Source organism: Acinetobacter sp. WCHAc060006, from assembly GCF_004209135.1.
GTDB lineage: Bacteria > Pseudomonadota > Gammaproteobacteria > Pseudomonadales > Moraxellaceae > Acinetobacter > Acinetobacter cumulans.
The window spans coordinates 1-46,667 of the sequence record NZ_SGSS01000027.1 but is presented as its reverse complement, the minus strand read 5'-3'; the positions used below and the strand labels follow the sequence as shown (position 1 = coordinate 46,667).

Below are 46,667 nucleotides of genomic sequence, written 5' to 3'. Positions count from 1 at the left end.
ATACTGGCCTTGATCTTTAATCACAAAATTTAAGTGACCTTTATCATCAGATTGCAGGGTTTGATAAACACGATCTGTACGTTCAAAAGCATAACTTTGTGCCAACACCGATGCTTTTACATCTTTCACACCTTGAGCAGAGTCAACAACTTGCAACTGAATTGGCTGATTTACTTTCAACGTATTTGGATGACTTATAAAACGCACATCAAAACCTTCATGCACATGCTTTACAGAAACATCTGACATAGTACGACGTGAAATAAAAGTTTCTATAATTTCCTGTGTTTCTACAGTTTTAACTTTGCTATTTTTTTTCAAATCAGATTGATACACCACATTTGCTTTAAGCGGCTTAGCTTCATCACGTTTTGCTTGAATAAGCGCTTTCCACTGCCCGTCAACCAAAGCAAAGCGAGATGCAGAACCTTGTTTTACGCCACGAATACGGTAAGTACCTTCTTTTTTATTTTCCAAACTAAAACTACTTAATGTTTGAGTTTTTGCCCAAGCATCATCTGCAATTTCAATTTTTTCACCGGAAGGCGTGTGATAGTGGAATTTGAAATTCTTAATCGCGATCTCAGACACAAAAGGATTGTCATAAAAGCCTGAAACCACTGCGCTATAATTATTAAAAGTCTGATAATTTAAAGGTGCAATATAAGGATAGTGCGCAAAACCTGCTGTACTCAACAAGCCCAATGACAAGAACATCCAAGGTTTTAAAAAAGAATGCATAAAAATTTGAATCATCGATTAATAATGCCGACATTTTAAAAACCAAAAACCCAATTGTAAATGATTATCAATTATATTTATTTATTGGTATAAAAAATCCCCCATTTATGGAGGATTTTTTTAACTTAAGCAGCCTGAACTGGCACACCACTATGAAAACGAAATAATTCATCAGGTGAACTAATCAGATTCTTTTCTACTTCACGAATATGATCAATCCGCTCCTGAATATCTTCTTTCGGGTTTTTCAGTTTAGACGTCGTAGCCACATCCATTGCAAGCGACAGATAGTCCTCATAATGGCGTGATTCAGACTTAAGTAAATAACGGTAGTAACGACCTAACTCTTCATCTACACGCGGTGCAAGCGCATAAAAACGCTCACATGAGCGTGCTTCTACAAAAGCACCAATCACCAAAATATCAATTAAGGCTTCTGGCTCATAAGTACGTACTTCTTTTCGCAAACCACCCGCATAACGACCAGCACTAATTGCCGTCCACTCTTGACCGCGCTTTGCCATCAACTCAAGCACTTGTTCATAATGAAGCATTTCTTCACGCACCAATTGCGCCAGTTTAATCTGTAAATCTGAGAAAAAACTGTAACGGAACATCAAGTTCATGGCCGTGCTGGCAGCCTTCTTTTCACAATTGGCATGATCCTGCATCAGGATATCCAAATTATCCACTGCCATATCCAACCATGCAGTTGGCGTTTCACAGCCCAAGAAGCCAATGACTGGCTTCATGAGTTCATCATAATTAATATTCGACATTATCTTTACTATTTAATTAACGAGCGGCTTTAATCACAGCTTTCATCTGTTGCACAGCTTGTGCCAAACCAACAAATACAGCATCTGCAATGATTGAGTGGCCAATGTTTAATTCGTGAATCTGTGGGATTTTCGCAATTGGCGTCACATTGTCAAGGTTTAAACCATGCCCAGCATTTACAATTAAACCCTGAGATGCTGCATATTCAGCACCTTTCACAATACGCTCTAATTCATGTTGCTGTGCTTCTGCTGTTTCGGCGTCCGCATAAGCACCCGTGTGCAATTCAATGGTCGGCGCACCACATGCAACAGCCGCATCAATTTGCGCAAAATCAGCATCAATAAATAATGACACTTCACATCCGATTGCTGCTAATTCTTGTGTCGCTTTTTTAACATCTGCAAAATGCCCCACCACATCTAAACCACCTTCTGTGGTAACTTCTTGGCGTTTTTCAGGCACAAAACAAACATGATGAGGTTGGATCTCTTTTGCAAAAGCTACCATTTCATCTGTAACTGCCATTTCCAAATTCATGTGTGTTTTTAATACAGGACGCATACGACGCACATCATCATCTTGAATATGACGACGGTCTTCACGCAAATGCAAGGTAATACCCTCTGCACCTGCTTGTTCGCAAATCAGCGCCGCATTTACAGGATCTGGGTAAGTGGTGCCACGTGCTTGTCTTAAAGTCGCGACATGGTCAATATTTACACCAAGTAATGCAGCCATAATATTTTCCTAAATTACGCTTTCGTTTGAGAATTCTGTATCCAAAGCTGGCGACTTTTTAAAGGTCTGTCACCCAACAAAGAGCTAATCATTTGCCGATAGAGCTTAGAGAGTAATTGTAACTGTTCTGAATTAAAATCCATACCCTTTTCATAATTACACATAGACAAGATCTGCTGTCCACTTAAGCTCGCTCGACTGGCTTGCACAATCGGCATAAAGCCTGCATTCAGTTGAAACTGATAATACTGTAGGGGATTAATATCGGCCTGTGATGCATCAACAGAAAAGTCTAATGGATAACCCAATTCTTCAATCAATTCATGTTCAAATTTTCTTAAAATTTGCCTTAAAAATTCATTTGGATTGATCTGCTGAGCCATCGTTTGCAAACTACTTAGGGTTTCAGCATATTGTAAAAATGTTTGAGGCATTTCTACTTCTAATGGGCATAGTCGCAACAAAATTTCATTTAAATAAAAGCCAGAAAAGAAGGCATCACCAAAAAAGAAAATCGGCTGATTGACAATTTCTAATTTTGTAAAATTTTTTAGATCAGATTTACCTGATGCTTGCAGTGAGATTGGCTGATATTGAGGAGGTGGCGTTTGCCTAAGAATACCATCGACACGGCCGTGTTCTTGTGTAAATAAATGCACAATATGACTACGTTCACGGTATTTTCTATGATGGATGAGATAACCATGCAAAACTTCATTACGCATGATTCAGGCAATTATTCCTTGCTCTGTTTATCTTGTTCTTTACTGCTATCTTCTTCACCATCTGGAATGATAGCTCCAACTACAGCTGCAGTGCCTTTCACTACACCTTTCGTCGTTTTATACGCAACTTTAACAGGAACAGTCACAATTTTAGTAATACAGCCTTGTAGTAAAAAAACACTCGCTACAATGAATACAACTTTTATCATGACCATTCCTTTTAAAGTTTAAACTTTAGATATCGCTATATCCTAAGCTTTTTAATGCACGCTCATCATCAGACCAACCGCCTTTCACCTTAACCCACAGTGTTAGCATGATCTTTTGTTCGAACATTTTTTCCATGTCCACACGTGCATCCATACCAATTTTTTTCAGCTTCGCGCCTTTTTCACCAATCACAATGGCTTTTTGACCTGGGCGATCCACAAAAATAGTTGCATCAATATAAGTACATGCAGCCTTCGGACGACCTGTTTTTGGATTGATGGTTGCTTCTTCTGTTTTAAATGATTCAATTTGAACCGTTAAATCATACGGAAGTTCTTCACCCAATTGACGCATAATCTTTTCACGAATCACTTCAGATGCAAGGAAGCGCTCTGAACGATCTGTAATTTGATCCATTGAATACAGTGGTGGCTGGAATGGCAAATACTTTTCAATTGTGTCACGCAGGTGATCTAAGTTTGCACCACGTAATGCTGATACAGGAACAATTTCCGCAAAATTCATCAGTTTTGCACGTTCTTGAATCAATGGTAATGCGTGGTTCTTGTTTTCTAGCGTATCAATTTTATTGATCACAAGCAGCACAGGCATATCTGCATTTTTAAGTTTTTCCAAAACTAAATCATCGTTTTGAGTCCACTTATCTGCGTCAATCACAAATAACACAAGGTTAACGTCACGCAGTGCCGAATGCGCCGCACGGTTCATCATTTTATTGATGGCGCGAACTTCTTTTTTATGCATCCCTGGTGTATCCACAAATACAGCCTGAGATTTTTCTCGCGTATCAATACCAACAATTTTATGTCGTGTAGTTTGTGGCTTACGTGAAGTAATAGACAATTTTTGACCCAAAATATGGTTCATTAATGTCGACTTACCTACGTTTGGACGACCAACAATCGCCACAAAACCACTTTTGAAGTCTGACGGAATTTCAGTACCTTGGGCACTAAAAAACTGACTAATTAAATCGTTACTGTCGCTTTGCGACTCGTGATCAGCATCAACGTGATCGGAATGAGTAGTCATTAAGACTTTTGCTCCAAAATTTTTAAAATATCAGCCGCCACTGCTTGTTCAGCAAAACGACGACTTGATCCTTCACCATATTGCACAGCAATACCCTCAACAATACATTCAACTTTGAAATGCTGATTTGGAGCATCACCTTGAATATCTATCACATCGTAAACCGGGAGAGGCTTTTTACGTGCTTGTAAATATTCTTGCAATCGCGATTTTGGATCCTTCAATTGATCTGTTGGTTCAATGTGGTCTAAATAAGGTACATACCATTTCAGCACGATTGGCTCTAAAACCTTCAGGTCTTGGCAATCCACATAGATTGCACCAATAATCGCTTCTACCGTATCTGCCAGTATAGACTCACGATGATGACCGCCAGATTTCAACTCACCCGTACTTAAAATTAAGTTTTGGCTGAGTTTTAAATCGTTAGCAATTTTACCAAGTGCTTCCTGACGTACAAGCGTTGCACGCATACGCGTTAAACGCCCTTCATTTTCATCAGGATAAGCGTGGTATAGATAATTGGCAATTATCATACCCAACAATGAATCGCCTAGATATTCTAAGCGTTCATAGTTGTATTTGTGGCTCACCGATCGGTGGGTCAACGCCAGTTTCAGCAATTCAGGCTGTTTAAACTGATAACCGATTCGACTCGCTAAACGGGCCTCATTTAGCTTGGACTGAGCTTTGATCAAAACGTTTCTCGAACTTTAACACAATATCTATATTCAATAAGAATGGCTTTCTTATTTCATAATTTTTTTCAACAAGTAGACCATTTTCATTGCTGACTTTTGCAACATCAGCAAACTTCTTATCCACCATATTCATCTGAAAACGCTTATCCATCTCCTTATCAAATGCCGCCGGAGATAGATTTTTAGGACCACTTGCTATTTGTTGCTCAATTTGATCATTGATCAAACGATCATCAACGTATGGCCCCCAAACTGCAACCAGTGCTTTAGCAATAAATGCTAAACCAATAACTGCAAATAGAATTGCAATGTATGACGCCCCTTTTTGATGTCGCATTTTTATTTTCCTAATGACATATTAATCGATCGCACCATTTCGACCAAATGATGGGATTTTAAAGCCAGGCTCTTTATGCATCCATTTGTAGAATGCACGACCTGTTAAGTTCTCTTCTGGTACAAAGCCCCAAAAACGACTGTCAGCACTTTGATCACGATTATCCCCCATCGCAAAGTAATGACCTTCTGGCACTTTCACTTCCCAATATAAACCATTTTCATTGGCATACTTACCATTGTCAACATAGTTGATAAACGGTGCTTGACGCGCAACATTCACCCCTTCAAGTTCACGCATCGTAAATGTATGCGTACCTAAAGTTTCTTTATGATAAATAGACGTTGGTGTATCTAAACTATCTTTTTCTCGACTAAATTCAGTCGGAACTTTTGGAACCTTTTGACCATTAATAATCAACTGCCCATGATCATATACAATATGATCCCCTGGCAAACCCACAATACGCTTAATATAACTAATTGTTGGTTGTGGTGGATAACGGAAGACCACGACATCGCCACGCTCTGGCTCGCCTACGTTAATAATTTTCTTATTTACGATTGGTAAGCGTACACCGTATTCAAACTTATTCACCAAAATAAAATCACCTGTTTCTAAGGTTGGTACCATAGAGTCCGAAGGGATATTAAATGGTTCATATAAAAATGAACGCAGAATAAGTACAACGGCTAATACAGGCCAAAAATCATAAGCCCATGTAATGATGACATTTTCATTACCCTTGCCCTTGGTTTGTCTTTGTTTCCAAACCAGTTTATCCAACAGCCACACTAAAAAGAAAATTAATGTAACTGGTACAAGGATTAAATTAAAATCAAAATCCATGAGCTAAATGACCTCTGTCTTTATTATCTTTCTACTTTCAATACTGCAAGGAACGCTTCTTGTGGGATTTCAACACTACCCACTTGTTTCATACGTTTCTTACCTTCTTTCTGCTTCGATAAAAGCTTTTTCTTACGTGATACGTCGCCGCCATAACATTTTGCCAATACGTTTTTACGCATAGCTTTTACAGTTGAACGGGCAATGATTTGAGCACCAATGGCAGCCTGGATTGCTACATCAAACATTTGACGTGGAATCAAGTCTTTCATTTTCTCAACCAATGCAATACCACGATGACGTGCATCTTGACGATGACAAATCATTGCTAAAGCATCTACCTTATCACCATTAATTAACACATCAACCTTAACTAAAGATGAAGACTCGAAACGAACAAAGTTATAATCAAGTGATGCAAAACCACGTGAGCATGATTTCAACTTATCAAAGAAATCCATAACAACTTCAGCCATTGGAATTTCAAAGGTAATTGACACTTGGTTCGCCATAAACTTCATGTCTTTTTGCACACCACGGCGCTCTACACACAACGTCATTACATTGCCCAAGTACTCTTGTGGAACTAAGATATGACATTCTGCAATCGGTTCACGCAGGTCTTCTACTGTCGAACCATCTGGCATTTTAGATGGGCTATCAATGTAAATGGTTTGACCATTTTTCATGACCGCTTCATAAATTACTGTAGGCGCTGAAGAAATAAGGTCTAAATCGTACTCACGCTCTAAACGCTCCTGTACGATTTCCATGTGTAGCATACCTAAGAAACCACAACGGAAACCAAAACCTAAAGCATCTGAGCTTTCTGGTTCAAAGAACAACGCTGAGTCATTAATTTGTAGCTTGTGCAATGCTTCACGGAATGGTTCAAACTCGCTGGCATCAATTGGGAATAAACCTGCATAAACCTGTGGCTTCACCTTTTTAAAACCAGGCAAAATTTCAACATCTGGTGTGCTTGCCAAAGTAATGGTATCACCTACTGGTGCACCAAAGATGTCTTTAATACCCGCAATAACGAAACCAACTTCACCCGCTTCTAGGATGTCAGTTTCGGTATGTTTTGGATTAAACACACCCACAGAAGTAATAATGTGCGTTTGACCTGTTGATTTCATCAACATTTTGTCACCTTTACGCACACGACCTTCTTTAATTCGTACCAGCGAGACAACACCTAAGTAGTTATCAAACCAAGAGTCAATGATCAATGCTTGTAATGGTGCATTTCGATCGCCTTGTGGTGCTGGAATCACATCTACCAAACGCTCAAGCACGCCTTCAATGCCTAGGCCTGTTTTTGCTGAACATGTTGGCGCATCGGTTGCTTCCACGCCAATAATGTCTTCAATTTCTTGAATTACACGTTCAGGCTCTGCCTGTGGTAAATCAATTTTGTTTAGAACGGGAAGAACTTCTAGCCCTTGCTCAATAGCGGTATAGCAGTTTGCTACTGATTGTGCTTCTACACCTTGTGCAGCATCTACAACCAATAAAGCACCTTCACACGCAGCAAGTGAACGTGAAACCTCATACGAGAAATCCACATGTCCTGGTGTGTCAATAAAGTTCAGCTGGTATTCTTCGCCATTTGGATGTGTGTAGTACAAGGTAACTGAGGCAGCTTTAATGGTAATGCCACGCTCACGCTCAAGCTCCATAGAGTCGAGGACTTGCGCTTGCATTTCTCGATCTTGTAAACCGCCACACGTTTGAATAAATCGATCGGCAAGCGTCGACTTACCATGGTCGATATGCGCAATAATCGAGAAGTTACGAATGTTTTTAATATCAACAGATTTTTTAGCTTGCGCCATGGGCTACCTTGAACAAAATAAAACGCTATGCATTAAATCTCATGCATAACAAAAGCCGAATAGAAATTGCCGTGGATTATAGCAGATGGTTTTTTTAAAGTATCGAAAATAATGAACTCGTTTGCGTGCATTTCTAACCCAGCTAAACAATGAACCTAACTTGTATGTTCCCCAGTCATATCCTCTGTATGATACTGCTGAAAGTCCGTTGGATTTTGATCTGCATCAATCGGCTGATAAGCTTGGGTAAATGTTGGAGATAAACGTTTTGGTCGACCTGTGGCAATTTCAATACAAGCCCATTGCGTATTGCCCATAAACAAAATTGCACGATCTTTTGGTCGATAAAACATATATTGGCGATATGAATACAGCGCATTAATATCACTAAGCCATGTTCGCAAAATAATTTCATCTCCTAACATCGCAGCTTTGCGATATTGAACATGATGTTCTACCGCAACCATGGCATGTTTTAAAGCCAAATATTCATTTAAACCTAATCCTAAAGCCTCGATATGCGCTGTTGCTACATCTTGCATCCAACTTACATACACCACATTGTTGACGTGACCCAATACATCTATATGTTCTGGCTGTACTGTCAGTTTTAAATCAAATGGGGTACTCATGTTGGCCTTCATTTTTACTTTTCAAGATCCCTACAGTCTACGGTAAAACACATATAGGTAAATGACCAAATGTTAAAAAAACCGTTTCTTTCGAAACGGTTTTTAGCTATGCATTCATCAATAGCCAGTTTTTTATTGAATACGCATTCCAACGATTGCACGTTGCCCTTCACGAATAATCGCCACTCGTGCAATCGTTCCTTTTTTCAGCTCAGAAACGGCTGATACAAAATCATTGGCATTATTAATGGTCTTATTGTTTAGCTGTGTCACCACATCGCCTGGCAAAATTTTCGCTTGGGCAGCAATACCATCTCGTAAGACATCCTGAATTAAAACACCACCCTTAACATCTAAACGGCTTAATTCAGCTTCGGTTAAATTGCGAATACTCACTCCCAAAACTGGCCCTTTACTTACCGGTGCCTTATTTTGTGATTGTGCAGGTGTATCATCTGGAGCAACCACTAAAGTCGCACTAATATTACGGCGCTTATCATCACGTAATACTTCTAATTGAATCGTTTGATTTGGCACAGATCGATTCAAGTTATTTAATAAATCAGAAGTTCTTGAAATTGGTGCACCATCTAATTTTAAGATGACATCACCCGCTTTTAATCCTGCTCGAGCAGCTGGAGAATTTGGAGTGACTTGAGTAATTAAAGAACCTTCAGGTTTAGATAAGTTATAAGACTCTGCTAAATTACGGTCAATATCTTGCAAACTCACCCCTAAATAAGTTCGCGTAACTTTACCGTTCTTTTTCAATTGCTCTGCGACATCCATTGCAACATCAATAGGAATAGAGAATGACAAGCCCATATAACCACCCGTTCCACTAAAAATACGTGAGTTCACACCCACGACTTCTCCACGCTGGTTAAACAATGGACCACCTGAGTTACCTGGATTTAGCGCGACATCTGTTTGAATAAATGGTACTGAGGTTTCCCCCATCATATTACGCATTTTTGCACTGACAATACCTGCAGATGCTGAATAATCAAATCCGAATGGCGATCCAATTGCTAAAACTGGCTCACCCACTTTTAATTGCTCAACATTCCCCGTGCGTAGTTCAGGAAAATTAGTCCCTGTAACTTTTAATAAAGCCACATCGGTACGTTCATCACTACCAACTACTTTGGCATCAATTTCACGGCGGTCATTCAATACAATGGTGACTTTAGATGCATCTTCCACAACATGGTGGTTCGTGAGTAAATAACCATCTTTACTGATAAAAAACGCACTACCATACGCAGTTTTTTCTTGTGGCATACGTTGCTGCGGAATAATAACTTGATTACCGAAAAAACGCTTCAAAATCTCAGGGACTTGCTGTTGTAGTAGTTCTTCTTGACTTAACTTTTTAACTACATTCACACTGACTACAGCAGGACTGACCTGCTCTACCAAATTGGAAAAATCGACAGGTGCCGCCGCTTGAACTTGCGTCGCCGCTACAGTGAAAACCGCCGCGTATAATCCTTTTTGTAGGTATTGGTTTTTCATAACAAGTATGCATCCCTTTTTATTGAAGTTTTGAAATAAAATTGTTTTTATCACAAAGTAAAAGCTTCATTCGTAACAATATGTTTAGATATACATCCTAATAAACAATAGCTTAATTATTCCTTAAAAACACACGGTGTATGAATAATATTCATCATTTTTCAATCAACAAAGGCTTGCCTTTTTGATTAAAAAGCGCTGTTATTACCAAACTTTTTTCAAATTAGCTTAATGGATATGCCTAATTTAGAAACAACACATCATTTTGATGTAATTATTGTAGGTAGCGGTGGTGCTGGCCTGAGTTTGGCCTTGTCATTACCCGCACATTTTAATATTGCAGTTTTGGCTAAATCGACACTCACCGATGCCAGCACTTATTATGCACAAGGCGGTGTGGCTGCAGTACTAGATAAAACCGACTCACTTGAACAACATATTGATGACACCATGATTGCTGGTGCATATTTATGTGAACGTGATGCAGTCAAACAGACGGTAGAGGGCGGTAAACCCTCCGTCGATTTTCTACTCGATCATGGTGTGCAATTCACCCTAGATCAGGATGAACAATTACACTTAACCCGTGAGGGTGGCCATTCACAGCGTCGTATTATTCATGCTGCAGATGCGACAGGGCGCGCAATCTCGACTACCTTGGTACAACGGGCACAAGAAAAACAAAATATTCATATTTTTGAAAACTATATTGCGATTGATTTAATTACTTCGCAGAAGCTTGGTCTTACAGGTAAGCACCGTGCTTTGGGTCTATATGCTTTAGACGAACAAAACAATCAAGTCCATACGTTCCTTGCACCATTTACCGCACTGGCATGTGGTGGTGCAATGAAAGCTTATTTGTATACCTCAAACCCAGACATTGCGACAGGTGATGGCATTGCGATGGCATATCGTGCGGGTTGTCGTGTCGCAAATATGGAATTTAACCAATTTCATCCGACCTGCTTATATCATCCTCAAGCACGTTCTTTTTTAATTACAGAAGCCATGCGTGGTGAAGGTGCATATTTACGCCTTCCAGATGGCGAACGCTTTATGCTCCGTTTTGATGAGCGTGCCGAACTCGCACCACGTGATATTGTCGCACGTGCAATCGATTATGAAATTAAACGTTTAGGCATACGTCATGTTTGGCTCGACATTAGCCATAAACCTGCTGATTTTGTCAAAGAACACTTCCCGACACTCTATGAGCGTCTATTGGAATTAGGCATCGACATTACTACAGATATGATTCCTGTGGTACCTGCTGCCCACTATACCTGTGGTGGTGTGGTGGTTGATGAAAATAGCGAAACAGATATTGCAGGATTATATGCAATTGGTGAGACATCTTATACGGGCTTACATGGCGCTAACCGTATGGCAAGTAACTCACTTTTAGAATGCTTTGTCTACGGTATGGCTGCTGCCAAACATATTGAAACGCATCTACAACCTGAGTATGTTTCTCCTGAAGTTCCTGCTTGGGATGATTCTCAAGTTACCAATCCTGATGAAGATGTCGTGATCTTGCAAAACTGGGATGAATTACGTCAAACCATGTGGAATTATGTGGGGATTGTACGTACGACCAAGCGTTTGCAACGTGCTTTGCATCGAATTGAAATGCTTAACCATGAAATCACAGAATACTATCAAGACTATCAAGTCAGTAAAAACCTGATTGAATTACGCAATTTGGTTTTAGTTTCGGAAATGATTGTACGCTGTGCGATGGAACGTAAAGAATCTCGTGGATTACACTTTACACTTGATTATCCAGATTTGGCTCCTGAATTACGTAAAACCGTTTTAGCACCTCCTAATTTCCAAGTCGATTGCCCACTGGTGAACGAAGACTAAAACAATGTAAATCATTGCAAACGATTTTAATAAAAAAACGCATCAGGTCGTGGCTTACACGGCCTGATATTTACCCGATTTTCAGCCTGCTATGGATGATGAATTCCATAAGCCTCTTGAGCAGCCCGAAAGCTCAATAAGTGTAATTGCACCAAATCTTCTAATTTTTGATAGCCACCTGCTAATACAAACATCATGGGTATTTGACTGCGATGCGCGAGTTTAAACACCATTTCTTCACGCTTTTGAATGAGTTCAGTACTGAACCATGAAGAACCAAAAGGATCTGCTTGATGACAATCCATCCCTGCTTGATACACAATTAAGTCCGCTCCCCAGTCTTTTGCCATTTGAAAAGCCTCATGCACGGCCAGCGTATATTGTGCAAAACTGCCTTTATCTTTATGAACATGCCGTGTCACGGAACGTGGATATGTAGGGCAACCAAAAATTAAGCCATAAATACTAAAGTTAAATAGATTACTGAAGCGTCGCGTAAATTCAGCAGTACCGTCTCCACCGTGTTGATCACAATCTAAAACAAATATTCTTTTATTGGGAAACTGCTGTGCAACCAGTGCCAAACCATTAAATGTGCAAAATGACCCACCAAATTCAGGCATCGCATGATGAAATCCTTGTGCGATATTGGCAGCAATACCATTTTTCCATGCCAGTTCTGCAGCCAAAATTTGCCCTGCATTAATATTGAGTACTGCATCACGTAGCTGTGTATTCCACGGTTTAAAACCAGAAAATGTGGCTAATTTTTCAGGTATTCCAGTATTAACAGCATCAACATAAATTGGGTCATGTAACTGTTTTAAAATTTCTATATCCAGAACTTCTGGCCTGTGGAAACGAATATTAGGCCATGTCCCCAATGCATCTGCAACCGCTTTAAGCTTTTCCATACTATTGGTATGTGTATGTGCCACATACTGAGCTGAATAGCAGACATTTAACATGCAAATTATTCCAATTGTGCTAAAGCAACATCCATTAATTGTTGTAACTCTGTGGTCCCTGGGCTAAATAACCCATTGGCCACTTGCTGTTCAAAATGCGTACTAAACGCTCGTTTTCGATGTACTGGAGAAACAGCCAAAGTAGTTAATCTTAAAAACCAGAAACCATCAATGGCATTATGTGGAATGATATAGCCACTATATTCTTGGTTTGGAATTTTTTGCGCAATCTGCGTAATGTCATAATCTACTGAAAATAAAGAACCCGCAGGAAGTCGTACTCCGTTCATAATCACTGGGCGCAAACTAATACAAGAGTGATTATCTCCCATATTCATTTTTTCCATGAGTAGAGGCTCCCCCTGTTCATCAATAAAAATATTAATTTCACCCTGTCTTAATACTCTACGATGTGCAATTTTTAGAAAAAAATTCTCTGCCATTGGGCAAGAACCCACTTTAGGCTTTTCACTCCGATTTTTTAATTCAACCACCCCAGTTCCATCACGGGTCTTAGGCAAAATGACATCCTCAATTAAATCGCAAATGAGCTTACTTTCCTCTAGCTGTGCATGTTGACTCAGTCCACGTAATGCCTTTTGACGCTGATATTCCGCTTGTAATTGTTGCTTATAATCCGAGTCTGGCGCATGTGCTAAGAATTGTTGAACTTGCAGATTTTGATCCAGATTATGCCAGTCATTGACCTCTAGCTGATACGAACTACTTTGGTCTTTTAACTGGCGTAAGTTTTTAGCTTCCCATGTCTCAAATAACTTTAAATCTTGATAATCTGCGATATCTCGTGCGGTATTTACATACTCAGCGAGCACACGTGTGGCCTGAGTATAGCCACAACCACGACGTTCACTTTGATGTGAATAATGTTCATTGAGCATTTCACTCAGTTTTACAGACAAAGGATGTACACGAGAAGTGAAAAGCTGAAGGACTTCATGATCTTTATCTGCCATTTTTATTATTCCTGTCTAACTGTTTTTATTATATTTTTTATTTTTTTTTGCAACATAAGTATTTTGTATGTCAGTCCATTTTCCCGCCTAGTAGCCAACATAAACACCAACAATTGCAATAAAGTTGGCATTTATATTCGACAAATGGTCATGCGCATTTTTCATTTACATGATTAGTCTTTATTCAGCCTCACGTGTTGGAGGGATCGAATATGTTCCTGTGACATGCGCGACGGGATCTTCTGAATCAACTGAATAAATCCACACCTCTCCCACAACCAATACTTTACCTAATTTGATTAAGCGGCATTCAGCCCGCAAATTTAATCCCCCAGTAGGCTTGCGTAAAAAGTTAATGTTCATATTTGTGGTGACAGCCAGCCCCACTAAACCAATTTCTCCCAAAATGGCCACATACATTGCAAGATCGGCCAATGCCATCATGGTGGGTCCTGAAATGGTTCCGCCTGGGCGAATATCAATGCTACTCACTTTCCACAATACGGAAGATGAACGTTCATCTACAGCCAAAATTTCACACTTTTCTAAACTCGGCGGATAGACCAATGATAAAAATTGAACCACCTCTTCCAGTTTCACAGACATTAAAAATCACCCATCACGATGTAATGGATGATTTTTAAAGTAGTTTGCTGGTGAAAACTATGACCATTTGGACAAGTGTAGTGAATTTATTTATCCAGTTATCGCAGTATTATTCATACATGGTCACAGATCTATGCAAAACTTATAAGTAGTTCATTGCTTGTGTAAAAACATGTTCAGGGCTTTGTGTCGCATCTAAGCGTTTCACACGCTGTGGTTCACGCATTGCCAAACTTGCATAACCCGACCTTACTTTCTCAAAGAAAGTGACTTTCTCTTGCTCAAAACGATCCAGCGCACCACGTGCTCGTGCACGATCCATACCCAACTCAATAGGCGCATCTAACCAAAATGTGACATCGGGCATACGACTAACAAAATGCTCATTTAGCATCTGTAGTTTGCTTTCACTTAAACCTCGGCCTGCACATTGATAAGCAAAACTTGCATCAGTAAAACGATCACAAAGTACGATTTTCCCTGCTTCTAATGCTGGCATAATCACGTGTGCAATATGTTGCGCACGTGCGGCATACATCAGTAGAAGCTCAGTATCATTACACATTTGCTCTTCGTGATTTACTGCCAAAAGTAAGCCACGAATCTGCTCTGCCATAGGTGTACCCCCTGGCTCACGTGTAAGAACCACATCTTGAGCTTGGCTTTGAAAGTGCTCATAGATTTTACGAATGAGCGTGGTCTTACCAACCCCTTCAGTACCTTCAAAACTGATAAACATGCTCACTCCTTATTTCTTCGAACGTATCACAGCAAGATACTCTTGCACTGCGCGATTATGATCTTGCAAATTTGCGCTAAATTTATGCCCACCATTGCCAGTTGCAACAAAGTAAATATTGTCTGCAACATCTGGATGCATAGCCGCTTCTATGGCTTTTTTACTTGGTAAAGCAATTGGCGTTGGCGGTAAGCCACTCATGGTATAGGTATTATACGGCGTTGGCGTACGCAAATCCTGACGGGTAATATTGCCTGTATATTTATCACCCATGCCATAAATCACGGTTGGGTCGGTTTGTAAACGCATGCCTAATTTTAAACGGCGTACAAATACACCTGACACCTGTTCTAACTCACTGTCGAGGCTGGTTTCCTTTTCAATAATGGATGCCATTACCAGCGCTTCGTATTTATCTTTATATGGCAAATCTGTTGCACGATTCGCCCAAGCTTGATCTAAAGCTTTCATTTGACGGCTGTATAAGTCTTTTAAAATCTTTTTATCCGACTCACCTTTGGCAAAGAAATAAGTATCTGGTGCGAATAAGCCTTCAGGATGGTCAAAAGGAATATCTAATGCCTTTAACAGCTCAGCTTGAGATAAATGAGATACATCATGTTGTACCAATGGATCTTTTTTTAGTGCTTCAATCAATTGTTTAAAGGTTGTGCCTTCAATGACTAAAATGCGATTCATTTGAGCATTATCAACATTTGAAATCATTTGCATAACTTCGCGAATGCTCATACCTTCACGCACTTCATATACACCCGCTTTTAAGGTGTCGTGTATCATCAATTTTTGATACAGCTTCAAAACAATTGGAAAACTAGCTTTATCTTCCTTCACCAATCGATCGATAAAACCTGAATATGTATCGCCCTGACCAATGGCGAGCATCTGTTTTTTACCCTCAATTGGATAAGACTTAAACAAGCTCGACCATAGTACAGCACAGAGCATCACAGCCATGAGCAAAAGCACAAGTAAAATGACTTTTGGCTTTTTAGAAGCAAGCTGTGGCTTTTTATTTTTAGATTTTGGCTTAGCGGATGACATATTTATGAATCTGATTTAATTGAAGGATATGAAACAATTCAGTACAGGCCTGAACATCTAAAGGTGTCGCATTTAAGTGTGAAACAATTTTCATTGGGTGTAAGGCATTGCAAAAAAATAAGCTTTGAATATTTGCTATCTCACTCATATCTATTGAGCGTTGCACACACTGAACGCCAGATTGTTGCATACGCATTAAGATGGCTGCCCGCATTACACCATGTACGCCATTATAACGAAGTTCTGGCGTAATCCATGAATCGTTTATACGAATAAAACAATTACTGCTCACACCTTCAACAACTGTCCCTTGTATATCTAAAACGAGTGCTTCACTCCAATTGCTTTGATCGGCCTCTTGTTTAAGCAATACTTGCTCTAAGCGATTCAATGTTTTAAGACCCGCCAAATTAGGCATACTCAGCCCTATCGCCTGCTCCAATACACCACTTTTAATGATGTCGTATTCAAAATCAGTTTGCGCTTTAGGATAATAAAACAACCATACATCTGCAGGGTGCTGTGGCCAACTATAACCTCGCTGTCCTTCACCACGGCTTAACACAATTTTGACTGTGCCCGACGCTTTTGTATTTGCCTGAACAATTAATGCTAATGTTTTTAAAATAAGTGATAAATCTGCGTTTAGCCCTAATCGCTCATTGGCATGTTGTAAACGTGCCCAATGTAAATCGTGTAATTCAAGTTGCCCTTCACGTAAACGCGCGGTACTAAAGCAACCATCTCCATAATGAAAAGCACGATCCGACAAAGCAATTGTTGCCTGTTCTGCCCCATTTTTAAAACACAGCATGCACTACGCCCCCGCCTTAGCAACTTAATTTTGCGCCTAGTTTAAAAATTGTGAGTCACAATTCCTAGTGTTTATTGGTATTGCATTTTTACAGATATCAAATGCATTTCTTATTATTTTTTCTAAAAACAATCAGCAGATATTCTGCACCCAAGCTATCTGATAAATCAAAATCCAAAGGATAAATAATCATGCATACACTTAAAATTGGGGTATTGGCGACACTCATTTCAGCGACGTCATTCAGCGCTTTAGCAAAAAACTTTCTCAACGTTTCATACGATCCGACACGCGAACTATATGATAACTTTAACAAAGACTTCGGTGAGTATTGGAAAAAGAAAACTGGCCAAGATATTACATATAAACAATCACATGGTGGTTCTGGCAAACAAGCTCGTTCTGTAATTGATGGCTTAGGTGCTGATGTCGTAACTTTAGCGCTCGCTGCCGATATTGATGCCATTGCAGAAAACTCAAATTTATTGCCTAAAGATTGGCAAAAGAAATTTCCAAATAACTCAACACCCTATACTTCAACCATTGTCTTTTTAGTGCGTAAAGGCAACCCGAAAGGCATTAAAGACTGGGGTGATTTGGTTAAAAATGACGTAGCCATCATTACACCTAACCCTAAAACATCCGGTGGTGCACGTTGGAACTACTTAGCAGCATGGGCATGGGCAAAACACCAAGCAGGCGGTAATGATGCCAAAGCACAAGAGTTTGTACGTCAAATTTATAAAAACACCAAAGTACTAGACTCAGGTGCACGTGGTGCTACCACTACATTTGCTGAGCGTGGTATTGGGGATGTACTCCTGGCTTGGGAAAATGAAGCCTTCCTTGCACTACGTGAACAGCCGGGTAAGTTTGAAATCGTGACACCGTCTTTGTCTATTTTGGCTGAGCCACCTGTGGCAATTGTAGAGAAAAATGCCGAAAAAGATGGCAACCTGAATTTAGCCAAAGCTTATCTTAACTACTTGTACTCACCAGCGGGTCAAACCATTGCAGCAAACAACTACTATCGCCCACGTAATAGCGCTGTTGCTGCCAAATACACGTCTGTATTTAAGCCATTAAAGTTAGTCACCATTGATAAAGAATTTGGTGGCTGGTCTAAAGTACAGAAAAAACATTTTGATAACGGCGGTATATTTGATCAAATCGTAAAAACCAACAGCGCAAAATAAATTTTATTAGATATTCAAACGCTTATTTTTATATCAAACAGCAGCAATCTTCGGATTGCTGTTTTTGTTAGTCATGCCTTCAGCACACTTATCTTATAATTTCATATTAAATTCATTTTTTATTATTTTTTATGCATAAAGATTGGCGCTATTCTTCTCTGCATTGATAAACATTCAAAAAATTGAGGTCTGTATGCGCTTTTCAGCACAATTGAAACTTGGGGTAATCGCCCTTGCAGTATCAACATTTTCTTTAGGTGCTACTGCCAAAGACTTTTTAAATGTTTCTTATGATCCGACACGCGAATTGTATGAAGCGGTAAACAAAGACTTTGGCAAATACTGGGAAAGCCGTACAGGACAAAAAATTAATTTCAAACAATCTCATGGTGGGTCAGGCAAACAAGCTCGCGCCGTGATTGATGGCCTCGATGCTGATGTTGTAACTTTAGCCTTAGCTGCCGATATTGACGTCATTGCAGAGAAAACCAAAATCTTACCAAAAGATTGGCAAAAAAAATTACCAAACAATGCCACACCATATACCTCAACTATTGTGTTCTTAGTGCGTAAAGGCAATCCAAAAGCTATTAAAGACTGGGGCGACTTAGTTAAACCAGGCGTAGGTATTATTACACCTAACCCTAAAACTTCGGGTGGCGCACGTTGGAACTACTTAGCAGCATGGGCATGGGCAAAACACCAAGCAGGTGGTAATGATGCCAAAGCACAAGAGTTTGTACGTCAAATTTATAAAAATACGAAAGTGTTAGACTCAGGTGCACGTGGTGCAACCACAACTTTTGCTGAACGAAGCATTGGCGATGTACTCCTAGCTTGGGAAAACGAAGCATATTTGGCGCTTCGTGAACAACCAGGCAAGTTTGAAATCGTAACGCCGTCGTTGTCTATTTTGGCTGAGCCACCTGTTGCAATTGCCGAAAAAAATGCAGAGAAAAAAGGCAATAAATATTTAGCACAAGGTTATTTAAATTTCTTGTATTCACCACGTGGACAACAACTAGCAGCTGAAAACTTCTACCGTCCACGTAATGAAAAAACTTTAGCGCAATACCGTCACGTATTTAAACCACTCAAATTGGTCACGATTGATCAAGAGTTTGGGGGCTGGGACAAAGTACAAAAAGCCCACTTTGATAATGGCGGTATCTTTGACCAAATCGTAAAAGCGAATAACGGAAAATAATTCTGACACCGTATAAGGAGTATAGACATGACGCATACTGTAATTGTTCCTGGTGTAGGCGGTAGTGAATACAATCACTGGCAGTCTTGGCTTGAACGCCAGCTCATGTCATGCTCACGTGTACAACAAAAAGATTGGAACCAACCTATATTAGAGCAATGGATTGCACAATTTGTGCAAACCGTAGCTCCAATACAAGACCAAATTCAGATTGTTGCGCACAGCTTTGGATGCTTAACCACTGTAGCTGCTCTTGCACAGCACCCAGAATTCAATCAAAAAATTAAAAAATTGATTCTGGTTGCACCAGCAAACCCTGCTCGCTTTGGTGAGGCTGGTTTTGCTCGTGATAGTCAAAATGACTATGAAGCTTATTTTCATCAATTAAGCATTCATGTCCCAACGACTTTAATCATTAGTGAAAATGATCCGTGGTTAGCTTTTGATGATGCACAGCGTCTGGCAAAATCTTGGCAATTGACACCAGTCAATGCGGGACTTGCAGGACATATTAATGTTGCGTCTGGTTTTGGGCCATTTCCTGAAGTATTTAATTATCTTGTTTCAGAAAAAACCATGCCACATATCAGTAAAGCTGATGACAGCAAGTATTTTTTTAAATTTGCAATTTAGTCATCGCCACTTATGCTTGAGCCAATTTTTCATATTTTTGTTGACTGACTTCAGTCAACGTTCTCTCTTTGAGGAGTAATCATGTCGCAGCGATCCCGAGTGCTGCCAGGATTTGGTCTGTCTCTAGGCTTTACCCTAGCGTATTTGTCTTTAATTGTGCTCATTCCTTTATCTGCGGTGTTTATCAAATCGTTAGGTATTGGTTGGGACGGTCTTTGGGAAATTTTAAGTTCTGAGCGAATTTTAAAATCCTTACAATTAAGCTTTAGTGCCGCCATTATTGCGGCCTTAATCAATGTCGTATTTGGCTTATTGTTGGCTTGGTGCTTAGTGCGCTATACCTTCCCAGGTAAACGTATTGTTGATGCCTTAGTTGACTTACCTTTTGCATTGCCAACTGCAGTTGCAGGTATTGCCCTAACGTCGCTGTATGCACCAACAGGCTGGATTGGTCAGTATCTTGAGCCCATTGGCATTAAAGTGGCATATACCCCGATTGGTATTACCCTCGCTTTAATTTTTATTGGTATTCCTTTCGTTGTACGTACTGTACAACCTGTACTGAGTGACTTGGAAACTGAGCTTGAAGAAGCTGCTTCTGCTTTAGGTGCAAACCGTCTGCAGATTGTGACCAAAGTGATTCTGCCGATTTTATTCCCAGCACTTATTACAGGCTTTGCACTCGCATTTGCACGTGGTGTGGGTGAATACGGTTCAGTCATTTTTATTGCAGGTAACCAACCGTTCAAAACGGAAATTGCGCCGCTAATGATCATTTCTCGCCTAGAAGAATATGACTATGCAGGTGCAACGACTATTGCTGTCGTTATGCTGGTTATTTCGTTTGCAATTTTGTTCCTCATTAACTTGGTACAAGCTTGGGCGAGCCGCCGTACAGGGAGAACTGCGCGATGAACGTAAACAGCAATGCTTTAGCTGAAAAATTGCAGTCACGTGATGCAACGCGTGAACCGACTTGGGTTCGTCGTACACTCATTATCATTGCCATGATTTTCTTTGCCAGCTGCTTAATGTTGCCATTGGTACTGGTATTCGTTGAAGCCTTTAAGCAAGGGGTCGGTGTCTATTTCCAAGCTTTGGTTCATCCAGATACTTTATCTGCAGTTAAACTCACCTTGCTTACGGCGGCAATTGCTGTGCCATTGAACGTCGTATTTGGTGTGGCTGCTGCGTGGTGTGTTGCTAAATTCAATTTCCGTGGTAAGTCTATTTTAACCACCATTATTGATATGCCATTTTCAGTATCGCCAGTTATTGCAGGTTTAATGCTGGTACTGATGTTTGGTACTCAAGGCTGGTTTGGTGGCTGGCTCATGGACAACGACATTAAAATTTTATATGCCGTTCCTGCGATTGTATTAGCCACTGTGTTTATTACAGTACCTTTTGTTGCACGTGAGCTTATTCCTTTGATGGAAGCACAAGGTACCGAAGAAGAAGAAGCTGCGATTGTTCTTGGTGCTTCAGGCTGGCAAACCTTTTGGAAAGTCACACTTCCAAATATCAAATGGGGCTTAATTTACGGCGTGATTCTGTGTAATGCACGCGCAATGGGCGAGTTTGGTGCGGTGTCGGTTGTTTCTGGTCATATTCGTGGTGAAACCAACACCCTACCCCTGCACGTCGAAATTCTTTATAACGAATATACCTTCAGTGCAGCTTTTGCGGTTTCATCTCTCTTGGCATTACTGGCAATTATCACCCTGATTTTAAAAACATGGGTTGAAATCCGCCAAGAGAAACAAGACAAACGCAATGATGATTCAACAGCTTCTTAAGGAATGACCTCATGAGTATTCAAGTAAAAAATATTGAAAAACACTTTGGTGCATTCCATGCGCTGAAAAATATTTCACTCGATTTTCCAGATGGCCAATTGGTTGCACTCCTTGGCCCATCTGGCTGTGGTAAAACAACCCTGCTACGTATTATTGCTGGTCTAGAATCTGCAGATGGTGGTCAAGTGATTTTAGAAGGTGAAGATGCGACCAATGTGCACGTTCGTGAACGTGAAGTTGGTTTTGTATTCCAGCACTATGCCTTGTTCCGCCACATGACTGTATTTGACAATATTGCCTTTGGCTTACGTGTACGCCCACGTGCTACGCGCCCTTCTGAAGCTGAAATTAAAAAACGTGTAACGCGTTTACTTGATTTGGTTCAACTGGGTTTCTTAGCGGATCGTTATCCTGCTCAATTGTCTGGTGGTCAACGCCAACGTATTGCTTTGGCACGTGCTTTAGCTGTTGAGCCACGTGTACTTTTACTCGACGAACCATTTGGTGCCCTCGATGCCAAAGTACGTAAAGAACTCCGTCGTTGGTTGCGTACTCTTCATGATGAATTACATATCACCTCTATTTTTGTAACGCATGACCAAGAGGAAGCTCTGGAAGTTGCCGATCAAATTATTGTGATGAACAAAGGTAATGTTGAGCAAATTGGTTCGCCACGTGAAGTCTACGAAAAACCAGCAACACCGTTTGTGTTCGACTTTTTAGGTCAAGCTAACCGTTTTGAAGGTCAAAATAGCAATGGCATTATTCAAATTGGTGAAGACCGCATTCAATTGCCACAAGCACCAAATTCGCCACAAGGCCCAGTGATTGCCTTTGCCCGTCCTGATGAACTGCGTATTCATGCACAGCCTCAAGACAATGCCATTCAAGCAACGTTCTTACGTGAAGTATGGATTGCAGGCAAAGTACTGGCTGAACTACAAGATCGCCAAGGCAATTTAATTGAAATTACCCTTACACCAGATGATGCAAAATTGCACCAATTCCGTCCAAATCAGACGGTTTGGTTAAGTGCTACTGCTTTGCATTTATTTGAAAATCAAGTCGCATAATACTTATAGATGGGGCTAGGAAAGCCCCATCATTTTTGAGGTAGTCAGAATTATGAATTTCCAACAACTTAGAATTATTCGTGAAACCGTTCGACAAAGCTTTAACCTTACTGAAGCTTCAGCAGCGCTTTACACTTCACAATCTGGCGTAAGTAAACATATTAAAGATTTAGAAGATGAACTTGGCGTACAACTTTTTATTCGTAAAGGTAAGCGTCTTTTAGGCTTAACTGAGCCTGGCCAAGCTTTACTTGGCATTGTAGAACGCATGTTGGTCGATGCCGATAATATTAAACGCCTTGCCGATGACTTTAACAAAGTAGACGAAGGTACATTGACCATTGCCACCACACATACCCAAGCGCGCTATGTGTTACCGCCGATTGTGAATCAATTTAAAAAAGAATTCCCTAAAGTTCATTTGATTTTACAACAAGCAAGCCCAGTCGAAATTACAGAAATGCTGTTACAGGGTGAAGCAGATATTGGTATTGCAACTGAATCACTTACAACTGAAAGTAATCTAGCAAGTGTGCCTTACTATAACTGGCAACACAGTATCATTACGCCACAAAATCATCCATTGGCAAGTCAAGACAATATCCAAATTGAAGACCTTGCCCAATATCCAATTATTACTTATCACGGTGGCTTTACAGGTCGTTCTAAAATTGACCAAGCCTTTGATGATGCAGGCTTAGATGTCGACATCGTAATGTCTGCCCTCGATGCCGATGTTATTAAAACCTATGTAGAGCTGAACATGGGTGTGGGCATTGTCAACAATGTTGCTTATGACAATGAACGCGACTATCGCCTAAAACAAATTGAAACGGATATTTTTGGTATCAACACCACATGGCTTGCCGTACGTAAAGGTCATTTATTACGTGGCTATGGTTATGAATTTATTTCACTCTGCTCACCTGATGCAGATATTAAAGCGCTGAAAAAAGTCGCCTACCCAGAAGATTAAACATAAAAACATAAACAAAAAGAGGCTTCGGCCTCTTTTTTTATCTTAAAAAAAATTTTTTGTGCTTTTTTTAACTTACACTATGGAACAAAAATCACCCAATATTAGGCCCGTTTATGAAACCTGCATCTATGCTTGCGCTACTCCCCCTATGTATCGCATGCCACACGCAAGCAGCAGCGCTCGAACGATCTGGTCAAAGTACATTAGCCTTCCTCGAACCCAACAATTATACGGAATTTAATTTTGGCGTTGTTACGGGCAATCTAAGTGGTGAAAACTCAAATAAAGAAGAGTTGTCCCAAGTCCTGAATGTCACTGATTTTTCAACAGGGAACTTAATTGAAGATTTCCATTTTGTGCAAAGTGCTATTAAATTACAGCTCAATCCACAGGTCTCAGTAGGATTATTACTCGATCAACCCTTTGGCGTTAAACTGAATTATGACTATTCACCTGAATCTATTCTTGGACATGAACAATTAGAAGCTATTGATATTCATCTTAAATCAGAAAATATTACTGCACTAATGGGGTATCAACCCACACCTCAATGGAATATTTATGGTGGATTGGCCTATCAAAACTTTGGTGGCGACCTGAACTTATTTGGACAAAGCTTCTATTTTTTTAACGGCTACAACGTCACCTTAAAAAATGATCGAGCATTAGGATGGCTGGGAGGTATCAGTTATCAGATTCCTGAAATTGCATTACGGGCCAACTTAACTTATCGCTCTAGAATCAAACATAAAAATCAAGCAATTGAAAGCACAGCCATGCATGGCGATTTTTCCGATCGCACTGAAATTGTCACACCTCAATCTGTTAATTTTGACTTTATGAGTGGCATCACCACACATAATCTGATTTATGGTTCTGTAAGATGGGTGGATTGGTCAAATTTTAAAATTAAGCCTAAAGGCTTTGACCAAATTATTCAAAATACCATTTCCGATTTTAAGGCCTTAACACCCACACCAGAAATTTCTGCATTTATTCAGGCATTGGCTAATTTTAATTTAATCGATTACCAATCAGATCAATGGTCAGCCAAAATTGGTATAGCGCATCAGCTCAATGCTCGCACTTTCGCAAGCTTAGAAACGGTATGGGACAGTGGTAGTGATAATCCCGCTTCAACCATTAACCCCGCAAATGGTTATAACGGATTAGGCACAGGTCTTCGTTATCAATTTAGCCCCAAAAGTTTTATTTCTGGTGGTTTGTACTATTTAAAATTTAAACCCTCCAAAGAAGACAAGGGCAGTATTTCAGTAAGTTCTATTTCAACCTTAGATGACCGTACTGCTTGGGCTTATGGTCTAAAAATTGGGCATTTCTTTTGATATTTCAATCGCGAATCTTTTAATATCAGACCATAAAAAAACAGGCCGGAGCCTGTTTTTTTATATGCGGTGAATGCAGCTTACCAATGGTAGCTCACACCCACTTTGCCGACTGGAAGCCATTCAAATTTATCATCATTGGCAATTTGATTCGCTTCGTCATCGACTGCAGCCTGCGCGCCCGTTGGGTTGCCGCTGACTGGACTTAAATTATACTGAGACAATTGTACAGAAGGATTGCCGGTATAATAAGCGCCTACTTCACCGAACACACCCCAGTTTTTATTGATTTTTGGCGCCCAGCCTAAACCAAGGTATGGCGCGATATCATTTTTATATCCCATGGTGCCGCGCACACCGCCTTGACTGGCTGCTGTACTTGCAACTTGGTAGTTTTTACCGTCAATAGATAAGGTTTCGCCCGGGTTGATACGTTTTTGCAGGTCATAGTCGTTATCGATATAGCCAATACCCGCTGCAACATATAAACCTTGCGCCCAAGGGTTTTCACTTGCGCCCCAAGGACGGATTTCAGCGTTTAAATAGACATTGTTGTTTTCCATGTCTAAATCGTATTTAGTGCCGTTGACAGATACATCATCGGTCCATGAAATATCGCCACCGTTATAACCTAGAGCTAAACCAACATAAGGATTGGCTGTCCAAAGTAAAGCACCACCATAACCTGTTGTACCCACTTCAAGGCGTGCGCCAGTTGGAATCAGTTTATTTTGATCAAATGCATAGCCATCATGCACAACTGCTGAATCGGCCATTGCTGTACCAGCTGTAGCCAACATTGCAACTGCTAGAATTGTTGTATGTAGAGCTTTCATTTTGTTTCTCCTCTCAAATAACAACATTAGATAAATTGTTTTACAAATTGATTTTTCATTCTGAGTTGCAATATAAATTAGATACCGATCACGTTTTATTCAAATTTTGCTGAGTTTTTGTTATTTTTTGATACAAATTTGACTGAGATATTGATTTTTAATTTATTTAGAGCATTTTTTAACCACATCTCGGCTTGGTTTTTAACTTCCATTCATTTTAATTATTAATTCCGATCTATTGGTTATTTTCCATCTATTTTTAGCCCAATTTAGTGTAAAATCGATGAAAATTTTTTTCTGGATGGAAGATCATGTCTCAGCTTTCAACAATCATTGAACAAGCGTTTGACAACCGTGCTAACTTCACTGCAGCAAACTGCCCTGCTGAAGTACGTGCAGCAGTTGAGGAAGTAATTGCTGGCCTTGATAACGGCTCTTTACGTGTAGCTGAAAAAATCAATGGTGATTGGGTTGTTCACCAATGGGTTAAGAAAGCGGTATTGTTATCTTTTAAATTAAATGACAACAAGCCAATCGAGTCATGTGACCTTCAATTCTACGATAAAGTAGACACTAAATTCACAGGTTGGACTGAAGAACAATTTAAAGCTGCAGGTGTACGTGTTGTACCACCAGCTGTAGCACGTAAAGGTTCTTTCCAAGCGAAAAACGTTGTATTAATGCCTTCTTATGTAAACATTGGTGCTTACGTTGACGAAGGTACAATGGTAGATACATGGGCAACTGTAGGTTCATGTGCTCAAATTGGTAAAAACGTTCACCTTTCAGGTGGTGTAGGCATTGGTGGTGTACTTGAACCACTTCAAGCTAACCCAACAATTATTGAAGACAACTGCTTCATCGGTGCACGTTCTGAAATCGTTGAAGGCGTAATCGTAGAAGAAGGTTCTGTAATTTCTATGGGCGTGTTCATTGGTCAATCTACTAAGATTTATGACCGCGCAACAGGCGAAATTCACTACGGTCGCGTACCAGCGGGCTCTGTGGTAGTTGCAGGTAGCCTTCCTTCTAAATGCGGTACTTACAGCCTATATGCAGCAATTATCGTAAAAAAAGTTGACGCTAAAACACGTGCGAAAACAAGCTTGAACGATCTTCTACGCGACGAATAATTCTTTATTCATCTCTTTTGTGTCTCTACGATCAGTCATGATCGTAGAGATTTTTGTTTTCTAAACTATGGTTTAATTTTGCTATGAGTACGCTTCGATCTTCCGCCATTCCTGTTTCTGATCCTTCTGCGGGTTTACGTATTACGGAGATCTTTTATTCATTGCAAGGCGAAGCCAATGCAGCGGGTTTACCGACTGTATTTATCCGTCTTACAGGTTGCCCTCTACGTTGCACCTATTGCGATACCACATATTCGTTTGAAGGTGGTCAACGCCAATCATTAGAAGAAATTATTCAAACCACACTCGACTTTAAAACGCCTTATATTTGCGTTACAGGTGGTGAGCCCTTAGCTCAGCCCAATGCACTTCCACTCATGACCAAACTTGCAGATTTAGGTTGCCAAGTGTCATTAGAAACCAGTGGTGCTTTGGATGTGTCCAAAGTAGACCCTCGTGTATCTAAAGTTTTAGATTTAAAAACCCCGACTTCCGGTGAATCTGCACGGAATTTGCTTAGTAACCTCGATTATTTAACTGAGCACGATCAAATTAAATTTGTCATTTGTAATCGTGAAGATTATGAATGGTCAAAACAGCAAGTTGAACAGTTCCAATTGCATCAAAAAGTCAGCACCGTATGGTTCTCTCCTGCGTTTGCTGTAGAAAAAGGTGCTGTACGTCTTCCTCAACTTGCACGTGGTCTTGCGCAGTGGATTTTAGATGACCATCTCCCTGTCCGCTTCCAACTTCAGTTGCATAAACTTCTTTGGAATGACGAAACTGGTCGTTAATAGTATTAAAGAATGTTTGGAGATTTGAACATGCGTCCTCGCGCGATTGTCTTATTATCTGGTGGCTTAGACTCTACTACTTGCTTAGCATGGGCACAGTCAAACTATGAATGTATTGCGCTTAGCTTTATGTATGGTCAACGCTCAACGACTGAATTAGTCGCTGCACAGCAACTGACTAAACAAGCAGGTGTTGAACACCGTGTAATTAATATCGACTTGGGTAATTTAGGTGGCTCTGCACTTACTGATCACAGTATTGAAGTACCTGACCATGAGCAAGAAGGCATTCCTGTTACTTATGTACCAGCACGTAACACGATTTTCTTATCTTATGCCCTCGCAGCAGCAGAAGTTTTTGGTGCTGAAGCAATTGTCATTGGCATCAATGCCGTTGATTATTCAGGCTATCCAGACTGCCGTCCTGAATTTATTGAGGCTTTTGCTAACATGGCGCGCTTAGCAACAAAAGTTGGCGTTGAAGGAAAACCTCTTAAATTTGAAACACCTCTGTTACATTTATCCAAAGCAAATATCATTCGCTTAGGTATAGAACATGGCGTAGACTATAGCCAAACGGTGTCTTGCTATCAAGCAGATGACCAAGGACGTGCTTGTGGTAAATGCGATAGCTGCCGTCTGCGTAAGCAAGGCTTTGCAGATGCAGGAGTTGCAGATCCAACACGTTATATACCGGTATAACAAGGTAGAGTTTATGAATATGCTAAAATCAAACATTATGCTTTCTATTGCAGTATCTGCAACAGCACTATTTGCTTCTGTTGCTCATGCTGACAATGACAAATTACAGCAAGCTTATAAAAGCACTAACGTTAAATCTGCGTTAATTAATGTTTGTAAAGAAGAAACTGGCAAAGGTAAAAAGCTATCTGCTGCTGAAGTCAGCAAATACTGTACTTGTGCTGTTGAAGCAGACGGTCGTTTGACGAATGCACAAAAATGGGACATCCAAAGTGCAATTAACCAAAAGAAAAGCCCTGCATCTTTAGCTTTTGTTCAAAAACAAAATAAAGATTTACAAGCATGTTTTGGCCCTCAGTTAACAGGTAAATTAAAAACCTTAACTGAAGAAGCAATGAAATCTGCTCAAGCATCTAAATAATTTTTTGATGCACTAAAAAGCCTGCAAATTGCAGGCTTTTTTATCTTTGGCAATCTCTTGCTTACGTATATCCAAGCACTCACTGTACCTCTTCGTACGAACTTCTGTATGATAGATTGATTATCTTCACTATATATTTTGATATAACAGCATCATTTTTGAAGGAACAGCCCATGTCTGATTTGACCCTACCTCAACACGCCTTCCCTGCAACAACAGGTGAAGTCAATTTAGCTGAATTGGCAACTGAATGGCTGATTGTTTATTTTTACCCAAAAGACTCAACGCCTGGCTGTACCACACAAGCAGTCGGCTTTTCTTGCTTAAAAGACCAATTTGATGCACTTAATACCACGATTATTGGTATTTCACGTGACTCCGTAAAAGCACATCAAAACTTCACTGAAAAGCAAAACCTCAGCATTAATTTAATCAGTGATAAAGAAGAAGTTCTTTGTCAGCTATTTGATGTCATTAAAGAAAAAAATATGTATGGCAAAAAAGTGATGGGCATCGAGCGTTCGACGTTTATTTTCCATGAAGGTAAATTGGTAAAAGAATATCGTAAAGTAAAAGCTGCTGGGCATGCTGAAGCAGTTCTAGAAGACCTTAAAGCACTTCAATCTGCATAAGCACAAGCACCACGCGCGACAAAATTACACGCACTTTTTCAAGCAAAGCTTCTCAATCAGCCTATTTTAAAATAGGCTTTTTTATTACTAAAAGATTAAAGACCAAGCAATGCTCCACATTACCAGCGCAATGAGACCATCTAAAACTTGCCATGCTTTAGGACTTTTAAATACTGGAGTTAATACACGTGCGCCATAACCCAGTGCAAAGAAAAATAACCATGATGCCGTAATTGCACCTGCTGCAAAATATGCAACAGCCTCAAATTGTGCAGAAATAGAGCCCAATAGAATAACGGTGTCTAAATAAACATGTGGATTTAACCATGTCAGACTTAAACTAATGAATATCAAATGTTTTAAGCCTTGTACACTTGCATTATTGAGTTCAATAGCAGACTGGCCACGTCGTGCTTGCTTAGCATGCATATAGCCATACCAAAGCAAAAATAATGCACCGCCCCATTTTGCTAATTGCACAATTTCTGGATAATGTTGCAACACTGTTGCAAAACCAATCACACCTAAGACAATCAAAATTGAATCTGATAGCGCACAGCTCAAGCAAATCCAAAACACATGCTCTTGTCTTAAGCCTTGCTTTAATACAAATGCATTTTGCGCGCCAATCGCCACAATTAAACTAAGGCCAACTAAAAGACCTTGAATATAGGTATGCCACATAAGCATCAAACATGAAAAAGATGAGGCTTATTATCAATGCTTCTGTTTAAAATTGAGTATTATTAAGAAAATATCAACTTAACTAAATTATTTTAAGTAAAGATCAATATGCTGAATCATAAACAATGCGATGCATTTTTAGCGGTGGCTGAAACAGGCAGTTTTGAGGCTGCGGCCATCCGTTTATCCATTACTGCTTCTGCTGTGACTTTGCGTGTACAAAGCTTAGAAAAAAGTTTGGGACATATTTTAATTGTGCGTGAACGGCCATGCTACGTGACAGATGCTGGACGCAGTCTATTAAATTACTTACAACATAACCGCTTACGTGAGCAGGATTTTTTACATCACTTAACTGGGCAGACTCAGAGTTTTTACACAGTCAATATTGCGACCAATGCCGACTCGCTCGCGACTTGGCTACTTCCAAGCATAAAACCTTGCTTAACTCAGCATAAAATTATTGCACATTTTCATGTAGATGATCAGTCCGAAACGCATCTATTAATGCAAACGGGTTTGGTTAATGCCTCTATTTCTGCAGAGCCACGTGCAATGCAAGGCTGTATTGCACAGCCTCTAGGCGAAATACGCTATCGCTTAGTGGCAAATCCTGAGTTTGTAAACACATGGTTTAGTCAAGGTCTCACACGTGAAGCCTTAACTCATGCGCCAGCGATTATTTATAACAATAAGGATCAACTGCATAGCAACTTGCTTTTGCAACATTTTGGATTAAGCCCCGCATGCTACCCACACCATGTTATTCCCTCATCTTCCGCTTTTGCTGAGGCTATTTTTATGGGTTTAGGTTTTGGCCTAGTCCCAGACCACCAAATTGAGCAACGTTTAAAGACAGGGCAATTAATTGATTTAATGCCAAAGCTAAACATTGAAATAACGCTATATTGGCATCATTGGAAGCAACAGGCCTTGGCTCTTGATCAACTAACACAACACCTTTTACAGCATGCAAGTGAAAATATGAATGGTGCTATTAAGTAATTAATCTTATCCAAATGAATGATTAAAATAGCGAGCACATTATTTTGACTGTAACTGCCCTTTTAAACGAATATTCACTTTTTCCCCTACGCCACCATAGGCCTTTTTCATCCCAAAATCACTGCGGTTAATTGAACCCACTGCGTTCACATCCAATAGCCTTGGATTGGCTGTATTTGGCTTGAGTAAGGTCATAAATACTGTTGGTTTGGTAATGCCTTTTAAGGTCAAATTGCCATAGACGTTATAATGATCGGCATCAATAGGAACAAATTCAGTGCTCTTAAACATCATGGTTTTATATTGATCGGCATCAAAGAAATGTTCACTCAAAATCATTGGCCGTAATACAGGTGGATTAAACTGCAAACTGTTGGATGATAAAGTCACAACGACTGATGCATTTTTAGGTTGATTGATATCAAAATATAAACGTGCCTGAGCCTCGTCTGAAACACCTTGTACCACCGTTAAACCGACAGTTTTAATATCAAAACTAACCAAACTTTCTTTGGTAAGCCCCCAGACTTCTGCATGCGAAGTTGAATAAAGCAATGCTGATATACCAACACTTGCCCCAACTTGCATGACACCCCTCAGCCCCATGAACAACACTCCACGCTACCTAAAACGTAGCACTATATTTATATTTGCTGTATTTCATGCCTTGCATTAGTAATTGACATTGAAATACAAGCCTAGGATAAATTGCTTTTGTCTTGATTTTTGAAGTGTTTTTGTAACTGTTTATAGGTATCCGTGATTTGAAACTGCTTTAAAAATTCAATCGTTCCTGCTGGAAAGGCTGTTTCATCAATTTCACCGCGGTAATAGGCTTCACGGATGGGTGTTGCAGACATAGCGCCTTTTAAGCTTTCTAGCTCAACCAAAGGCCATTCTGGGAAGAATTTTAAATAATAAGATGAATCGTCTTTAAAATGCCCAATCAGGCCAATACGGTCATCGGGCTGTGTAATTTCTGCAACCGAAGTTTTCACTAGTTTTTGCCATTTCTCATCGTTATACACATCAATCACATGCACAAATTTAATCCGTACTTGATCTGCTTCAGAAAAATTCGACAAAATCATCTGCTCACGTTCAGTCGCTAAAAATGGATTTTTGATATTGCGTTCATTTTGTGCCGAGCCCAAAGCCAAAAGCACATTGCTACTTTGTTCTAAGGCAATTTTTATCGTTTGCAGGTGCGCCAAATGAAAAGGCTGAAAACGACCGATAAAAACCAAATAATCGAATGTATATTTCATATCAAATCAAACTTTTTATGAACTGAGCAGTTGTGCCACTGGCTGAAATATGCGACATAATGTCGGGCATAAAATCAAAACGAACTTTAACGCAAGGATAGTACGATGACACTGAGCTGTATTCAACAACCTCATGAACATTTGAATGCGAATTTGGACAATGGCGTACTGACCTTAGCCATTAACCGCCCTCAAGCAAAAAATGCGCTGTACAGCGAACTCTATCTTTGGATTGCCAAAGCGCTAGATGAAGCAGATCAAGACTCGTCTGTGCGTACGGTTATTTTACGCGGTGCAGATGCAGACTTCAGTGCCGGCAATGACATGCAAGACTTTATGAAGTCTGCTGCCATGAAAGATCAAATTCGCGCTGAAGATGGCCCTCCATTTGTACTCTTAAAATCTGCTGCAAAATTTTCTAAACCGCTCATTGCTGCGGTACGCGGTGTTGCCATTGGCATTGGTGTGACGATTCTTTTGCATTGTGATTTAGTCTATGCAGACAATACTGCCTTATTCCAAATTCCTTTTGTGAGCCTTGGTTTATCGCCTGAAGGTGCTTCAAGCAAATTGCTTGCACGCCAAGCAGGCCACGTAAAAGCAGCTGAATTACTGCTTACTGCAGACCGCTTTAACAGCGAAAAAGCGCTTGCGACCAATCTCATTAACAGCATTGAAGAAGATGTCTACACAACTGCTCAGAAAAAAGCAGCTCAGCTTGCAGCATTACCGCTTGCATCATTGGTGCAATCTAAAGCGCTTATGAAACATGATGTCGATGAAATCGTGTCGTGGATTGACCATGAAGCGGTGATTTTTATGAGCCGTGTCGGTTCTCCTGAAATGATGGAAGCTGTGGCTGCCTTTATGCAAAAGCGCAAGCCAGATTTTTCTCAGTTCAATTAATCTTAAAACTGCATCATCGTTAACAGAAACCATCCAAAATTTTGGGTGGTTTTTTTACATTTGCCCCCATCTCTATTGCAAAACAATCATGGTACATTTGTTATGACTGAATCTCAGAACACTGAAAAAAAGCGCTACTTTGAGCCTGCGCCTGAAGGCATCGATATTGAAAATTTTAAAAAAGTAGTTCAAAGCCGTCGTTCAGTACGTAAATTTACGGATAAAGCGATTCCAAGCGACGTATTAGATGAATGCTTAGACCTCGCCCTGCTTGCGCCAAACTCATCAAATTTGCAGCCTTGGACTTTTTATGTTGTGCAAAACCCTGCAAAGAAGAAACAGCTGGTAAAAGCCTGTTTAGGTCAATTGGCAGCGAAAACCGCAGCTGAGCTGATTGTATGTGTGGCGCGTACTGACCGTGTAGATGAAATGGCAAAACTGAATATTTCTGAATTTCCATTTCCTGAAGCACCTCCTGCTGTGCAGAAGTATTACAAGTTCATTCCTTATAACTACAAAACAGGTTACTTCAATGCACTAGGTAACTTTAAGAAAGTCGCTTTCAAAGTTGCACGTACATTGGATAAACAATTGCCTGTGACTGCCTTTAATGAAGCAGATGCGAAACTTTGGGCAAGTAAAACCACAGCCTTGGCTTGTGAAAACTTAGTTTTAGCTTTGCGTGCTTATGGTTTTGACAGTTGCATGATGGAGGGTTTTGATGAGCCGTTGGTGAATAAAATTTTAGGTTTAAATAGTCAGCAATACCCTGTGATGGTGATTGGCGCAGGTGAACGTGCAGCAGATGGTGTGTTCTTTCCGCAGTATCGTTTTGACCGTGATTTATTTATTCAGAAGGTTTAATTCAAACTATATTTACGTTTAGCAGTAATATGAGACGCGGAAATGTCATCAGCAGCTGTACGAGGCAGGACTCGATTCAATAATTATCGTTTTTGCGATGTTATTCATCACATGACGGAATATAACGAGTTCTGCTGATGACAATGGTTTTGCCTACTTTTCCCGAAAGAAAAGTAGGTCGAACCGAAGGTTATTCCCAAAAGTAAAATGTCTAATAGCAAGACACCGCTACAACCTTATTCTTTTAGAACGTTATATCCACCATTTGAATAAACTCAAAAGCTGGCTCTTCATAAGGATGACTTGCCTTTAAAGCTCTTGCTACCTCGCTCGCCCTTTCTTCAGACACTATCGTTTCCACTCGCCATTCTGGAATTTGCTCCAAAGCGTCCAGCTCACCTATAAACGGATTTGCGCCTTTAACAGGTTTAAATTGCCCTGTACCTAAAACTTGCCAAGCGCAGTGTTCATAGTTTCCTATACCGCCTGCACCTGCTTCAAAAATCGCAAGTTTTGTAGATTCAAGATGTGATTCGGGTACGTAGTAGATGAGTTTGAGCATTTCTATTTAAGATGTATTTCATTAATATCAAAATAATAATATGAAGCGGTTAGTACAATGTCTAATAAAAATTCAAAAACAGATTTAGTTTTAACTTCAGCTGAGAACCTTGCAGATGAAATTCTCTTTAAAACTGCCAACACTTTTTTAGAAAATGCTGCTAAATCCATTCCCTTTGCATCACTTATTAGCAGCTCAATTCAAGCTTATACACGATTTCGAACGCTTAAGGAGCAAAAACAACTTTTAGCTTTTATTCAAGAAACAGAAGCTAATAATCAAGATTTTATAAAACATTTTTTTCAAGATAAACACAACACTGAGCTCGGTTTAGAGCTACTAGGTATATTGGATCAAACCTATTTAGAGCATCAAGCTCGAATGATTGGACGCGCTGTTTTATTAAAATATAATGGGGAAATATCAAAGCAAGAATTTGATAAATATACTTATATTATTACAAAGTTAAACAATCACTTAATTTATTTAATTCAATCTCTAGTTAATACTGGAAAGGATTTTGAAGCTGAAATGCATGATACTGGAAACCCTTTAATTACTGTTATCGGCGTAGGGATGCAAATGTCTTTTCCTAGTCCCAATATGGACTTAGTTAGTTTTGGATTCCTAGAAGAATACTCAAACGAAAATAAACAAATGATAAACTCTCTTTCTCAATATCGAAGAACTCAATTCTTTTATCAATTTTACGAAACCATTTTCAAAGACTAAATCTAATCACATGACTAGCGACATGGATGTCGTCCGTTAGACTGTGGGACAGGACGTCCCATCAGTCTGACAAAGCATTTTTGTTACTTTTGATGCTTCAAAAGTAAGGCTAAAATTACTATTAACTCATTACAAAAGATCACATCTGCAACGCATAACCCAAAACTAAAAACACTAACTGCAAACATATAACTGCACCAAAAAGCTTCCAGCCCTTTTTACGCAGCGCAGACTTATCAACTGCCGAATACTCTACTGTTTTAATCATGTCATCACCTCATCATGAGTGTTGATACTGAACTCGTTTAGTTAGCTATCTTTCTTTTATTTTGCATAGTTATTGTGCATAAATTACACACTAGCATGTTTCCACAAATATAAAAGCAAAATCTAAACCAAGTTCAGCATGGGAGACTGCAAAAGTTGCAGACACAAAAACCACCAAATAGGTGGCATAATAATGAGGCATCTTAAACAATGTTTTAATATTTTTCCATAAGGTAAAATTAAGATATTATTTTACAATATTATTTATTACATAAATTACTTTTAGCCAATGTCATTACAGTTCCATCCAAAGCCTGACTAAATGCTAAATGCGCTTTAAAACGTATTTTAGTATTCATGGTAATTGCACTGATATCCTTAACAACCGTCATTGCTTTCGGCAAAGTATCTACTGGAAACTGTTCATAGATGCACCCTATCGCACGTGATTTCTCAAATGAAATATTTTTGGCCTGCGCTAAGTTCTGTTTATCCACCAATAGGCTCTTTTGTAATTGCACTGCATATTGAGTGACTGCCCTTTGCTGCGCAATCTGCTTAAAATTTTGAGCGATATAAAGATCAATATCATCACGAATACCATTCAGATCTGCATCCACTCCCATTAAATTGTGATCAATATTCAGTTGAAGTTGTCCGCTTCTTCTTTCCACTTCATTGAGCTGTACAACGTTCTGTCGCCACATATACGCGTCACAGCCATTCAGAAAAATAATACTCAGAATAACAATCAGAGGAATTTTTACTAATTTTTGTAGATTCATAAGTAATGTATTTTTTATTTTAGCAACTCATCTTAAACGAAAAGCTGAACCATTTAAAACGCTGAAGGATGATTATCCCATTGCCATAAAAAAAGCCCCTTTCGGGGCTTTTTCAAATTGTTGATTAAATCAATTAACCAATAAATTTACGGGCATTACGGAACATACGTAACCATGCACCATCTTGATCCCAATCTTCTGGTTTCCAAGAGTGCTGAATCGCACGGAAGTTACGTTCAGGGTGTGGCATCATAATCGTTGCACGGCCGTCTTTAGACGTTACACCTGAAATCGCTTCTGGCGAACCGTTCGGGTTCATTGGGTAATGCTGCGTTGGGTTGCCTTGGCTATCTACATAACGCAAGATCACTTGATCGCCAGCATTCAATGCTGCAATGTTTTCTGCGCTTGTAACCACACGACCTTCACCATGTGCTACAGAGATAGGAAGAATCGAACCTTCCATACCTTCTAACAATACAGAATTTGATTTTTCAACGCGTACGTTTACAACACGAGCTTCAAACATCTCTGAAGTATTGCGGTGGAAACGTGGCCAAGCTTCTGCACCCGGAATTAATGGTGCAAGCTGAGACAGCATTTGACAGCCGTTACAAATGCCTAGAGAGAATGTTTCATCACGGTTGAAGAATTTCTCAAATTGGTCACGAAGTTTTGGATTGAACAATACAGATTTAGCCCAACCACCGCCTGCGCCCAATACGTCACCGTAAGAGAAACCGCCACACGCGACTAAACCTTCAAAGTCATCAAGACTGATACGGCCAGCAAGCAAGTCGCTCATGTGTACGTCTACAGTGTTGAAGCCGACTTTATCGAATGCAGCTGCCATTTCTACATGACCGTTAACACCCTGCTCACGCAGAATCACCATGTTTGGACGGCGTTCATTGATGTACGGTGCTTCGATTGGCTCGTTCAAATCAAATGTTGGTTTTGCAATTAAACCTGCATGTGATTTGTCCGCGATTAATGCATATTCTTGATCCGCAGTTTCTACGTTGTCACGCAGACGTTGGATTTGATGTGACACTTCAGTCCATGCTTGCTGTAATTCAGCACGGTCTAAGCTCAAACCATTTACAGTTAAAGTATCTGTATCGTTTACAGTACCTACAACTGCAATTGCATCTTTAAGGCTAGACGCTGCAACTTCAGCTTCTAATGTAGCCCAATCCGCTTTGCTGATTTGAAGCACTGCACCAATTTCTTCTGCAAATAGGCTAGCAGTAGATTGATCTTCAAGTGCTGCACCTAGGCGTGAAGCGAACATCATTTCTGCAACAGTTGCCAATAGACCGCCATCACCAATGTCGTGATACGCTTTAATTAAGCCACGGTTGTTCCAATCTTGAACCAATGCAAAGAATGCTTTGAAGTCATCGAAGCTGTCTACGTCAGGTGTTACAGAACCGATTGCTTTATAAACCTGAGCAAGGATCGAACCGCCAAGACGGAATTGACCTTTAGAAAGATCGATACGTACCAGTACAGACTCGATATTTTTAAGTTCAGGTGTCAATGTTTTGCGAACATCAGTCACAGGTGCGAATGCTGTGATCACGCCTGACATTGGAGAAGTTACAGATTTGTCTTCGCCTTCGTCATTCCACGTTGTACGCATAGACAATGAATCTTTACCTACTGGAATTGCGATACCTAATGCAGGACACATTTCCATACCGATGGCTTTAACACCTTCGAATAGCGCTTGGTCTTCACCTTGTTGACCTGCAGCAGCCATCCAGTTTGCAGACAATTTAATGTCGCTGATCTGGTCGATTTTTGCAGACATGATGTTTGAGATTGACTCTGCTACAGATAAACGTGCAGAAGCAGCAGGATTCAACAATGCAACTGGCGGACGCTCACCCATTGCCATTGCTTCACCTGTATAACCTACAAGGCTTGTCGTTGTTACTGCAGCATCTGCTACAGGCACTTGCCACTTACCGACGAACTGATCACGTGCAACCATACCTGTAATCGAACGGTCACCAATCGTGATTAAGAACGACTTAGATGCAACTGTAGGATTCTTAAGAACGCGGTAAATCGCATCTTTCAAATCTGTTACTGTTTCAGCAGTAAAGTCATCGCCTTTACGTTCAATCGTTTCGTATGAACGGCTCATACGCGGTGTACCGCCAAGCATCACTTGCATTGGCATATCCACAGCTTTGTTTTCAAACAATGGATCGTTCACTGTCAATTGACGCGCTTCAGTTGCTTCACCTAATACGGCGAATGGGCAGCGTTCACGTGCACATAGTGATTCAAACAATTCTAAAGAGCTTGGACGGATGGCCAATACATAACGCTCTTGTGCTTCGTTCGACCAGATCTCCATTGGAGACATGCCTTTTTCCAATGATGGAATTTTACGAAGATCAAGGATTGCACCTAGCTCATGATCGTTCACAAGTTCAGGCATTGCATTTGAGATACCGCCCGCACCCACGTCATGTACAGATACGATTGGGTTATGGTCTTCCATGCGCCAGCATGCATCAATCACTTCTTGGCAACGGCGTTCCATCTCTGGGTTTTCACGCTGTACAGAAGCGAAGTCTAGGTTTTCACCTAACTTACCGCTGTCTACAGAAGACGCAGCACCACCGCCTAGACCGATCAACATTGCAGGACCGCCAAGTACGATTAAAAGATCACCCGGTTGGATTGCATCTTTTTCAACATGGTCAGGACGGATGTTACCGTAACCGCCAGCAATCATAATTGGCTTATGGAAACCTTTTACGTCGCCATTTACATTTTGTTCAAAGGTACGGAAGTAACCATTTAAAGCAGGACGGCCGAATTCGTTGTTAAACGCAGCGCCACCCAATGGGCCTTCAATCATAATTTGAAGCGGAGATGCCATACGAGACGGCTTGCCGTAGTTTTCTTCCCAAGGCTGTTCAAAGCCAGGAATGTTCAAGTTAGAAACAGTGAAACCTGTTAAACCTGCTTTTGGCTTACCGCCACGGCCTGTCGCGCCTTCATCACGGATTTCACCGCCTGAACCAGTCGCTGCGCCTGCAAAAGGTGCAATCGCTGTCGGATGGTTATGCGTTTCCACCTTCATTAAGATGTGAGCAGCTTGGCTCTTATATTTGTAAACGTGCTGACCTGTTTCTTCGTCTTTTTTCGGATAGAAACGTTGAGTGTCAAAGCCCACGATCACTGATGCATTGTCTTTATATGCAGACAAAACGTCATCTGGAGATTCTTTATACGTGTTTTTAATCATTTGGAACAATGACAATGGCTGAACTTCACCATCAATTGTCCATTCAGAACCAAAGATTTTATGACGGCAGTGCTCAGAGTTTGCTTGAGCAAACATCATCAACTCGATGTCATGCGGGTTACGGCCAAGCTTGTTAAACGCTGCAACTAAATAATCAATTTCTTCGTCAGATAGTGCAAAACCAAACTCAGAGTTTGCTTTCACTAAAGCGTCTTTACCTTGACCTAAAATATCAATTGCATTTAATGGCTTTGGTTCAGTTTCAGAGAACAGCGCAGTCGCTTCTTCAATTTGATTGAACACACTTTCTGTCATGCGGTCATGCAATGCCAGTTTTACTTCATCAGAAACAGCATTTACGCCCTTCAAAGTAAATAAAACACCGCGTTCAAGGCGATGAACCGGTGTATTACAGTTTGCAAAAATATCCGTTGCTTTCGATGACCACGGAGAGATTGTCCCAACGCGTGGCGTCACTAATATTTGGACTTCATCACTTGCTGGCTGGCGCAATTCAAAAGATTGACCATCATTAAGCAGCTGTAAAGCAGATTGCTGTTGCTGTTCGCTTAGCGCTTGGTCAAATAGATAGACCAATTGGCTTTCAATTTCTTGAACAGAACTAATCGAAGATAGACGTGTTAATAGTTGCGTTTTCTTAAAAGAAGAGTGTGCTGGTGCACCGGCCACGATAAACATGCTGATTTTGGCTCCACGGGCTGGTCTTTTGAACCAAGCCGCAATGTGACTTGAAGAGAGCGCATATTCTACTGTGAATTAGTTAAATCAGCTAGATGCCAAAAGCAGTTTCTATCCGAGAATGACACAAGATTTTTTAAATTTTGTTTTTATATTCAGTAAGCAATATTGAATCTAGTCGCACAGATTACCATAGTTTTAATTGTAAAAATTATTAATTCTAAATAATTCTCTATCTGATGAATTTTTCAGCATATAAGCGTCTTACCGCATACAATTTACCCTAGCGCAAAGCGCTATAAATACTGACGCTTTTGATTCAAAATTCACTCAATATTCACAGCAATTAATACCAGCCTTATTCTTTCTCAGGCTTACTTCAGGTTTTGACTATCTACATAATGCAGTAAATTTAAAACCGCTTCTGAAGCCAGCTGCAATGATGCAGGATCAATCAAGTCAATGGTGTCACAAGCCTGATGATAACAAGGTGCAAACTCCAAAACGTCACCCTGCATCTGCTCATTAAATAAAATGATTGAGGCCACTGGAACTTTCCCAAGGAACGGCGCAGTATCACTCGCTGTTAAAGTCGAAATATCTTTTTTAACCGCAACTCCTTTTTGCTTAAAAAATTTGCTTAAGACCTGCTCCAATGCCGCATCTCCTTCATGCACGGGTACGGCGCGCAGCCCATCCAGCAGCGGTTTGAATTCTGCATCTTTCATAGCGCGCTCTTTCAGCATTTTCTCCATTTCATCTACAGAAGATTTCGTCGCATCTGCAATCATAATTTCTGGATTTTTTGTTCCTACCATATCAACATTAATATATGCCAACGTATGCTCGAGTTGTGAAGGGGTCATACTTTTAACAAAGGCCTGTGAACCGCCTATGCCTTCTTCTTCAGAATCCCAAAAAGCTAGATAAACGGTATTGTTCGGTTTGTTTTCCGGTTTTGCATAATGGTGCATCAATTCCAGCAGCAGCGCAGTGCCTGAACCATTATCGTTAATCCCCGGACCTGTTTTCACAGAATCATAATGTGCACCCACAATGACCGCGTCATCTATATTTTTACCTTTGATTTCGACAACAATATTTTGACCAACCACTTTTGCTCTATTTTCAAAGGCAATCATCTGCGCTTGGAATCCTGCTTCATTGGCTTCATTCATAATGTATTTTGCACTTGCCAGCCCACCCGCAGTTCCTACCGCACGGTTGCCTGCATGTTTTACAGCAATATCCTGTAAAGCCTGCAAATGCTCCATCATTTTCGTGCTGCTGAGTGAAACTGTAGAGTATTGAACTTCTGCTGGCGAAATACCCAGTGTTTGAACCGAAGCACAGCCAAATAATGAAATACTGCAGCCAATTGCCAATAACGGCGCTAAAAAATTAAATTTCATTCAATTCCCCTCATCTTTATATGCATCAATATTTAGAGAATTCTAATTCAGCATATATATGAGGATATAGGCACTTTAAGTAAGTCACTGCCTCTTCATTTTTCAAAAATTGTTAAGCTGATTTGTTTAAAGTAAAGCCTGCAGCAGCAAATTCAATCACGCCATTTTCTTTGACATAAACTTTCCAGTCTTCCAGCAATTCATGCAATTTTTCTGGATACCGCTCTGCCAAATCATCAGTTTCACCAGCATCTGCTGCCAAGTTATACAGCTGCCACTGATTTGGGCCATTTGGCGCAGGGATAAATAAGGCTTTCCAATCGCCTTTACGCAATGCTTTTTGCCCGAACAGCTCCCAGCCTGTAATGTGGTCTGCATCATGAATATGATCTTGCTGCTGGTTTAAGTATGGCAGAATACTTTTACCGCGCAGCGGCACTAAATCACGGCCTTTGTATTGTGTACCCGGATGCTGTACATCCAAAACATTTAAAAGTGTCGGCAGCCAATCCATCACGGTAAGAAACTCATGGCTAATTCCTTGCTGACGCCCAAAACCTGTGTGCTTAATAAAAGCTGGTGTACGGATACCGCCTTCACTGGTATGCGCCTTATATAGCCGCGCTGGCGCTGTAGCTGCCTGTGCCCAATGTTCGCCATACCACACATAGGAATTGCCATTGCCGATATTTTCAAAACTATTGTCATAATACTTAGAAATCACCGTTGCCAAATCAGGGCCAAATACTGGCAGCGCTTCCAGCTGCGCGCCTTCTGCGCCATTATCAGACAGGAATATAATAATCGTATTGTCGTATTGCCCTGTTTTCTTTAAATACTCAATCACACGGCCAACGTTTCGATCCAGCCGATCCACCATCGCAGCATAAACTTCCATGGTGCGCGCAGATTGCTTCTTATCAGTATCAGACAGCTCATCCCAAAATTTAGTTTTCGCCAGTACTGGATGAATCGTTGCATCTGCCCCGACCAAACCCAGTTCGCGGACACGATCCAAACGTTTTTGACGTAACACTTCAGGGCCTGCATCATATACACCCTGATATTTTGCAATATCATCACGATGAGCTTGCAGTGGCCAATGTGGCGCCGAAAATGGCAGGTAAGCAAAAAAAGGACGGCCTGCACGAGCTGTATCATCTGTTAAATAGTCCAGCAATTTATCCGTAAAATAATCTGATGAGTAAAAGTCAGCTGGAATTTCATGAATATATTCGTCATTTTCAGCATATAAACCGCGTGTCACTTTTAACAAACCCGGCACTTCTTCTTCAGGTATATCCGCTTCAAAGGCATAATGATTGGCCGCCCCTGGCAATAAGGTAAAAGACTTTTCAAAACCGCGTTTTGCTGGAAAACGATCCGCTGTTAATCCCAAATGCCATTTCCCAGACATCACAGTGTAATAGCCAGCATATTGCAGCAGCTCTGGCAAGGCTGCCACCTGATCATTCAAATAGCCTTCATAGCCCGGCTGGCCCTTTTGTTCAGGACGGATCGCTTCCGCCATCGACCCTAGTCCAGCCAAATGGTGATCTGTGCCTGACAGCAGCATCGAGCGGGTTGGCGAACAAGTTGAAGCTGTATGAAAATTAGTAAATCTTAAACCTTCAACTGCAATCGCATCTAAATTCGGTGTTTGTATTTCCCCACCAAAGGCACCCAGGTCAGTAAAACCCAAATCATCTGCGACAATGAGTAAAATATTTGGCTGCTGTTGTGACATCTGTTTTTATCTGCGTTTTTATAAAAAAACTACAGTGCCTGAAAACAGGACTGAAACCCTGTCAAAGATTTGACAATCTCTAGCTAAATTTCCGCAAAGCTATGCACTGAATAGCGTAGGAAAAGTGTCAAACTATGACGCGTTGCTCTAGTGCATTTCCTGTAATTTTGGCATGATGCATACAGTAAATAACTGAATAATGATAAATGACTCAAATGCGTTGGCTTGAACTGCTCTCCACAGTTCGTATCGGCAGTAAAAAACAAAGTTCTGAACAGGCGCGCAGCCCTTTTCATAAAGACTATGACCGTATTATTTTTTCGCAAAGCTTTCGCCAGCTCAACCGCAAAACCCAAGTCCATCCGCTGACACAGCATGACGGCATTCATACGCGTTTAACACACTCGCTCGAAGTGTCTTGTATCGGCCGCTCACTTGGCATGCTGGCTGCTGAAAAAATTAAAGATCAGCTTCCGGTTTGGATTTCCCCTGCAGATGTCGGCGCAATCATTCAAGCTGCCTGTCTGGCACATGACATTGGCAACCCGCCATTTGGCCATGCTGGTGAATATGCCATCCGTGAGTGGTTTGATGACGCGTCACATACCGATTTTTTAAAAGACTTAAGCCCTGAGCAAGAAGCCGATGTACGCCAATTTGAAGGCAATGCACAAGGCCTGCGCTTACTGACTAAAATTGATTATCACCCCAATGACGGCGGGATGCGCTTAACTTACGCAACCTTAGGGGCTTACTTAAAGTATCCATGGCTTTCTAAAACCATTGCGTCACAAGGCAACACACCAGCCAGTAAACGTGCAAAGTTTGGCTGTTACCAATCTGAAAAAGAAATATTGCAGCAAATTGCTGAACAGCTCGGCCTAATCCAGCTCGGTGATTTCCACTATTGCCGTCACCCGCTGACCTACTTGCTCGAAGCTGCCGATGACATGTGCTATGCCCTAATTGATTTGGAAGACGGTATTATTCTCAACATGCTGAGCTATGAAGAAGTTGAGCCTATTTTTCTGAATTTGATTGGCGACTATGGCATTCCATCTGAGCTTTCAATGAATACCACGTGGCAGCAGAAAATTGCGGCGCTGCGCGGGCGCGTCATGAAACGCCTAGTAGATGAAGTGACGACCGCTTTTGCCAAACATCATTTTGAAATTCTTTCAGGCCAGCTGCAAGGCAGTCTACTGGACTATTGCCCAAACGATATTGGTCAAGGCATTAATCGCGCTAAGGATTTAGCACGGGATAAAATTTTTGAACATCCGCAAAAAGCTGGTTTAGAAATTATTGCGCATCAAAGCTTACAAAATATTTTAGATGCGTTCATTCCGCTAACCACGCCAAATAAAACGCTGAGCTTTAAAGAGCAGCGCCTAATGTCTATTTTACAGCGTTCAGGCACACAATTTGGTGAAGATCACTATGAAAACATCATGAGGGTATTAGATATTATCTCTAAATTTTCAGACCATCAGGCCTATAATTTGTCGCAAGAACTACAAGGCAATAAAGTTGGTTTTTTTTAAACCTATTCATTAAAAAAATTTTTGTATAACAATGAATTAGAATAGAATCTTTCGATGTTAAAAATGTAAATATCATAATTAGGAGAATAACTAAATGCTTAACTGGAATGATGATAAAACTATAAATGAAATCTTATACACCTCACTAACTCTCGCCACTGCTAAAACAGGCCAATCATTAATCGGCGAAGCAGATCAGGCTGCATGTAATGCAATTCATTTTTGCCAACAAACTCCCCCAGTATCAGGATCTTTTACCCAAATCAAAAACGCTTATATTTTTAAAAATGTCAAACATGATAATTTTGGTGGGGTGAATGCAGCGATCGATGGCATTGTCAAAATCACACCTTCAAATCCAATTATTCGGGAAGATCTAGAAATAACGCTTACGACCATTGAAATGAACTTAACTATTGAATATTTAGAAGGTAATGAGTTTATTCAAGGTGACAAAAATACTTAGCTCGGACGAATTACAACAACGACTGTCAAACCACACACACAAAGTCGACTCATTAACGCGCAACAAGCGAGTAAAATTAGATTGGTTAATAAATCAGATCAACTTGTTGTTTACTCCCAAACAAAAAAAAATCGCTTTGCTATGACTACATATACTTTAACTGATTTTGAATCTGCACAATATTCAACATTGGATCAAAATGAGAATAAAATTAATTGGTTATCAACCAAAGCAAAATTACATGTAAAAAATAGTCCCATTGGCACCTATGAAGTTAGCTTCGATAATCAAGAACAACCCTTTATGATGGATATCCATTTTCCTATTTCGGGACATCTTGAAATCAAAGATCAAAACTCTTCTAACCTCATTCGTATAAGTGCAGATGAAAACGCCAAAAGATTTAATTATCAAGTTTTCCATCAAGGTAAGCCTCAGGATAAAATAACTAAAGATTGGGAAAATTTCTTAGGTTGGGAATCTGAAATTTATTCATTTTTATAAAGATAATTTTTATATTCTATTTTATAAGTTGATATTCATT

General features: G+C 40.3%; 49 protein-coding genes. 21 read left to right on the top strand and 28 right to left on the bottom strand.

The features are described 5' to 3' along the window. The 12 genes from EXE29_RS14080 to EXE29_RS14025 form a co-directional block, all read right to left on the bottom strand. Positions 1-741: DUF4198 domain-containing protein (locus EXE29_RS14080; RefSeq protein WP_165382503.1), on the bottom strand; the 741-nt coding region annotated here is incomplete at its 3' end. 125 nt (positions 742-866) lie between these two features. Beyond that, the gene (locus EXE29_RS14075) at positions 867-1,520 is read right to left on the bottom strand and encodes a MiaE family protein (protein ID WP_106985893.1); all 654 of its coding nucleotides are present in this window, start codon (positions 1,518-1,520) and stop codon (positions 867-869) included. Positions 1,521-1,536: 16 nt separating this feature from the next. Continuing rightward, complete coding sequence (gene pdxJ, locus EXE29_RS14070; protein WP_120364857.1) at positions 1,537-2,262, bottom strand: pyridoxine 5'-phosphate synthase; 726 nt, start codon at positions 2,260-2,262, stop codon at positions 1,537-1,539. Between the two features lie 14 nt (positions 2,263-2,276). Then, entirely contained in the window at positions 2,277-2,990 is a 714-nt protein-coding gene (recO, locus tag EXE29_RS14065) for a DNA repair protein RecO (RefSeq protein WP_171406276.1), read from the bottom strand. A gap of 8 nt (positions 2,991-2,998) precedes the next feature. After that, positions 2,999-3,196, bottom strand: coding sequence for an NF038104 family lipoprotein (locus tag EXE29_RS14060; RefSeq protein ID WP_106985931.1), 198 nt, complete (start codon positions 3,194-3,196; stop codon positions 2,999-3,001). Between the two features lie 25 nt (positions 3,197-3,221). Next, positions 3,222-4,250, bottom strand: coding sequence for a GTPase Era (gene era / locus EXE29_RS14055; RefSeq protein ID WP_106985896.1), 1,029 nt, complete (start codon positions 4,248-4,250; stop codon positions 3,222-3,224). Continuing rightward, positions 4,250-4,948 (bottom strand): ribonuclease III, encoded by a 699-nt coding sequence (rnc, locus tag EXE29_RS14050; RefSeq protein ID WP_106985897.1) that lies wholly within the window; start codon positions 4,946-4,948, stop codon positions 4,250-4,252. The genes era and rnc overlap by 1 nt, the downstream gene beginning before the upstream one ends. Continuing rightward, positions 4,920-5,288: a DUF4845 domain-containing protein gene (locus EXE29_RS14045; RefSeq protein ID WP_106985898.1), complete on the bottom strand. Its 369-nt coding sequence runs from the start codon at positions 5,286-5,288 to the stop codon at positions 4,920-4,922. Before EXE29_RS14045 ends, rnc begins: the two co-directional genes overlap by 29 nt. 21 nt (positions 5,289-5,309) lie before the next feature. After that, positions 5,310-6,137, bottom strand: a complete 828-nt coding sequence (gene lepB, locus EXE29_RS14040; protein WP_106985899.1) for a signal peptidase I — start codon at positions 6,135-6,137, stop codon at positions 5,310-5,312. Between the two features lie 23 nt (positions 6,138-6,160). After that, a complete protein-coding gene (gene lepA / locus EXE29_RS14035) occupies positions 6,161-7,978 on the bottom strand; it encodes a translation elongation factor 4 (protein WP_120364859.1) in 1,818 nt (605 codons plus the stop codon). A gap of 155 nt (positions 7,979-8,133) precedes the next feature. After that, a complete protein-coding gene (locus tag EXE29_RS14030) occupies positions 8,134-8,610 on the bottom strand; it encodes an acyl-CoA thioesterase (protein ID WP_120364860.1) in 477 nt (158 codons plus the stop codon). A gap of 132 nt (positions 8,611-8,742) precedes the next feature. Then, positions 8,743-10,128, bottom strand: coding sequence for a Do family serine endopeptidase (locus EXE29_RS14025; protein ID WP_117007520.1), 1,386 nt, complete (start codon positions 10,126-10,128; stop codon positions 8,743-8,745). 231 nt (positions 10,129-10,359) lie between these two features. Between EXE29_RS14025 and nadB the strand changes: the two genes are divergently transcribed. Further along, positions 10,360-11,997, top strand: a complete 1,638-nt coding sequence (gene nadB / locus EXE29_RS14020) for an L-aspartate oxidase (protein WP_120364861.1) — start codon at positions 10,360-10,362, stop codon at positions 11,995-11,997. Positions 11,998-12,086: 89 nt separating this feature from the next. Here the strand turns inward: nadB and EXE29_RS14015 are convergent, their stop codons facing one another. The 6 genes from EXE29_RS14015 to pabC all read right to left on the bottom strand — a co-directional run bounded on the left by EXE29_RS14015 (position 12,087) and on the right by pabC (position 17,160). Then, positions 12,087-12,965, bottom strand: coding sequence for an arginase family protein (locus tag EXE29_RS14015; RefSeq protein ID WP_120364862.1), 879 nt, complete (start codon positions 12,963-12,965; stop codon positions 12,087-12,089). A 5-nt stretch (positions 12,966-12,970) separates the two neighbouring features. Beyond that, complete coding sequence (locus EXE29_RS14010) at positions 12,971-13,939, bottom strand: hypothetical protein (RefSeq protein WP_117007517.1); 969 nt, start codon at positions 13,937-13,939, stop codon at positions 12,971-12,973. 180 nt (positions 13,940-14,119) lie between these two features. Further along, positions 14,120-14,545, bottom strand: coding sequence for a PaaI family thioesterase (locus EXE29_RS14005; RefSeq protein WP_117007516.1), 426 nt, complete (start codon positions 14,543-14,545; stop codon positions 14,120-14,122). Positions 14,546-14,687: 142 nt separating this feature from the next. Further along, a complete protein-coding gene (gene tmk, locus EXE29_RS14000) occupies positions 14,688-15,284 on the bottom strand; it encodes a dTMP kinase (RefSeq protein ID WP_120364863.1) in 597 nt (198 codons plus the stop codon). Positions 15,285-15,293: 9 nt separating this feature from the next. Further along, positions 15,294-16,346: an endolytic transglycosylase MltG gene (gene mltG / locus EXE29_RS13995; RefSeq protein ID WP_120364864.1), complete on the bottom strand. Its 1,053-nt coding sequence runs from the start codon at positions 16,344-16,346 to the stop codon at positions 15,294-15,296. Next, on the bottom strand, positions 16,333-17,160 hold the full coding sequence (pabC, locus tag EXE29_RS13990; RefSeq protein ID WP_120364865.1) for an aminodeoxychorismate lyase: 828 nt from the start codon (positions 17,158-17,160) through the stop codon (positions 16,333-16,335). Before pabC ends, mltG begins: the two co-directional genes overlap by 14 nt. A gap of 191 nt (positions 17,161-17,351) precedes the next feature. Between pabC and EXE29_RS13985 the strand changes: the two genes are divergently transcribed. The 8 genes from EXE29_RS13985 (at position 17,352) to EXE29_RS13950 (ending at position 25,393) form a co-directional block, all read left to right on the top strand. Then, on the top strand, positions 17,352-18,356 hold the full coding sequence (locus tag EXE29_RS13985) for a sulfate ABC transporter substrate-binding protein (protein WP_120364866.1): 1,005 nt from the start codon (positions 17,352-17,354) through the stop codon (positions 18,354-18,356). Positions 18,357-18,549: 193 nt separating this feature from the next. After that, complete coding sequence (locus tag EXE29_RS13980; RefSeq protein ID WP_120364867.1) at positions 18,550-19,563, top strand: sulfate ABC transporter substrate-binding protein; 1,014 nt, start codon at positions 18,550-18,552, stop codon at positions 19,561-19,563. A gap of 27 nt (positions 19,564-19,590) precedes the next feature. Beyond that, complete coding sequence (locus tag EXE29_RS13975; protein WP_120364868.1) at positions 19,591-20,196, top strand: RBBP9/YdeN family alpha/beta hydrolase; 606 nt, start codon at positions 19,591-19,593, stop codon at positions 20,194-20,196. A gap of 81 nt (positions 20,197-20,277) precedes the next feature. Beyond that, positions 20,278-21,111, top strand: a complete 834-nt coding sequence (cysT, locus tag EXE29_RS13970) for a sulfate ABC transporter permease subunit CysT (protein ID WP_106985913.1) — start codon at positions 20,278-20,280, stop codon at positions 21,109-21,111. After that, entirely contained in the window at positions 21,108-21,995 is an 888-nt protein-coding gene (gene cysW, locus EXE29_RS13965; RefSeq protein ID WP_106985914.1) for a sulfate ABC transporter permease subunit CysW, read from the top strand. The genes cysT and cysW overlap by 4 nt, the downstream gene beginning before the upstream one ends. An 11-nt stretch (positions 21,996-22,006) precedes the next feature. Beyond that, positions 22,007-23,068, top strand: a complete 1,062-nt coding sequence (locus EXE29_RS13960; protein WP_106985915.1) for a sulfate/molybdate ABC transporter ATP-binding protein — start codon at positions 22,007-22,009, stop codon at positions 23,066-23,068. A 52-nt stretch (positions 23,069-23,120) separates the two neighbouring features. Beyond that, complete coding sequence (locus EXE29_RS13955) at positions 23,121-24,044, top strand: CysB family HTH-type transcriptional regulator (protein ID WP_106985916.1); 924 nt, start codon at positions 23,121-23,123, stop codon at positions 24,042-24,044. 116 nt (positions 24,045-24,160) lie between these two features. After that, positions 24,161-25,393, top strand: a complete 1,233-nt coding sequence (locus EXE29_RS13950; protein WP_117007509.1) for an OmpP1/FadL family transporter — start codon at positions 24,161-24,163, stop codon at positions 25,391-25,393. Between the two features lie 80 nt (positions 25,394-25,473). On the opposite strand, the gene carO is transcribed toward EXE29_RS13950, so the two are convergent. After that, complete coding sequence (gene carO / locus EXE29_RS13945) at positions 25,474-26,229, bottom strand: ornithine uptake porin CarO type 1 (RefSeq protein ID WP_120364869.1); 756 nt, start codon at positions 26,227-26,229, stop codon at positions 25,474-25,476. Between the two features lie 311 nt (positions 26,230-26,540). On the opposite strand from carO, the gene dapD reads away from it, so the two are divergent. The 5 genes from dapD to EXE29_RS13920 all read left to right on the top strand — a co-directional run bounded on the left by dapD (position 26,541) and on the right by EXE29_RS13920 (position 29,911). Further along, on the top strand, positions 26,541-27,362 hold the full coding sequence (gene dapD / locus EXE29_RS13940) for a 2,3,4,5-tetrahydropyridine-2,6-dicarboxylate N-succinyltransferase (RefSeq protein WP_117007508.1): 822 nt from the start codon (positions 26,541-26,543) through the stop codon (positions 27,360-27,362). Positions 27,363-27,445: 83 nt separating this feature from the next. After that, positions 27,446-28,156, top strand: a complete 711-nt coding sequence (gene queE, locus EXE29_RS13935) for a 7-carboxy-7-deazaguanine synthase QueE (RefSeq protein ID WP_120364870.1) — start codon at positions 27,446-27,448, stop codon at positions 28,154-28,156. Between the two features lie 30 nt (positions 28,157-28,186). Continuing rightward, positions 28,187-28,858, top strand: coding sequence for a 7-cyano-7-deazaguanine synthase QueC (queC, locus tag EXE29_RS13930; protein ID WP_106985921.1), 672 nt, complete (start codon positions 28,187-28,189; stop codon positions 28,856-28,858). 13 nt (positions 28,859-28,871) lie between these two features. Next, positions 28,872-29,279, top strand: a complete 408-nt coding sequence (locus EXE29_RS13925) for a hypothetical protein (protein ID WP_106985922.1) — start codon at positions 28,872-28,874, stop codon at positions 29,277-29,279. Between the two features lie 173 nt (positions 29,280-29,452). Continuing rightward, positions 29,453-29,911 (top strand): peroxiredoxin, encoded by a 459-nt coding sequence (locus EXE29_RS13920; RefSeq protein ID WP_120364871.1) that lies wholly within the window; start codon positions 29,453-29,455, stop codon positions 29,909-29,911. Positions 29,912-29,998: 87 nt separating this feature from the next. Here EXE29_RS13920 and EXE29_RS13915 read toward each other — a convergent pair whose 3' ends face one another. Continuing rightward, on the bottom strand, positions 29,999-30,595 hold the full coding sequence (locus EXE29_RS13915; RefSeq protein WP_117007541.1) for a LysE/ArgO family amino acid transporter: 597 nt from the start codon (positions 30,593-30,595) through the stop codon (positions 29,999-30,001). 108 nt (positions 30,596-30,703) lie between these two features. On the opposite strand from EXE29_RS13915, the gene EXE29_RS13910 reads away from it, so the two are divergent. Continuing rightward, positions 30,704-31,600 carry a LysR family transcriptional regulator ArgP gene (locus tag EXE29_RS13910; RefSeq protein WP_120364872.1) on the top strand — a complete coding sequence of 299 codons (897 nt, stop codon included), beginning with the start codon at positions 30,704-30,706 and terminating at the stop codon, positions 31,598-31,600. Between the two features lie 39 nt (positions 31,601-31,639). Here EXE29_RS13910 and EXE29_RS13905 read toward each other — a convergent pair whose 3' ends face one another. Then, positions 31,640-32,206 (bottom strand): YceI family protein, encoded by a 567-nt coding sequence (locus EXE29_RS13905; RefSeq protein WP_228198812.1) that lies wholly within the window; start codon positions 32,204-32,206, stop codon positions 31,640-31,642. Between the two features lie 92 nt (positions 32,207-32,298). Then, a complete protein-coding gene (locus EXE29_RS13900; RefSeq protein ID WP_106985927.1) occupies positions 32,299-32,868 on the bottom strand; it encodes a nicotinate-nicotinamide nucleotide adenylyltransferase in 570 nt (189 codons plus the stop codon). 105 nt (positions 32,869-32,973) lie between these two features. Here EXE29_RS13900 and EXE29_RS13895 point away from each other — a divergent pair, with 105 nt between their 5' ends. Further along, positions 32,974-33,774 (top strand): enoyl-CoA hydratase-related protein, encoded by an 801-nt coding sequence (locus EXE29_RS13895; protein ID WP_106985928.1) that lies wholly within the window; start codon positions 32,974-32,976, stop codon positions 33,772-33,774. A gap of 102 nt (positions 33,775-33,876) precedes the next feature. Beyond that, complete coding sequence (locus EXE29_RS13890) at positions 33,877-34,638, top strand: nitroreductase family protein (protein WP_117007503.1); 762 nt, start codon at positions 33,877-33,879, stop codon at positions 34,636-34,638. A gap of 244 nt (positions 34,639-34,882) precedes the next feature. Here the strand turns inward: EXE29_RS13890 and EXE29_RS13885 are convergent, their stop codons facing one another. Beyond that, complete coding sequence (locus tag EXE29_RS13885) at positions 34,883-35,200, bottom strand: YqfO family protein (protein WP_106985930.1); 318 nt, start codon at positions 35,198-35,200, stop codon at positions 34,883-34,885. A gap of 57 nt (positions 35,201-35,257) precedes the next feature. On the opposite strand from EXE29_RS13885, the gene EXE29_RS13880 reads away from it, so the two are divergent. After that, the gene (locus tag EXE29_RS13880) at positions 35,258-35,932 is read left to right on the top strand and encodes a hypothetical protein (protein ID WP_117007502.1); all 675 of its coding nucleotides are present in this window, start codon (positions 35,258-35,260) and stop codon (positions 35,930-35,932) included. 139 nt (positions 35,933-36,071) lie between these two features. Here the strand turns inward: EXE29_RS13880 and EXE29_RS17770 are convergent, their stop codons facing one another. The 5 genes from EXE29_RS17770 to EXE29_RS13860 all read right to left on the bottom strand — a co-directional run bounded on the left by EXE29_RS17770 (position 36,072) and on the right by EXE29_RS13860 (position 44,113). Then, positions 36,072-36,200: a KGW motif small protein gene (locus EXE29_RS17770; RefSeq protein ID WP_252383555.1), complete on the bottom strand. Its 129-nt coding sequence runs from the start codon at positions 36,198-36,200 to the stop codon at positions 36,072-36,074. A gap of 259 nt (positions 36,201-36,459) precedes the next feature. Then, the gene (locus EXE29_RS13875; RefSeq protein WP_120364874.1) at positions 36,460-36,984 is read right to left on the bottom strand and encodes a hypothetical protein; all 525 of its coding nucleotides are present in this window, start codon (positions 36,982-36,984) and stop codon (positions 36,460-36,462) included. 133 nt (positions 36,985-37,117) lie between these two features. Next, entirely contained in the window at positions 37,118-40,954 is a 3,837-nt protein-coding gene (purL, locus tag EXE29_RS13870) for a phosphoribosylformylglycinamidine synthase (protein WP_120364875.1), read from the bottom strand. Between the two features lie 374 nt (positions 40,955-41,328). After that, complete coding sequence (locus EXE29_RS13865) at positions 41,329-42,366, bottom strand: M20/M25/M40 family metallo-hydrolase (RefSeq protein ID WP_120364876.1); 1,038 nt, start codon at positions 42,364-42,366, stop codon at positions 41,329-41,331. 112 nt (positions 42,367-42,478) lie between these two features. Further along, positions 42,479-44,113, bottom strand: a complete 1,635-nt coding sequence (locus tag EXE29_RS13860) for an arylsulfatase (RefSeq protein WP_120364877.1) — start codon at positions 44,111-44,113, stop codon at positions 42,479-42,481. Between the two features lie 206 nt (positions 44,114-44,319). On the opposite strand from EXE29_RS13860, the gene EXE29_RS13855 reads away from it, so the two are divergent. The 3 genes from EXE29_RS13855 (at position 44,320) to EXE29_RS13845 (ending at position 46,627) form a co-directional block, all read left to right on the top strand. Beyond that, complete coding sequence (locus EXE29_RS13855; RefSeq protein ID WP_120364878.1) at positions 44,320-45,657, top strand: deoxyguanosinetriphosphate triphosphohydrolase; 1,338 nt, start codon at positions 44,320-44,322, stop codon at positions 45,655-45,657. A 94-nt stretch (positions 45,658-45,751) separates the two neighbouring features. Continuing rightward, positions 45,752-46,123: a hypothetical protein gene (locus tag EXE29_RS13850; protein WP_120364879.1), complete on the top strand. Its 372-nt coding sequence runs from the start codon at positions 45,752-45,754 to the stop codon at positions 46,121-46,123. 141 nt (positions 46,124-46,264) lie between these two features. Next, entirely contained in the window at positions 46,265-46,627 is a 363-nt protein-coding gene (locus tag EXE29_RS13845; protein WP_130125666.1) for a hypothetical protein, read from the top strand. Positions 46,628-46,667 lie beyond the last annotated feature (40 nt).

What these genes read in the sequence shown, in the direction of transcription:
- EXE29_RS14075 (WP_106985893.1), bottom strand. Translation starts at nt 1,520, where the DNA reads ATGTCGAATATTAATTATGATGAACTCATGAAGCCAGTCATTGGCTTC.
- pdxJ (WP_120364857.1), bottom strand. Translation starts at nt 2,262, where the DNA reads ATGGCTGCATTACTTGGTGTAAATATTGACCATGTCGCGACTTTAAGA.
- EXE29_RS14060 (WP_106985931.1), bottom strand. Translation starts at nt 3,196, where the DNA reads ATGATAAAAGTTGTATTCATTGTAGCGAGTGTTTTTTTACTACAAGGC.
- era (WP_106985896.1), bottom strand. Translation starts at nt 4,250, where the DNA reads ATGACTACTCATTCCGATCACGTTGATGCTGATCACGAGTCGCAAAGC.
- EXE29_RS14045 (WP_106985898.1), bottom strand. Translation starts at nt 5,288, where the DNA reads ATGCGACATCAAAAAGGGGCGTCATACATTGCAATTCTATTTGCAGTT.
- lepB (WP_106985899.1), bottom strand. Translation starts at nt 6,137, where the DNA reads ATGGATTTTGATTTTAATTTAATCCTTGTACCAGTTACATTAATTTTC.
- lepA (WP_120364859.1), bottom strand. Translation starts at nt 7,978, where the DNA reads ATGGCGCAAGCTAAAAAATCTGTTGATATTAAAAACATTCGTAACTTC.
- EXE29_RS14030 (WP_120364860.1), bottom strand. Translation starts at nt 8,610, where the DNA reads ATGAGTACCCCATTTGATTTAAAACTGACAGTACAGCCAGAACATATA.
- EXE29_RS14025 (WP_117007520.1), bottom strand. Translation starts at nt 10,128, where the DNA reads ATGAAAAACCAATACCTACAAAAAGGATTATACGCGGCGGTTTTCACT.
- nadB (WP_120364861.1), top strand. Translation starts at nt 10,360, where the DNA reads ATGGATATGCCTAATTTAGAAACAACACATCATTTTGATGTAATTATT.
- EXE29_RS14015 (WP_120364862.1), bottom strand. Translation starts at nt 12,965, where the DNA reads ATGTTAAATGTCTGCTATTCAGCTCAGTATGTGGCACATACACATACC.
- EXE29_RS14010 (WP_117007517.1), bottom strand. Translation starts at nt 13,939, where the DNA reads ATGGCAGATAAAGATCATGAAGTCCTTCAGCTTTTCACTTCTCGTGTA.
- EXE29_RS14005 (WP_117007516.1), bottom strand. Translation starts at nt 14,545, where the DNA reads ATGTCTGTGAAACTGGAAGAGGTGGTTCAATTTTTATCATTGGTCTAT.
- tmk (WP_120364863.1), bottom strand. Translation starts at nt 15,284, where the DNA reads ATGTTTATCAGTTTTGAAGGTACTGAAGGGGTTGGTAAGACCACGCTC.
- mltG (WP_120364864.1), bottom strand. Translation starts at nt 16,346, where the DNA reads ATGTCATCCGCTAAGCCAAAATCTAAAAATAAAAAGCCACAGCTTGCT.
- pabC (WP_120364865.1), bottom strand. Translation starts at nt 17,160, where the DNA reads ATGCTGTGTTTTAAAAATGGGGCAGAACAGGCAACAATTGCTTTGTCG.
- EXE29_RS13985 (WP_120364866.1), top strand. Translation starts at nt 17,352, where the DNA reads ATGCATACACTTAAAATTGGGGTATTGGCGACACTCATTTCAGCGACG.
- EXE29_RS13980 (WP_120364867.1), top strand. Translation starts at nt 18,550, where the DNA reads ATGCGCTTTTCAGCACAATTGAAACTTGGGGTAATCGCCCTTGCAGTA.
- EXE29_RS13975 (WP_120364868.1), top strand. Translation starts at nt 19,591, where the DNA reads ATGACGCATACTGTAATTGTTCCTGGTGTAGGCGGTAGTGAATACAAT.
- cysT (WP_106985913.1), top strand. Translation starts at nt 20,278, where the DNA reads ATGTCGCAGCGATCCCGAGTGCTGCCAGGATTTGGTCTGTCTCTAGGC.
- cysW (WP_106985914.1), top strand. Translation starts at nt 21,108, where the DNA reads ATGAACGTAAACAGCAATGCTTTAGCTGAAAAATTGCAGTCACGTGAT.
- EXE29_RS13960 (WP_106985915.1), top strand. Translation starts at nt 22,007, where the DNA reads ATGAGTATTCAAGTAAAAAATATTGAAAAACACTTTGGTGCATTCCAT.
- EXE29_RS13955 (WP_106985916.1), top strand. Translation starts at nt 23,121, where the DNA reads ATGAATTTCCAACAACTTAGAATTATTCGTGAAACCGTTCGACAAAGC.
- EXE29_RS13950 (WP_117007509.1), top strand. Translation starts at nt 24,161, where the DNA reads ATGAAACCTGCATCTATGCTTGCGCTACTCCCCCTATGTATCGCATGC.
- carO (WP_120364869.1), bottom strand. Translation starts at nt 26,229, where the DNA reads ATGAAAGCTCTACATACAACAATTCTAGCAGTTGCAATGTTGGCTACA.
- dapD (WP_117007508.1), top strand. Translation starts at nt 26,541, where the DNA reads ATGTCTCAGCTTTCAACAATCATTGAACAAGCGTTTGACAACCGTGCT.
- queE (WP_120364870.1), top strand. Translation starts at nt 27,446, where the DNA reads ATGAGTACGCTTCGATCTTCCGCCATTCCTGTTTCTGATCCTTCTGCG.
- queC (WP_106985921.1), top strand. Translation starts at nt 28,187, where the DNA reads ATGCGTCCTCGCGCGATTGTCTTATTATCTGGTGGCTTAGACTCTACT.
- EXE29_RS13925 (WP_106985922.1), top strand. Translation starts at nt 28,872, where the DNA reads ATGAATATGCTAAAATCAAACATTATGCTTTCTATTGCAGTATCTGCA.
- EXE29_RS13920 (WP_120364871.1), top strand. Translation starts at nt 29,453, where the DNA reads ATGTCTGATTTGACCCTACCTCAACACGCCTTCCCTGCAACAACAGGT.
- EXE29_RS13915 (WP_117007541.1), bottom strand. Translation starts at nt 30,595, where the DNA reads ATGTGGCATACCTATATTCAAGGTCTTTTAGTTGGCCTTAGTTTAATT.
- EXE29_RS13910 (WP_120364872.1), top strand. Translation starts at nt 30,704, where the DNA reads ATGCTGAATCATAAACAATGCGATGCATTTTTAGCGGTGGCTGAAACA.
- EXE29_RS13905 (WP_228198812.1), bottom strand. Translation starts at nt 32,206, where the DNA reads ATGGGGCTGAGGGGTGTCATGCAAGTTGGGGCAAGTGTTGGTATATCA.
- EXE29_RS13900 (WP_106985927.1), bottom strand. Translation starts at nt 32,868, where the DNA reads ATGAAATATACATTCGATTATTTGGTTTTTATCGGTCGTTTTCAGCCT.
- EXE29_RS13895 (WP_106985928.1), top strand. Translation starts at nt 32,974, where the DNA reads ATGACACTGAGCTGTATTCAACAACCTCATGAACATTTGAATGCGAAT.
- EXE29_RS13890 (WP_117007503.1), top strand. Translation starts at nt 33,877, where the DNA reads ATGACTGAATCTCAGAACACTGAAAAAAAGCGCTACTTTGAGCCTGCG.
- EXE29_RS13885 (WP_106985930.1), bottom strand. Translation starts at nt 35,200, where the DNA reads ATGCTCAAACTCATCTACTACGTACCCGAATCACATCTTGAATCTACA.
- EXE29_RS13880 (WP_117007502.1), top strand. Translation starts at nt 35,258, where the DNA reads ATGTCTAATAAAAATTCAAAAACAGATTTAGTTTTAACTTCAGCTGAG.
- EXE29_RS17770 (WP_252383555.1), bottom strand. Translation starts at nt 36,200, where the DNA reads ATGATTAAAACAGTAGAGTATTCGGCAGTTGATAAGTCTGCGCTGCGT.
- EXE29_RS13875 (WP_120364874.1), bottom strand. Translation starts at nt 36,984, where the DNA reads ATGAATCTACAAAAATTAGTAAAAATTCCTCTGATTGTTATTCTGAGT.
- purL (WP_120364875.1), bottom strand. Translation starts at nt 40,954, where the DNA reads ATGTTTATCGTGGCCGGTGCACCAGCACACTCTTCTTTTAAGAAAACG.
- EXE29_RS13865 (WP_120364876.1), bottom strand. Translation starts at nt 42,366, where the DNA reads ATGAAATTTAATTTTTTAGCGCCGTTATTGGCAATTGGCTGCAGTATT.
- EXE29_RS13860 (WP_120364877.1), bottom strand. Translation starts at nt 44,113, where the DNA reads ATGTCACAACAGCAGCCAAATATTTTACTCATTGTCGCAGATGATTTG.
- EXE29_RS13855 (WP_120364878.1), top strand. Translation starts at nt 44,320, where the DNA reads ATGACTCAAATGCGTTGGCTTGAACTGCTCTCCACAGTTCGTATCGGC.
- EXE29_RS13850 (WP_120364879.1), top strand. Translation starts at nt 45,752, where the DNA reads ATGCTTAACTGGAATGATGATAAAACTATAAATGAAATCTTATACACC.
- EXE29_RS13845 (WP_130125666.1), top strand. Translation starts at nt 46,265, where the DNA reads ATGACTACATATACTTTAACTGATTTTGAATCTGCACAATATTCAACA.